Source organism: Gemmatimonadaceae bacterium (assembly GCA_019752115.1).
Taxonomy (GTDB): Bacteria; Gemmatimonadota; Gemmatimonadetes; order Gemmatimonadales; family Gemmatimonadaceae; genus Gemmatimonas.
Window position 1 is genome coordinate 229,226 of sequence record JAIEMN010000019.1, and the last position, 57,671, is coordinate 286,896.

The following is a 57,671-nucleotide window of genomic DNA, read 5'->3' on the forward strand; positions in this document are numbered from 1 at the left end:
CGCCGCCCGCGAAGTGTTCGTCTCCACGATGGGTACGATCTACGGCGTGGGCAGCGAGAACGATCAGGCGCTCACCCAGCGCCTGCGCGACGAAGTGCGCCCCGACGGCCGCAAGGCCTACACCCCACTCATCGCGGTGGGGCTCATGGTGTTCTATGTCTTCGCCCTGATGTGCATGAGCACCACCGCCGTCACCGCCCGCGAAGCCGGCGGCGGTCGCCTGGGGTGGAAGTGGGCGGGCATTCAGTTCGTCTACATGCTGGGTCTCGCGTACCTCGCCGCGTGGATCGTCTACGTCGGCGGCACCGCCCTCGGCTTCGGAGGCTGAGATGACCGTGGACACCCTGATCGTCGTCGCGATCGTCGGCACCGCGCTCGCCTACACCGCCCGCCGCGCCTGGAAGCAAGTCCAAAGCGCCCGCGCCAAGCGCGCCGGACACGACTGCGGCTGCGACAACTGCGGGCACTGATCGGCGTCAAGCAGCTACGACAGCGTCTCCTGCACGCCAATCCACGCGTCGTCGAGCTCGGCAAAGACGCGCCGTATTTCCTCGATCCAGCGGCGCCAGTCGGCCAGGCGCGTGTCTTCCGCGCCGCCGAGCACGGCCTCCTGGGCCACTCGCGCGCGCATCAGGGCGGCAAAGATCGGCTCGGCTTCGTCTTCCAACGCGGCCTCGAGCGCGCGGCGTTCGGCGACATCGGTCGGCGCGGCCGTCGCCGCCAGTTCTTCGATCGCGCGCGCGACCGCATCGCGGAGTTGTGCCGCATCCATCAGCGCGACCTGACGAGACGGATCGGAGACATCGACCACCGCCCGTCGCACCGCGAGGAGCGGCGCGAACCAGCGATCATGCGCGGCCTGCAACGCCGCCGTGCCGCGCACCGCGCCGAAGTGGCGCAGTCCACGCGTCAGCTCCGGCATGCGGCAGGCGCGGTCGAGCAGGCGCAGCGCCACCGGGCGGAGCGCGTCGTCACCGGTGAGTTCGAGCACGTCGTGATCGCGCAAATACAGCGTGACCGACGCGGGCCCAATGTGCACCCCCTCGAGCCCATCGAACGCCAGCTGCCACGGGGCGGCGTCCTGCCAGCTCAGCACCAGCGCATCCGCCTCCACCGAGACCCGCGCAGGTCGGGCGATCTCGCGCCCTCGCACCATGCCCACCACGCGCACGTCGGCCATCATGAGACGATCGCCTCCACCACCGCCTCGGTGTCTTCGAGCGTCGGGAAGATCGCGTGCGCTTCGTGCGCACCGAGTGCCTCTACCGCGTAGGAGCCGGTCGCCACGCCAATGGCGCGCGCGTTGAGACTGCGCCCGCACGCCAGATCGGCCGGCGTATCGCCGATGATCACGAGCTGTTCGCCCGGCACATGGGCCTTGAACCACGCGCAGGCGCGCTGCCGCGCCACCGCCGGCAGCATCGGGCGATGCTCGTGATCACTGCCGTAGGCACCGATCACGAAGTGGCTCGCATCGAGCCCCACCGCAGCGAGCTTGCGCTCGGCGCCTTCGCGAATGTTGCCGGTGAGCAGGCCGAGTGTGACGTGCGATTCCCCGCGCAGCCGCTCCAGCAGCGCCGGCACGCCGGCCAGGTGGCGCGAGACGTCGCGATGCGCCGCGAGCTCGATATCCAGTCGCTCGAGGTAGATCGCGCAGATCTCCTCGAAGCGGGGCAGGATCTCCTCACGCGGGACACCGGCGTACTCCATCTGCTCACGCACGATCTGGCGATCGGTCTTGCCATCGTAGCGAAAGGCCGGATCACCCGGCTTGCCAAAGACGGTGCGCAGCGCGTGCTCCATCGCCTTCCGCCCGGCGCCGCCGGTCAGCAGCAGCGTGCCGTCAATGTCGAACAGCACCACGCGCGCCCGTGCATCGATCGTGGTATCGAACGTCGGCTCGTGCCCCGCGTCACTCATGTGCCAACTCCGGTGGAGGCTTCCGCATCGGCCAGCTCATCCACCTTGGCGGGCTTCATGCGCGACAGGCGCGAGAGCAGCAGGCCGGCCATGATGAAGCCGGCGCCCGTGAGCTGCCAGCCGGTCGGGGTTTCGTGGAGCATCACCCACGCCACCGCGAGCGCGATCACCGGCTGCAGGTTGCTGTACAGCGACGTGCGCGTCGGGCCCAGCACGCGCACGCCGCGATAGAAGAGCAGATACGCCACCACCAGCGCACCGATGCCCGCGTAGGCCACCGCGCCCCATGCGCCCGGGCTCAGCGTACCCCAGTCGAGTGCCACCATCCCCGGGGCCGCCGCGATCAGCATCACCCCGGCGCCGCTCGCCATGGTGATCGCCGACAGATGCATCGGGTGCGCGCGCTGCGTGTACGGCTGCAGCAGCACGCTGAACAGCCCCCATGCAATGCTGCCGGTTGCGATCAACGCCGCGCCGAGCATGACCTCCGGGCCGCCGTCGATGCTGTTGGTACTCCCCACGACGCATCCCACGCCCACGAGCTGCAGCCCGATCCCCAGCCAGCCCTTGGTGGAGACGCGCTCGCGCCCGAGTAGTCGCGAGATGATGGCAATCCACGCCGGCCCCGCCGCCACGATCAGCGCGGCCACACCGGCCCGGGTGCGGGCCAGGCCAAAGATGAACAGCAGCTGGTACAGCCCATTGCCGAGCAGCCCAAGCGCCATCAGGCGCAGTGTGTCCGCCCGGCTGGGCCATTTCGCATCGCGCACCAGCGCCGCGATGGCGAAGAGCACGACCGCCGCCAGCAGCATGCGCGCGCCATTGAACACCAGCGGTGCCATGCTGGCGAGACCCGCCTTGACGACGCTGTAGTTGACCCCCCAGATGACCGCCATGAGGACCAACCCGGCATCGGTGATCCCGAAGCCATGGTGCCCCTCCGGCTGCCCATCGGCTGGTGTGGTCGCGGTGGCGGCACCACGCGGGGATGCGGACGTCGACATCCCGGAATGTAGACACCGCATGCCGGGGTCAGGTAGCTTGCGGGATGCACGTATCCTTTGCGCTCTTTGCCGACGCCGCGAACATCTCCCAGGAAGGGAAGCTCAACATCCTGGGCGTCTTCGACGCGGTCCACGTCGGTCAGATCCCCGCCCTGCACCCCCGGGCGACGTTCGTCATCCGCATCAAGGCCACCGGCGCTGACGTCGGCAAGCACGCCCTCGCCGTCCGCTGGATCAACCCCCGCGGCGCCGAACTCTGGGGCTCCGACGCCGAACTCGAAGTCGGCGCCGCCCCGCCGGGGAACGCGGAGCTCGACATGCCCGTGATCCTGCAGCTCGACCTCCCGCTCGACATGATCGGCGACTACCGCATGGCCATGCGCATCGACGACGGCGCGGAAGTCACCAGCATCCTGCACGTGAAAGCCAGCGGAGCGCCAACGGCGGTGGTGCCGGGGAAGGCGGGGATGGTTTCGTAAGAGGAGCGTATACAAACGGCGTATACGAAGGGCGTATACGTGTCGCGTATACGAACCTCGGGAAACGCGGTTCTCCGCTTCATGTATACGATCACGTATACGCCCCACGTATACGCCCCAGGTATACGCAGTTACCCCACCACTCCCCGCGCAACAACCTGCCCCGCAAGCCGCTCCACATACGCGTCACCCTCAACCGCTCGTTCCGCGCAAACCCCTCCCCGCGCCAACGAGCTGTGCACAAACCCGCCGTCGCCCGTGCCGATCGCGACGTGCGTGATGCGCCGATCGTCGCGGTCTGAGAAGAACACCAGCTCGCCCATCGCGAGCCCCTCGAGCGACGACGCCGGGGTGGCGTGAATGGCTTCGGCCTGCTGCCACGCATCACGCGGCAACCGCACACCGTGCGCGCCGAAGGCGCGCTGCACGAGACCGGAGCAGTCCACGCCCCATGGCGAGACGCCGCCCCACACATACGGCGCGCCGCTGAAGTAACCAAGGGCCGTGGCGACGATCGCCGACGCGGTCTGCGGAAAGCGCGCGCGCTGCGCGGCGGCGTCGATGACCTCGCCGCTCACGACTTCGTCGCCCGGCGCCACGCGGGCGCCAAATGGCAGGGCGCGGACGATGCCCGTGACGCCACGCGTCACACACCCCAGCGACAGCCGCCACGTCGCCTCGCTGCCCGTACTCGGCATCACATAGCCGCGATGCAGCCACCCCTCATAGGCGTCCGGCCCGCGAACCCTGAGCCAGTCGCCCGACGCGTCGAGCATCTCCACCACCTCGCCATGCAGCAGCTGCGAGGTCAGCGGACTCGAAACCCGGGCCTCTGCATTGAGCGGGGCAAGTGCAGCGCGGATGGTAGGCACCCTCTAAACCTAATCCGCCCCCACCACTCCGGCACACCACGCAAACTCCCACTCGCCTCTCGCTTCTCCATTGAAATCCAGATCGCCGTTAGGCGATCACATCCACCAGCCGCGCCGTAAGGTCCGCCAGCGTGAACGGCTTCGCCAACACCGGTCGCCCCGTCCGCCGGATAAACCGTGACGCGGCTTCGCTGTGGAGGTCGCCGGTCATGAACAGCACCTTGGCCGCCTGATCCGGGTACGCCGCTTCGATGGTCTGGTAGACCTCTTCGCCCGTCATGCCGCTCATGCGCAGATCGAGCAGGATCACGTCGTAGCGATGCTGCTGCAGCAGTTCGAGCGCGCTGCGGCCGTTGCTGGCGAGATCCACCGTGTACCCCTGCCCGCGCAGGAAGCGGCTGATCGTGGTCCGGAGCGTCATCTCGTCTTCGATGAGCAGCACGCTGCGCACCGCGCCCACCGCGGCGGTGCTCACCGGAGTGGCGATGCGCAGGCCGGCGTCGGCGCCATTCGGCAGCGGGAGCCGCACCGTACAGGTGACCCCTTCGCCGTGCCGCGAGCGCACGTCCAGCCAGCCGCCATGCTCGCGCACGATGGCGTGCGCGATGGTGAGACCGAGGCCGCGATGGCCGCGCAGGCTGCGCGTGGTGAACATCGGCTCGATCACGCGCGGCAGATCACTCGCCGGAATACCCGGCCCCGAATCGGCGATCTCGACCACCACATGCGGGCCTTCGAGTCGCGACTGGACCCGCAATTCGCGCTCGCCGGTGTAGTCGACCAGCGCCTGTTCGGCGTTCGCGATGATGTTCGTGAACACCTGCTGCAGCTGCAGCGGGTCACCGTCCACTTCGAGCAGCGTATCCGCGAGGTCGGTGACCAGATGGATACGCGCCGAGCGCAGCGAGTAACCCTGCAGGTCGAGCGCGCGACGCAGCACGGTATTGAGCGGAATGCGCCCCGGCTGATCGGTGCTCGACCGCACCTCGCTGCTCCCTTCGAGCAGCTGGTTCACGATGCGGCTCGCGCGGCGCGCTTCGTCCACGATCTGCTCGAGCGCCTTGCGATCGTCGTCGGCCAGCGTGGGCGAATCGATCTGCAGTTCGGCCAGCGCCAGCAGGCTCGCGAGCGGGTTGTTGAGCTCATTGGCCACGCGGCCGAGCGACTGCCCGATCGCCGCCAGACGCGCCTGCTGCCCCCGCGCCTCGCGCTGGACTTCGTCGTTGGTGATGTCGCGAACGATGCCGAGGGCGCCCACGACATGGCCGCCTTCGTGAATCGGCGCGCTCGTCACCATCGTGAGCCGCGACCCCTGCGCGCCCAGGCAACGCAGCTGATTGCGACGACGCTCACCCATGAGGGTGGCCGCCATCGCCATTTCCGCCTCGCGGCGATCGGCCGGGTCCACCAGCATGACATAGTGCTGCCCAAGCACCTGCGCGCGCGTCAGCCCCGCTTCATTGAGGAACGCCGGGTTCACGCTCGTAAAGCGCCCCTGCAGGTCCACCGTGAAGATGGCATCGGTCGCCGCATCGACGAGTCGCGTGTACAGCGCCTCCGACCGCTCGCGCGCAATGGCGTCGAGCCGCTGCTTGGTGACGTCACGCAGGCACGCCACCGAGCCGGTGATTTCCCCGAGCTCGATGAGCGGCGTGGACCCCACCTCCACCAGGCGGCGCGTGCCATCGGCACACACGATCTCGCATTCGTACTGCTGCGCCTTGCCACCGCGCACCAGCGCTTCGTGGCGACGCACCGTCTTGTTCCACTCGGGGGCCACGAACCGCGGCGCCGGCAGCCCTTCGAGGTCGTGGCGCTGCAGCAGCGCCCGCGCCGCGGGATTGGCAAAGGTGATGCGACCAGCCTGCCCGATGATCACGATGCCGTCGGAGACGGTGTCGAGCACGGCGCGATGCTGCTCGGCCAGGCGCGACGCGTCCGACACGTCGTCGAAGGTGATCACACACCCACCATCCGGGTGCGGCGCGGCAATGATCGTGAACAGACGGCCGCTCGACGACACGCGCACCGTGCCACGCACCGGCTGCCCTTCGCGCAGCGCACGCGCGATGAACGCGTCGATGTTGAGCCCCTCGGGCGTCTCACCCGCACCCACCAGCGCCTCGCGGAAGCGCTTGCCCAGCAGACCCGCAATCGTGCTGCCGCACAGTTCGGCCGCGCGGGCATTGCAACGGCTCACCGTCAGCGCCTCTTCCAGCACGACCAGCCCGCTCGCCGTGCTGTCGAACGCCAGCTTCCACTCGCGCGTCGCCTTCTCGACCTCTTCAAAGAGGCGGGCATTCACGATCGCCACGGCCACCTGGTCGGCGAGCCGCTGCAGCACCTTCGCATCTTCCTGATCGAAGCCGCGCTCGCGATTGAGCACCGCCACCGCGCCGATCGTGCCGCGACCGGTCCCCAGCGGCGCCACAATCGTGCGCTGGATCTTCATCAGCCCCGACACCACGCGGCTGAGCTGCATATCGGGCCCGAACTCATTCACCAGAATGAGCTCATTCGACAGCACCGCCCGCCCGACCAGACTCGCGCCGACCGGCAGGTGGAGCCCCGAGAGCACATCCGCCGAGCCCATCGCGGCCACGATATGCAGATACTCACCGGTGCGGAGCGCGATGCACGCGCCCTCCACGCCGAGCAGCGAGATCGAGTGGCGCAAAATGAGCCGCAGCACTTCACCCAGTCGCAGCGATTCGCCCACTGCGCGCGCCACATCGGCCAGCGCCTCGGTCGTGCGCCGCTCGCGTTCGCTCTCGGAATAGCGCCGCGCGTTGGCAATCGCCGTCGCCGCCTGCGACGCCATGGTCGCCAGCACTTCCTGGTCTTCGTCGGCGTACACATCCGCCAGCGTGGAGTGCACCGCCAGCACGCCGACCAGCCGAATGCCGACGCGCATGGGCACCGCCAGCACGCTCGTCGCCGCGCCCGACTCACCCACCACATCGTACATTGAGAGCGGCAGCGCCTTCCCCGCCTTCTCACGCAAGCGATCTGCATCACGGTCGCCCACGCGCACCGGCTGGCCGGACCGCGCCACCTCCGCCACGATGCCATCGCCCAGGCGCACCACGCCGCGCGTCCGCTCCATGCCGCGCACCACGCGCATCGCGGTGGTCAGCGTGTCGTTGTGCAGATCGGGAATCAGAATGGCCACGCCATCGCACCGCACCGCTCGCTGCACCTGACGCGCCAGCTCGCGCATGATCTCCTGCTCGTCGAGCGACCGCGTCAGCGACGCGCCGGCATCCTGGAGCAGCTGCAGCCGTTCCGACCGCTGCCGCGCCAGCGCCTCCAGCGCGTCATACGACACATGCTTGCCCAGGAGCCGCAGCAGCTCGTCCACATCGCGCAGCACCGACGGCGCGGGACGCAGGCCATCGCGGGGACCGGCAATCTTCACGATCCCCACCACTTCCTGCCGCGCGCCGCGCAGCACGCCGACGATCAGATCCGTCGCCAGCCACCGCCCATCAACCGACGGTCCCGACGGCTCGCTGCCAAAGAACTCACGCGCGACCCACTCGTCGCTCCCGTCGAGCACATAGAGGTCGCCCTCGCGATAGCGCTCAAGATGCGGCAGCCGCCGGCGCCACACCGCCCCCGGCAACGGCTTGAGCCCGGCCCCCGTCGTCGACGAAACCTCCGGCGAACCGGCCTTCGCAATGAACGTCGGATTGAGCGACGCATCACGCAGCGAGACCACCACGCGATCGAATCCGAAATCATGCAACGCATCGGCCGCAGCCTGCACGCGCAACGCCGTCGACTCGGCGCGATCAATCGCGTCGAGCATCTCACGCAGCGTCTGTGCCGGCGCCGAAGCAGAAAGTGAGGTCAGCGGATTCATGGGAGGTGCCCGAACGACGAGCTAGCCGAGCGCAGGGAAACAAGTTAGCAGCAATCCCGGCCCACGTTTCGTCACACCGCGCCATGACACCCTGTGCCAGCAGTGTGACGCTCGATCACACTCGCCGTCACAATTCACGTCACAATCGACGTCACAATTCACATCACAATTCACGTCACAATTGCCGACTTCACGGCAGATCTGAGGACCACTCGTACGCCCATCTCCATGCCACCCCGTGCTTTGGACAGGATCTCACGGATGACAGGGATCTCGCAGATAACCGAAACAGCATGCAGGGATTTCGAGGATCATCCGGATTCCGCGGATTGCCCCAAGCCAATCCCCACAATCCCCAAAATCCCCATTGCAGTTTCTGTTATCCCCGTAATCCCAAGGAATCCCGCAAATCCCCAGCAATCCCCCCAGGGCTCAGAACGTCCAGAAGCGGAAGAAGTCGATGCCGATCTGGGGAGGCGTCTGCTGGAAGGTGCGGCTGATCCCAAGGCGCCCGCACGCCTGCGCCGAGCTGCCCGGCTCGAGACCGAGGGAGGCCGAGAGGCCGCGGTCGAAGCGGCGCTCGAGTTTGACGCCAAGCCCCTGCGCAAAGAGCGAGAATGCGTCGCCACCGCCGTTCGACTGGGGGGCCAGACCGCAGAGGCCCGTGCTGAAAGTCAGATACGTGTTGCGGGCCACCTGCCCACCCACACCCACGCGGGTCGACGCAAGAATGCCGAGGCCATTCTCGCGCAGGTTGGCCGCTTCACCCGGCGCGAGCGCCGTCGGCTCCACCTGCACCACATCGAAGCGCCCGCCGGCGAGGCGGCTCGACAGATAGCTCCCCGCCAAACGCAGCGCGAGCGTCGCACCCTGCTCGGCGTACGAATTGGTCCCCAGCAGCGAGTACGCCGGCTCGCCCGTCACCAGGTAGCTGAGCATGTCGCTCTCCGGGAGCGGAGGATTGTCGGCGCTGGTGAGCGCGAGCGTCGGGCGGTTCACCGTGCCGCCGATGTTCACGCGGATGCGCACATCTTGGCGGTTCGAGTTCGCGCGCGTTTCGCGCACCACATGCAGGGCCGTAATATCGAGACTCGGCTCGAGATCCGGATCGCCGAAGAAGCGCACCAGCCCGCGCTCCACCTCGAAGCCCGGGCGGGCGATACCAAGGTTCAGCTGATAGGTGCCACGCTCGACCGTGAGCGAATCGGCGAGCGCCAGACGCGCCACTCCATCGCGCGAGACCGAGCGCGTGACGCGCAGCTGCCCGCCGAGCTTGAGATTCGCTTCCGGGCTGCGCAGCCACATGTCGTCGCCGATGCCGATGCGCACATCGTTGAGCTGCAGGTTGCGCACCAGCGAACTCGGCGCGCTCGGCAGCAGCGCATTCATCGCGAAGCGCGCCGTATCCAGCAGGTCGGCGTCCGTCAAATCCAACGCGCGCCGCTGCGCGAGCTGGTTGATGTACACGCGGCCGCGATCGAGTCGCACGGCGCCACGCACCCGCGGCGCCTCGCTCGATCCCGTCAGCGTGATCGGCGTGGGCGTCGTGAGCGTGATGCTCGCCGTGCGCGCCTTGTCGATCGCCAGGAAGTTGTTCGCGGCCAGCCGCAGGTCAAAGCTCGGCTGGCTGATGTCCGTGATCGCCACGAACCCCGACACCCCGAGCGAATCGGTCGGCAGGCCGCTCGTCGCGCCAAAGCGCCGGATATAGATGGTGTCGCCGGCGAGCCCGATATCCGCCCGGGCGTTGTCGAGCCGGATGCCCAGGTTGTTGAGCGAGAGTGAGGCATCATCCAGCCGCAGCTGCCCGCGCAAACGCGGACGCGCCCATGTACCGGTGAGGCTCACGTCGGTCTCGAGCGACCCGCGCGAGCGGGTCACATCCGGGAAGAGCGACTCGAGCAGCGCCAGGTTCGTGCGTGGCGACGTGATGCGCCCCACCAGCGGTTCATCCAACTGACGCTGGTGCGCTGCGACCAGCGCCAGATCCAGTGGTAAGCTGGCCGATGCTTCGAGCGCCGGCTTGCCATCGACCCGCAAACCACCGGCGACGCGCAATCGCAGCGAATCGTAGTGCGCCCGGGCATAGAGATCGCCAATACGCACGCGGCCCGCCACGGCGTTCCGGACGTCCATCGTGCCGTCGAGCAGCGGACGCTCACGCGTACCGCTCACATCGAGGCGGGCGCTGGCCGTGCCGGTGCTGAGGCCCGTGGTCCGGAGCAGCGCCCCCACATCGCTGAGCGGCACCCGGTCCATCTCGAAGCGCCCCGATACGATGCCGGCCGCGCCAATGACGCCGCGCATCGCGACCCGTCCGGTATCGGTGTGCTGCAGGACCAGCGAATCGAGGGCGCCCTGCCCACCACCGAAGAGCTGAATCGTGGCCGGCGCCACGAGCCCGAAGCCGCGCGGCTTGGCCATGCCGCTGTCCACGCGCACGAGAATCGTATCGAGGCGCACGTCGGTCGAATCGTGCCGGCGCGTCACCCCGCCGGTGAGCGCGATGCGAGCGTCGTTGGGGGTGCGCATCGTGAGGCTGAAACGCTCCGCCAACCCACCCACCAGCGTGCTGCGCCCGGCCACCGACGCCACGTCGATCCCACCGAACACCGCCGAGTCGGCCGTCAGACTCGCCTGGCCAGTGGCACCGCGCAGCACGTCGCGCACCTGCCCATCGATCGACGCGCGTCGCGTACGCGAACTGGCAACCACGACGTCACGCAGATCGGCGCGCACGTCGAGATCCAGCCCGCGCGCATCGAGGGTATCGATCGACCCCGCCAGCAGCGCCGACAGCTCCAGATTGCCGCGCAGCGTATCGGTCGGCAGCACGAAGGGCTTGGTCGTCGAATCCGTGGACGCGAGCCACGGGCGCAAACCGCCCAGCGAGTCGATCGCCATCGTCAGGCGCAGCGTATCGCGCTTGGTCTGATCAAGCCCCAGGGCGCCGCGCGCGGTGAGCCGCAGCGCCGAGCTCTCCACCGCGAGCGTGTCGATCTTCACCCGCCCCGAGTCGAACTGCATCGAGGCCGTGCCGCCGTACAACCGGGCGTCGGCAATGCGGGAGAACTGATCGAGCGTGACCTTGAGCGGCCCCACGATCGAGTTGATGATGAACTTGTCGGTCTTCGCGTCGAGGGTGGCCCGCATGTCCACCGTCCCCGACGCGTTCAACGTGGACACCGGCAGCGCCGTCGTGCCAAAGAGCGAGCGCAGGTTGCCACCGCGCACACTCCACGCGCCATTCGCGCCCATCACCGGGTCCAGCGCATCGGCCACGCCGGTGAATGACAGCTGCCCGCCCTCACCCGAGAGCGTGGCCTGCAGATCGAACTGCTCCGCCATCCCCTTCGCCTTGATACGCCCCACCGCTTCGCCACGCAGCGGCATGTCCTGATACGAGCGCGACAGCGTAGTGTAGCTGAGCGGGAGCGCCTGCATGTCCACATCGAACACCACGCCTTCCGGAATCAGCGTGTAGCGCCCGTTGCCGGTAAAGCGCGACGGCTGCCCCGGGCCGTCCACCAGCTCCAGATCGGCGTTGGAGAAGCGCGCGTCGTACCAGAGCGAATCGAGCTGCATCGTGCCGCGCGCAAAGCCGTTCAGCTTGGGGAAGAGCGGGTTCACGAAGCGCGGCGTGCGGAAATCGAGGTACTCCACCTTCAGGGCGACGCCCTTGAGGATCGCTTCCGCCGGCTGATAGATGTTCAGCATGCCGGTGGCCACTGCGCGCGACTCGGCACCCGGCACGTGCTCATCGGCAAACGCGAGCTTCGCCTCGTCGAGCTTCCAGTCGTGCAGGAAACCGCCGCGCCCCTTCACCGTCCCGGTGAGACGCCCCTGCCAGTCGAACGGGAAGGGTTTGGCATTGAACCAGCGCAGCAGGTCCGTGTGCGCCGGTTCGAGCCGCAAGTTCACATTGGTCAGCCGCGTGACCGGCCCACCCACGCCCCACGTCATGTCGCCCAACAGGCGCGACTTGAGCGAGCGTGCGTCCATGTTGGTGATCTGATACTCGAGGATCGACAGGTTCTTGGGATCGTTCTTGATGACGAGATCCATCGCACCGCCGCCACTGTGCGGAATCGTTTCGTCGATCCACGCCAGATCCGTCATCGCCACCGAGTCGCTCTTGAGGCGGATGTCATAGCGCACCGGCAGGCCGCCGCCCCACACCACCTTGGCGGTCCCGGCCGCGCGCGACTGCGGCAGGGTGAACCTCGCACTGTCGACCCACAGCGTGTCCTTCAGAATGCGTGCCGTGCCGCGGAGGTTCTGGAACCACATCGGCGGCGAATTCCACACCACATCCATGCGCCCCACCGCAAAGCGCAGCCCTGCCGAATCGGGATCGGCGATGCGCGAGCGCCCGAGATTGATGGTGCCGCGCAGGAATCGGAGCACATGCACGTACCGCCCGTCTTCCTGGCGGAATTCGTCGGTAAGGCGCGTCAGATGCTCGGTAATCGAACTGTCGCGCATGCGCCCGCGCAGCGTATCGCTCGGGAACCACGGCAGCCGCGCCACGAACTGCAGCTCGTGAATCGCGGTCGTGTCGATCACGATGTACTGCCCAAGCCGCGTGGTGCGCGGGCGCTTGGTCTTGTTCTTGTTGCGACCGATCGCGCGCCAGAGGTTCCAGTCGTCGTTGCCGTAGTCCACCAGCGTCACTTTCGGCCGCTGCACCTCGAGGCTCTTCACCACGATGCGCGAATCGAGCAGGTCGCGCGGATCGTAGGTGAAGTGAATCGGCCCCGACGAAATGAACGGCGTGCCGTCGGGCGCCTTGAGATCGAGCGTGTCGATGGTGATGTCGGTGAACAGATTGCCGCGCACCGTCCCCACATAGAGACGGCCGGGCACCAGGCGCTTTACCGCCGGCATCGCGGCGCGCAGCATCAGGTTGAGCCCGCGCTCGGTCTGCGTGAGCGCCACCACACCGGCCACCACGAGCGCGACGAGCGACAGCAGCACCGCTGCCGTCCCCAGCACGATGGTGCGCCGGCGCGGGGCCATCAGAACGCCTGCCCGATCCAGATGGACGGATTGAGCCGGCCGAGCAAGCTCGTACGGCGCGTCGGGCGGAACGAACTCGGGCACGGCCCGCTCTGCTGCACCGGCGGCGCGCCGGTCGCGCTACTCGGCGTGACCGGGAGGATGTTCCCCGGGCTCACGCAGTAGAGCGGCGCGACACCGGCCTGCAGTCGCGCGTTGTAGTACGCGGCGCCGGCGGGCTGATCGTAGCCGTTGTAGCCCAGGTCCACACGGATCGCCCCAAAGGGCGACGCAATGCGCACGCCCATCCCGGGCGTCACGATCACCGTCGGCCCCGCCGTGCGCAGCGCCGAGCGCGAGGCATCACCGCGATTCCACAACCGACCCGCATCGGCAAAGGCCGCGAGCTGCAGCAGCTTGGGCGCCACCGGGCTTGGCCACTGCACCTCAAGATTCCCCACCACCAGCGAATTGCCGCCCGTAGGCACAACACGCTCGGTCACGGTCTTTTCGTCGGCGCGATAGTACACCGCGCCACCCACCGTATCGGCGGTGAACCCACTCACGATGTACACCGCGGGCCCGAGCTCATTCTGCCGAAAGCCACGTACCGTGGTCGGCCCGCCGGCGTAGAGCCGCTCCTGCTGCGGGATGAAGCTCGTCACCCCCGTTGCCGTACTGCGCCCCTGCACCACGCCTGCGCGCAGGTGCGCGGTCACCGTCGCACCACCCGGCAACGCGCGATACCACGTGGCGTCGCCGATGGCGCGACTGAACTGCTGCGCGGCATCCGACCCGATGAGCGTGCTCGCATGCCGCGCCGTGAGCCGCAGCACCGTCCCACCCGAGGGGCGAATGGGATCATTCACCCGCTGGCGCGAGACGGAGTATTCGAGCGCGGCGAGGCGGTTGTTGCGCTGCAGGAACGTGCGCAGCACTTCGTCGCAGGCATTGAACACCGCACAGAAGAATGCCGGCTCCGCTTCCGTGCGTCCAAGTTCCAGCTGATAGCTCAGCGTACTCGGCACGCGCGCCGCCGCCCAGGCGCCGAACGGATCGGCCACCGACAGCACGCCACCGATCGGCGTACGCCGCAGGTACGCCTTGTACTCGCTGAGCGTGGAGCTGAACACCGTGAGGCTCGGCACGCGCGCCTGATTGGCACGCACCGGCTGCCGCAAGGTGGCCGACGTGTAGTAGTTGAGCGTACGGCTGTACGGATCGCTCCGCGCCTGCTGCTGACAGAGATTCGGCGCGCCATCGAGCGGAGAGCCGATGCCGATCTTGCTCAACCGCGCCGTCAGTTCGAGGCGCTGTGCGTACGGCAGAAAGTCGCGATCGGTGAGCGTGCCCTGCGTGCGGAAGCAGTCGAGCGTCGCCCAGCCAATGCCGCCGCGCGCCGCCCAGCGATCGCCTTCCACCAGCCGCACCGTGAGGTTCACGATCGTATCGCCGGCCGGCTGCAGCGAATCCGGCTGCAGGTCCACGCGCTGAAACGCGTCGGTCTGATAGAGATTCCGCTGCGCGTCGATGATCGCGCGCGCCGAATACCAGTCGCCGGTGCGCAGCGCCATCGCGCGGCGAATCGTCGGGTCGCTCACGCGGCGCTTGGAGGTGCCGCTGTCCACCTCGAGGGCGATGCGCCCGAGCTTCGCGCGCGCCCCCGGCACCACCTGCACCTCCACCTCGGCGGTGCGCTGCCGGGTGTTCGTCGTGTACGCGAGCAGCGCTTCGGCCTGCGGCCACCCCTGATTGCGCAGCCGGCGAAGGAGCGTGTCGCGCCCCGCCTCGAGCGCGCCGCGATCGAACAGCCCGCCCACCGTGATCGGAAAGTCACGGGCGGCGGTGCGCAGCTCGGGGGCGCCATCGACGCCGCGGAGCGCGAAGGCCGTCACCCGCATCGGCTCCCCTTCGCGAATGCGAAACGTGATCTCGATCACACCCGGCTTCACCGTCGTGACCGTCGTATCGACCTGCACATCGGGGAAGCCGCGGCGGCGATAGAGCGTCTCGAGGCGCCGCACATCGCGCGCGAACTCCACCGGATCGAGGCAACGCCGCTCGCCCACGAGCGGCAGCCCGGCAAACGAACTCGGCGTCGTGGCCACCGTCGCGGCGAGCGCGGCCGGCGTATAGGCCTTGTTTCCCTCGAAGCGGAGTGCGCGCACTTCCCGATCGCCCCGTTCGCAGGACAGATCCTGCGCGGTCGCCGAACGCGCGCTCAGGCAACTGAGGAGCGCGGCAACACCAGCCAAGGTACGGCGGAGACGGGGGCGGATTCGGAGGGAAATACGGCGGCCGAGATGGACGGATAGACGCACGTTCTATAGCCTACAAAGCTCACGCGTTTTCCACATCCAGTCAACCACGCATGCCGCGCACCGCACCGCTCGTTTTCTCCTCGCTGTTGGCCCTGACCGCCCTGACCGCCTGTACGGCGTCGGAACAGAGCCCCGTGCGGCACACCTTCGTGGACTCGCGCGACTGGAGCGACCCCGTCTCGCTCGATCCCGCGCGCGCGCCCGACGTGCCCGCCGGACGTGCGGTGTCGTACCTCTTCGACGGGCTCACACGCTTCACCCCCGGCGGTCAGGTGGAGCCCGGCCTCGCCACCAGCTGGGACGTGAGCGCGAGCGGCACCGAGTACACCTTCCATCTGCGACGCGGCGTGACCTTCCACGACGGCACGCCCTTCACCGCCAAGCAGGTGGTGAGCGCCTTCCGCCGCGTGCTCAATCCGGCCACCAAGGCCGGCACCGTGTGGCCGCTCTATCCCATTCGTGGCGCGCGTGACGTCGCCGCCGGCAAGAGCGACCAGCTCGGCCTCGCCGCCATCGACGACAGCACCGTCGTCATCTCGCTCGAACAGCCACTCGCCATCTTCCCGAAGCTGCTCGCCATGCCGGTGGCGAGCATCGTCCCCGAAAGCGCGGGCGACAACTTCAGCGAGAAGCCCATCGGCACCGGCCCGTGGAAGCTCGTCGAGTGGAAGCACGACGATTACCTCAAGTTCGCCAGGAACGCGTCGTACTTCGGCGGCGCGCCGAGCATCGATACGCTCATCGCGCGCATCATCCCCGAGCCGAGCACCGCCGTCGCCGAGTTTGAAAGCGGTACGGTGGACATCCTCTACATCCCCGAAGATCAGACCAAGGCCTGGGAGAACACCGACGAGCGCAAAGCCAAGCTCGTCAGCGCCCCCGCCTTGCGCCTCTGGTACCTCGGCATCAACAACACCCGCGGCCCGCTGAAGGACGTGCGCGTGCGCCAGGCGATCGGATACGCCATCGACGTCCCGACGCTTCTGCAGCAGCTCCTCGCCGGCCGCGGCACCGTCGCCGCCGGCGTGATCCCGCCCAGCCTCGACGGCGCCGACAAGAGCCGCACGCCCTTCGCCTACGACACCGCCGCTGCGCGCAAGCTGCTCGCCGACGCCGGCTATGCGAAGGGCGTGGACCTGGAGCTGTGGAGCTCGCAGACCGCCCCGTGGCCGCGTCTCGCCCAAACGCTCCAAGCCTACCTCGGCGCCGTGGGCATTCGCCTCAAGCTCGTCCAGCGCGACGCCCCGAGCATGCGCGCCGCCGCGCGCGCCGGCCAGACGGATCTCGTGATCAAGGACTGGTACGCCGACTACCCCGATGCCGAGAACTTCCTCTATCCGCTGCTGCACAGCGCCAACGCCGGCCCGGGCGGCAATGTCTCGTTCTACAAGAACGCGACCTTCGACAAGCTGGTCGACGAGGCGCGCCGCGAGTCCGATGCCGCGAAGCGTACGGCGTTGTATCGGACGTCAGACTCACTCGCCTACGGCGACGTGGGACTGCTGCCGCTGTTCTTCTACAACGAGGTGTACGCGGTGCAGCCGTGGGTGAACGGGTTTGAGGTGCCGGTGATCTTTAATGGGCAGCGGTGGACGAAAGTCACGCTTGGGGGGAAGTAGAGGGGGGGTCAACGGCTGAACTGCGGGAAGACTTACTGCGGGAAGACTTACTGCGGGAAGACGTACGGCGATTGACTGCGTTGGAATGGTTGGGTGCGCGTCGGAATGATGTCACTGACGCGCACCGGTTTTGCTAGAGTCGCCGTATGAGCGATTCCAGCAATCTCCGGGTACTTGGTGCGGCTGAGGATTTCGCCGCAACGGTACAACAGGCCATGAGCCGCGTCGACAACTGGCGTGTGCCTGGCGAGCGCGCACAGCTATTGCGCGCCTCTTCATCGGTTGCCGCCAACATCGCGGAGGCGGCACGACTGGGCACCGATGCGAACATGGTGCGCCAGCTCCGTCTGGCCTTGGCCTCCGCCGAGGAATGCGGCGTACACCTTCGGCTGATCCATGAGGCGAGAGCCCTGGACCCGATTTCGATCAAGCGCTGCCAGATCAAGCTCGCGACGGTCTCCAAGATGCTCTACGGGTTCATCCGAGCCGTGGAAGAACGCGAAGCCAGAGCCGAGAATGACCGGAGGGACAAGAAGCGGAGGTAACCCTCGCCGTACGTCTTCCCGCAGTAAGTCTTCCCGCAGTAAGTCTTCCCGCTTGTCGGTAGCCGTACGATCTTCCCCACCGTGCTCCAACTCCTAACCCGCCGCCTCCTCCTCAGCCTCCCCACCCTCGCCGGTGTCCTCGCCGTCGTCTTCCTCCTCCTCTACGTCGCGCCCGGTGATCCGGTGCAGGCGATGGTGGGCGAGCGGGCCGATGCGGCCACGATTGCGCGGTTGCGGGCGGAGCTGCGGCTCGACGATCCGTTGCCGGTGCAGTTCGTGCATTACGCGGGCGGCATCCTGAAGGGCGACCTGGGGCGCAGCTACATCACGAATCGGCCGATCGTGCAGGACATCGCCGAGCGATTCCCGCGCACGTTGCTGCTCGCGGGCGCGGCGATGCTGTTGGCGACGATCACGGGCGTCACGATCGGCGTGCTCGCCGCGGTGAAGCCGAACGGCTGGTTCGATCGCCTCGCGCTGGCCACGACGTATCTCGGGATTTCTTTTCCGGTGTACTGGATCGGCCTGTTGCTGATCGTGCTCTTCGCCGTCACCCTGCGCTGGCTCCCCGCGTCGGGCTTTGGCCGCCCGGAGTTCCTCGTGCTGCCGGCGCTCGCACTCGGCTCGCGCTCCATCGCCTATCTCGCCCGCGTCACCCGCGGCGCGATGCTCGAGGTCATGGGCGCCGACTTCGTGCGCACCGCCCGCGCCAAAGGCCTCGCCGAACGCGTCGTCATCACGCGCCACGCCCTCCGCAACGCGCTCATCCCCGTCGTCACCGTCATCGGTCTGGACTTCGGTGCCTACCTCACCGGCTCCATCCTCACCGAAACCATCTTCAGCTGGCCCGGCATCGGCCGCTACGTGGTGATGGCGATTTCACGACGCGACCTCCCCGCCGTGCAGGGGACGGTGTTGTTCCTGTCGGTGGTATTCGTCCTGGTGAATCTGGCGACGGATGTGATGTACCAACGAGTGGACCCGCGGGTGAGGGCGTAGCGAGGCGGGCGGGGAAAGACTGGTACTGCGGAAAGGCGTACGGCGGGAAGACGTACTGCGGGAAGACACACAGCGGGAAGACGTACCGCGACACCGCAGTAAATCGCCGTACGTCTTCCCGCAGTACGTCTTCCCGCCGTACGTCTTTCCGCAGTACATCAGTTCACCTCCCCCCCAAGCCGATTACCTTTCGCCCCATGAAGATCTATACCAGAACCGGCGACGAGGGCGCCACCGCCCTCTTCGGCGGCGGCCGCGTGGGGAAGGATCATCCGCGCGTGGAAGCGTACGGCGATGTCGACGAGCTCAATGCCTCCCTGGGGCTCGCGCGCTCGATCGACATGATGCCGCGCATCGATGAAGTGCTCGTGCCCATTCAGCGCGACCTCTTCGCGATCGGCGCGCTGTTGGCGACGCCGGACCATGAGAAGATGAAGGAGCAGCTCTCCAAGGCGCGCATCGACGAAGGGCGCATCGCGGAGCTCGAGCGCTACATCGACGGCTGCGAATCGGAGCTCGAACCGCTCAAGTCCTTCATCATCCCCGGTGGCACCCCCAAGGCCGCCGCGCTGCACGTCGCGCGCACGGTGTGCCGCCGCGCCGAACGGCGCGTCGTGCATCTGAGCGCCGAGGTCGAGCTCCCACATCTCGTGGTCATCTACCTCAATCGCCTCAGCGATCTCCTCTTCATGCTCGCCCGCGTCGCCAACAAGCGCGCCGGCGCCGGCGAAGTCACCTGGTAACTCCGCGCTGTTCGTCTTCCCGCAGTACGTCTTCCCGCAGTACGTCTTCCCGCCGTACGCCGAGAAAGTGCCCCTAGATCTCCCCCTCCCCTACCCCATCCACTGCGCCCGCGGCTCGCTCGTGCAGGCGGGGGAGATCGTGCGGGCCGTCGCCCCCGCCCATCGCGTCGCCATCATCTCCGATGAGAGCGTCGCGGCGCATCATGGCGCGGCCGTGGCGGCGCAGTTCACCGGGGCAAAGCTCTTCACCATTCCCCCCGGCGAGCACGAAAAGACGCGCGCCCGCTGGGCCGAACTCACCGACGCGCTGATCGCGTGGGGCGCCGGTCGCGATACCACCATTGTCGCGCTGGGCGGCGGCGTGGTCGGCGACCTCGCTGGCTTTGTGGCGGCGACCTACATGCGCGGCCTCCCCGTCGTGCAGGTGCCCACTACGCTCCTCGCCATGGTGGACGCGTCGGTGGGCGGCAAGACGGCCGTCGATACACCGGCCGGTAAGAATCTCGTTGGCGCGTTTCACAATCCGTCGGCGGTGATCATCGACCCCGACGTGCTGCGCACCCTCAGCGCCCCGCAGTTCCGGAGCGGGCTCGCCGAGATGCTCAAGCACGGCGTCATCGCCGATCGCGCGTATTTCGACGCGATGCTACACGCGCTCCCGGCGCTCTTGAGCGACGGCGCCGCCGCCGAACCGCTGCCGCGCCTGATCGCCGGCAGCGTGCACATCAAGGCCGACGTCGTCGCCGAAGACACGCGCGAAGGCGGGCTCCGTCAGATCCTGAACTTCGGCCACACGATCGCACACGCCGTCGAGAAGCTCCGCCAGTATCAGATGCTGCACGGCGACGCCGTCGCCATGGGCATGGTGGCCGAGGCGCGCATCGCCGAAGCGATTGGGCTGGCGTCACCCGGGCTCGCGTTGGCCGTGGAAGACGCCGTGCGCAGTGCCGGCCTCCCGAGCGCGCTGCCGAGCGATCTCTCTATAGAGGCGATCATCGCCGAGACGCACGGCGACAAGAAGGCGCGCGGTGGCGCGGCGCGCTATGCGCTGCCTCGCTCGCTTGGCGAAATGGATGCGGCGGAGGGGCGCTGGTCGGTGGCGGTGCCTGACGCCGTCGTCCTAGGCGCGCTGAGCTAGGACCGGCACTGGCGCGGGACGCGGGGGCTGGCGTGCGGCGCCTCACGGCCCTGTCCCGGGTTGGGAAACGCCGTGCCGGCGTTCCCAAGCCGGGACAGCGGCCGCTCGGACCGCACGCCAGCCCCCGCGTTTGCGATCTCAGGCGCGAACCGCTCTGACCTCTGACCTCCGCGCCCCAGGCGAAGCCGCCCGGGCGCTCCGGCGGGGGTGCGGCGCCGAGCGGTCGCTCTCCGGGCTTGGGAAGGCCGCCGGCGTTCCCAACCCCGGAGAGGACCGACTCGGCGACGCAGCGCCGCCGGAGCGCCCCCGCGCCCAACCAGCCCAGGCCTCGGAACTCAGGGACGAAACGCGAACCGCTGAGCGTTGCGTCCCCGCGACACTCAACCCGGGCCGCATGAAGATCCCCACACAACTGAGCTATCCGAGATCACATAAATGCTCGTCTGGCGCAAAACTGCCGGAAAAGTGTCGCTATACGTCAAAGACAGAAGATTTTTATTGACCGTCCAGAACCCGACCATTATCGTGGCGCTCCGACTCGACCAGTCCGGTCTCCCCCCGGATTGATCCCAGTACACGTACGGCGAGGGCGTATGCAGGCAGCTGCAACCAGAACCTCTGAGGCCCGCGCGAAGGGCTTCTTCCGTTCCGCTCCTTCCACCGCCTTCGACCAGTACTTACACGATATCCAGAAGCTCCCGCTCATCACCGATGCAGCCGAGGAGCGCCGCCTGGCCCGTCTCGCCCAGAAGGGCGATGAGGCGGCCGCGGAACGTCTGGTGACGGCGAACCTCCGGTTCGTCATCAGCTACGTGAAGAAGTATCAGGGACACGGCCTCGACCTCTCCGAACTCGTCGCCATCGGCAACGAAGGCCTCCTCAAGGCCGTCCGGAAGTTCGATCCCGACCAGGGCGTCAAGTTCATCTCCTACGCCGTGTGGTGGGTCCGGCAGGCGGTGCTCAAGGCGCTCGCCGAGCAGACGCGCTCCGTGCGCATCCCGCTCAACCAGAATTCGCAGCTCATCCGCATGGCGCGCGGCGAGATGGTCCTCAACCAGGTGCTCAATCGCGAGCCCACCGATGAGGAACTCTCCAAGCTCCTGCAGGAACCGCTCGAGCAGGTGCGCGCCGCGCGCCAGATCACGAGCACCGAAGTCTCGCTCGACGCGCCCATCGATCGGCAGGATCGCGAAGCGTCCACGCTCGGCGAGCGCTTCGCCGGCGAAACGCACGTCGATATCGAAGAGGGCACCGACTTCCGCCTCATGCGCGAGTTCATCGATCGCGTCTTCCGGAAGTACCTCACGCCGCGCGAGCGCAAGATTCTCTATCTCTACTACGGCCTCGACGAAGGGGCGGAAGCGATGACACTCGAGCGCATCGGTGCGCTCATGGGCGTCACGCGTGAACGCATTCGCCAGATCCGCGAACGCGCCTTCGAAAAGCTCCGCGAGTCGCCCGATGGCAGTGCACTCGCCGGGTTCTGGGGCGCAGCGTAACCGCGGCACGTCACCACTGAAGGCTCGGCGGAGAATTCTCCCCGCGTTGTGAGAATTCGGTTTATGCAATAGCTTCGAAGCGGGTGCTCGAGGAACTACGGGCACCCGCTTCGAGTTTGCGTCGTGGTCCGCTCGTGTCCTGTGGTGGGAGAGTCCGTGCCCCGTGTTCTGCTGATCGACGACGAAGCCGGTATCCGGTTCGCTCTGCGGCGCTTCTTCGAGCGCGCGCAGTGGAGCGTCGTGGAAGCCGCCGATGGCACCGAAGCCCAGGGCCAGCTCGCCGCGATCGCGGCGCAAACGGTTGAGCAGGTCGATCTCATCCTCCTCGACCTGCACCTCCCCGGCATCAGCGGCAGCCAGCTGCTCACCGATCTGCAAATCAGCAGCCCCGCCCTCGCCGCCCGCGTGATCCTCACCACCGGCGACGCCGTCGCCGACGCCGAACCCGGCACCCCGCTCGCCGAGCACCCACACGTGCTCCAGAAGCCGTTTGATCTGGGAACGCTGAAGGCCAAGGTCGCAGAGATCTGCGGTTAACCCGCAGTACGTCTTCCCGCAGTACGTCTTCCCGCAGTACGTCTTTCCGCCGTTCCAGTAGTTTTCGGCATGCAGCAGTCCCTCGCCAAAATCGTCGGCGCCAACTGGGTCAAAACCCGGCCGAGCGAGCTCGCCGCCTACGACGCCGACGGCCTCCCCGGTCACCGCGCCACCCCCAGTCTCGCCGTCTTCCCCGGCACGCGAGACGAGCTGATACAGGTCGTGCGCGAACTCGCCAAGACCGGCACGCCGTTCGTGCCGCGCGGCGCCGGCACGGGGCTCTCCGGTGGGTCCCTCGCCGAAGATGTGGTGCTCCTCGGGCTGCAGCGCCTCACGCGCATCATCAGCGTCGATCCCGTCAATCGCACGGCGCGCGTCGAGCCCGGTGTCGTGAATGTGCGCCTTTCACGCGCCACGCTGCCGCATGGGCTGCACTACGCGCCCGATCCCTCGAGTCAGACCGCGTGCACGATCGGCGGCAACGTCGCCGAGAATGCCGGTGGGCCGCACTGCCTCAAGTATGGCGTGACGCTCAATCACATCGTGGAGTGTGAAGTCATCCTCCCCGATGGCACGCTCACGCGCTTCGGCAATGCGCATGGCGAAACCGACGGCTACGACCTGCTCGGCTTGTTCATCGGGAGCGAAGGCTGCTTTGGCGTGGCGACCGAGATCACTGTGCGTCTCGTGCCCAACCCCGATGCCGTGCACACGCTGCTCGCGAGCTTTGCCAGTGTGGACGCCGCCGCGCGTGCGGTGTCGCGCATCGTGGCTACCGGCATCGTGCCGGCGGCGCTCGAGATGATGGACAATGCCACCATCCGCGCGGTCGAAGCGAGCATCTACACCGCCGGCTACCCCATCGACGCGGCGGCGGTGTTGCTCTGCGAGGTGGACGGCATGCACGAGGGGCTCGACGAAGACGTCGCCATCATTCGCCGCTGCTGCGAAGAGAGTGGCGCGAGCGACGTGCGCGTCGCCACCGCCGAAGCCGATCGAATGCGACTCTGGCAGGGGCGCAAGAAAGCCTTTGGCGCCATGGGGCGTATCGCGCCCAGTCTCGTGGTGCAGGATGCCGTCGTGCCGCGCACCAAGCTCCCCGAGGTGCTCGCGCGCATCGATGCCATCGCCCAGCACCACGGCGTGAAGGTGTGCAACGTCTTTCACGCCGGCGACGGCAACCTGCACCCCAACATTCCCTACGACGCGAACAACGCCGAAGAGAATGACCGCGTGCATCACGCCATGAGCGAGATCATGCAGGCGTGCATCGACGCCGGAGGCACCATCACCGGCGAACACGGCGTCGGGCTCGACAAACTGCCGTACATGGAGCGCCTCTTCAGCGCCGCGTCGCTCGACGCGATGTGCCGGGTGCGCAGCGTCTTCGACCCCGACCGCCGCGCCAACCCCGGCAAGGTCGTACCCGTGCGTGCCTGCCGCGAATGGCATGGCACGGCCGGTGTCACGTCGCCTCGCGACGGGAGCGCGCATGCAGTCGCCTGAGAACGCCGCGGCGCTCGCCGACATCGTACGCCACGCTGCTGCGCACGACACGCCGCTCCGCCTGGCCGGCAGCGGCACCTGGCAGCACGCCGGCGGCCCATTCGTGAGCGACTCCCCCGTCTCGCTCGCGGCGCTGCGCGGTGTCATCGCCTATGAACCCGGCGATCTCGTCATCACGGTGGGCGCCGGCACCACGCTCAGCGACCTCGACGCCGCCACCCGACCGCACGGCCAGATGCTCGCCGTGCATCCGTATGGCAGCCCCCACGGCACCATCGGCGCCTGCGTCGCCACCGCGAGCCCCGCACCACTCGCCCTTGGGGATCTCGCCACGCGCGACCTCGTGCTTGGCCTCGACGTCGTGACCGGCACCGGAGAAGTCACCCGCGTGGGCGGCCGCGTCGTGAAGAATGTCGCCGGATTCGACCTCGTGCGCCTGCACATCGGCGCCTGGGGGACACTCGGCGCGATCACCGAAGTCACGCTGCGCCTGCACGCCATTCCGCAGGTCGACGCGATCATGGTGGGCACGCTCGAACAGGACATCGCGCACGCGCTCCCCGCGCTCGTGGCGAACCGCGCGCCGCTGCCGATGATCGTGCGCCTCCGCCCCAATCGCCCCGCCGAAGTGTGGGCGCGCGTCAGCGGCAACACCCAACGCGCCGCCGCCCTCACCGATCGCCTCGCCGCGCTCGGCGTGACCGCCCTGTCGCACGTCGCGAACGCCGACGCGCTGCGCGAGACGCCCAGCAACGCCGTCGTCCTCCGCGCCCGTACCGCCGTCAGCGATGCCGCGCCGTTCGTGCTCGCGGCACAGCGCGCTTTCCCCGACGCCGAGCTGCTGTACGATCCGGCCAAGGGCTCGCTGCGCATCGTGCACTCGCTGGCGCAACTCGACGGCACCGGCGCCCCACTCGACGCGCGCATCGCCCAGCTCATGACCACCGCCGCCACCAACGGCGCGCAGCATGCGGTCAGTGTGGTGGTCGATCAGGGCCGCACCACCCCGCACACCCGCAACGCCATCGAGCAGGGCCTCAAGCGCGCCATGGACCCACGCGACGTGATGAACCGCTACGAAGGCGTACACGCCAGCGAACCGCAACACGCATGACGCTCCCGCTACAGCAATCCCCACTCGGCCAAGCGAAAGCCGGCCTCGATGCGTGCGTGCACTGCGGCTTCTGCCTGCAAGCGTGCCCCACGTACGTCAACCTCGGCGACGAGAACGACTCGCCACGAGGCCGTCTCGTGCTGATGCGCCGCATGCTCGACGGCGAGATCGCCCTGACCGATGATGCCGCAACGAAGCACATCGACCAGTGCCTCGGCTGCCGCGGCTGCGAAACCGCCTGCCCCAGCGGCGTCCCCTACGGCCACCTGCTGGAAGCGACGAGAGCCACCATCGCCCAGCAGCGCCCCATCCCGATTATTGCAAGAGCAGTCCTAAGCGTCTTCAATAATCACACCATCCTGCACCTAGCGCTCCGCGCCGCAAGACTTTTCCGAGACACCGGCCTCCCCAAGGCCCTCGCGCGTGTTCTCCCCCAGCGCCTAGCCTTCCCGCTAGCCATGCTAGCCAGCACCAAGCCCCGCAGTACGTCTTCCCGCAGTAAGTCTTCCCGCAGTACGTCTTCCCGCAGTACCCAAGAACAAGAACCGTCCGCCGCCCTCCTCACAGGCTGCGTCATGCAAGGCCTCTTCCCTCACGTCCACCAAGCCACCGAAAAAACCCTCCGCGCCAACCACCACACCATCAAGCAAGTCCCCACGCAGCGCTGCTGCGGCGCCCTCCACGCCCACGCCGGCGATCTCGCCTCCGCCAGGTCCCTCGCCAAGCAGAACATCGCCGCCTTCGAGCAGAGCAGCGTGGATGTGATCGTCGTGAACTCCGCCGGCTGCGCCGCGATGATGAAGGACTACGCCCATCTCCTGTCGGACGACCCCGTCTGGAAGTCGCGCGCCGCGCGCGTCAGCGCCAAGGTGCGCGACGTCTCCGAAGTCCTCGCGTCACACGGTCCCACGCCAGGCTCACAACCCGTCACGCTCCGGGTCACGCACGACGCCCCCTGCCATCAGCAGCACGCGCAGCGCATCACCGCGCCGCCGCTCACGGTACTCAAGTCCATTCCCGGGCTCACCCTCGTGCCGCTCGAAGACAGCGACCAGTGCTGCGGCGCGGCCGGCATCTACAATCTCATCGAGCCCGACGTCTCCGATCGCGTGCTGGCGCCCAAGCTGCAGCGCATCGCCGACACCAAGGCGCAGATCGTGGCGACCGGCAATCCCGGCTGCATGATGCAGATCGGCGCGGGGCTGCTGCTGAGTGGCAGCGACGCGCGCGTGATGCATCCGGTGGAGCTGCTCGCCGAGTCGTATCCCGACTGAGCGAGGTCGGCGTATGCGCGTGAACGTCCTGCTCTTCGACGGCTTCCTGATGGGGCAGTACGGCGATCGACAGCGATGCCTGTGCGACGCCATCATGGCGCGCGGGATCGACCCCATGGACGAAGCGACCTATCGCGTGGTGATCGAGAAGCTTGACGGACGCACCTTCGAGGAGGTGCTGCGCATGGGCTGGGCTACGCACGAGCTGGTGCAGCAGGATCCCACCCTCCTCGAGCTCATGGCGCTCGACGCCAACGCGCGGTATGCGGCGTGGTTGCGCGACGGCGCGACGATGGACCCACAGGTGCGTGAGCTGGTAGACGTGCTCACGAAGGACGGACAGCGCGTGATCCTGCGCGCCGATTCGCGTCGCCGTGACGTGGTCCCTTTTCTTGAGCGCTGGGCGATGCACGACGTCTTTGCGTTTGTACGCTGCGCCGATGACCCGCCGATAGCCGCGTCCATCTACCGCAGCAGCTTCTGCCGCTCGTGGGAGGCGATCATCGATCGCGTCACCCGGTGGGGCGTGGACCGCGCCAACGTGAACGTGATGGACGGCAACGACGACGCCAGAATGGTTGCTCTGCAGCTGTTGTCTGGCGCCCACGTCACCGAATTGGGATACTGAACGGGATCGGAAGTCGGCCGCCGCGTGATGCGGATGGCTGAATGCGCTGCCGGATCCTTGTACATTGAATATCGATGACCTCCCCAACGCCCGCATTGATCTACCCCGAGCCGCTGAGCCCTGCGGACATCGCGGCCTATGAGGAACTGCGTCGGAGCGCCGCCTGGTTTGAGTCCAAGGGCCGCTGGACGAGTGTGAAAGGCCCCAAGGCCGCCGAGGCGCTCAATGGGTTGGTGACCAACGACGTCCTCAATGTGCCGGTGGGCGGCGGCTGTCATGCCGTCGCGCTGTCGCCCAAGGGGAAGGTCGTCTGCGACATGCTCATTATCCGCACCGAGGAGCAGGCGTTCTACCTCACGATTCTCGCCCAGTACACCGACGCGTGGCTCGATCTCGCGCGCAAGTACATCAACCCGCGTCTCGCCAAGGTCGCCGATGAATCGGCGCAGTGGTCGACGTGGATGTTGTACGGCGCCGAGGCACCGCTGGTGGTGGCGAAGGCGGGCGGGGGGACGCACACGAACGACGAGCTCACGCACGGCATGGCCGCGACCTTGAGCGGCTGGCCCGATTGGCAGCATCAGGCGTGGAACATCGGGCCTGCCAGCGTGCGCCTCATTCGGGCGCCGCTCATGGGGAGCCTGCCGGGGTTCATCGTCCTGGCCGACGCGCTCGACGCCGATCTGGTGCGGAGCCGCCTCGAGGCCGCCGGCGGGCAGCAGGCCAATCGGTCCGTCTGGAACATCGCCCGCATCGAGGGCGGCCGGCCGGCGATGGGCGTGGACATGGACGAGAACACCATCCCGCAGGAAGCCAACCTCGACACCCTCGGCGCCATTTCCTTCACCAAGGGCTGCTACACGGGGCAGGAGACGGTCGCGCGGGTGCACTTCCGCGGGCATGTGAACCGGCATCTGCGCGGGCTCGTGGGCGAGGGGCCGCTGCCGCAGCATGGGCGCGTGCTCGATGAGACCGGCAAGGACGTGGGCGACGTGCGGAGCACCGCCATCTCGCCGCGCCTGGGGCCGATTGCCTTCGCGATGATCCGCCGTGAGGTCACCCCAGGCGCCACGGTGACCGTGGAAGGGGTATCGGCCCGGGTGGAGGCGCTCCCCTTCCCCGGGTAGCGCAGGAAGCTCGGGGGGCAAAAGCAAAACGGGGGGAGCGCCGAAGCGCTCCCCCCGTTTTCGTCGACCAGCTTACTTCTTGGTCGTGTCGGCAGCCGGGGCGGCCGGAGCGGCCATCGCGGCCGAATCCTTCTTGGCCGTGTCAGCAGCCGGGGCGGCGGCCGGCGCGGCAGCGGCCGGGGCAGCGGCGGCCGAATCAGCGGCCGGGGCCTTCTCTTCAGCAGAGCAGGCGGCGAGCACGAGTGCAGCGGCGACGAAAGCGATGCGCTTCATGGGGCGGACTCCATACGGTGCGGTGTGTGCGCCGTGCGTCCTATAAAGCGCACGGCCCCCTCGACAGAATTGCCGACGGGGAACTAACGAGCAGCGGAAATGTATGGGCAGGGGCCCGGGTGTCAAGGCTCTCCAGCTCGCTCGCGCGTTACCTGCAAGCGGTTGCCCTGTAAAGGTTTTCGCGAAAAAACCGGGCGTTATATAGATGAGCTCGCCAAAGGGACGACGTCGGGCACATCTCGCACGCCTCGTGCGCTCTACCTGCGGTACCCTCGGATTCGTCCGGACCGATTCCCGGCCCCGGACCCCGAGCCGTCTTCAGTCCGTTCCCGTGTCCCGACTCCCCGACACTCTCGGCGCGCTGCGCCGCTCCGGCTACGTCACCAACCGTCCGAAGAACGTCAAGGACGAGATCCGCCGTAACCTGATCGCCCGCCTGCAGGATGGCGGGCCGCTCTTCCGTGGCGTGCTCGGTTACGAAGAGACCGTCATGCCGCAGATCGTCAACGCGCTCCTCGCGCGCCACAACTTCATCCTGCTCGGCCTCCGCGGCCAGGCGAAGAGCCGCATCCTGCGCGCGCTCGTCTCGCTGCTCGATGAAGTGATGCCCGTCGTGGCTGGCAGCGAGGTGAACGACGATCCGTTCAACCCCATCTCCAAGTACGCGCGCCAGCTCATCGAAGAGCATGCCGACGACACGCCCATTGCGTGGGTCTCGCGCGATCAGCGCTACGTGGAAAAGCTCGCCACGCCCGATGTGACCGTAGCCGACATCATCGGCGACGTGGATCCCATCAAGGCCGCGCGCGGTGGGCATCTGTTGAGCGACGAGCTCACCATTCACTACGGCATGCTGCCGCGCGCCAACCGCGGCATCTTCGCCCTGAACGAACTCCCCGACCTCGCCGGCAAGGTGCAGGTGGGCCTCTTCAACATCATGCAGGAAGGCGACGTGCAGATCAAAGGCTATCCCGTGCGCCTCGCACTGGATGTCCTCCTCTGCTTCACCGCCAATCCTGAGGACTACACCGCGCGCGGCAAGATCATCACGCCGCTCAAGGATCGTATCGGCAGCGAAATCATTACGCACTACCCCGAGAGCGTCGATCTCGGCGTGAGCATCACCCGCCAGGAAGCGTGGACCAAGCGCGACCACGGCGTGGAGATCCGCGTCCCCGATCTCATCGAAGAAGTGGTCGAGCGCATCGCCTTCGAAGCCCGCGACGACAAGCGCATCGATAAGCGCTCCGGCGTGAGCCAGCGCATGCCCATTACCGCCATGGAAAACGTGGTGAGCAACGCCGAGCAGCGCGCGCTGCGCAACGGCGACAACGAAGCCGTGCCGCGCATCGCCGATGTGTACGCCGCCCTTCCCGCCATCACCGGCAAGATCGAACTCGAGTACGAAGGTGAACTCGTGGGCGGCGCCAACATCGCCCGCGAACTCATTCGCCGCGCCTGCGAACAGACGCTCCGCGCAAGAGCTGGCGATCTCGACACCGACGACATCGTGATGTGGTTCGACCAGGGCAGCGCCCTGCAGGTCTCCGACGACACGGCCTTGCCCGTCGTGCGCAAAGGCTTCGACCTGGTACCGGGGTTGGTCGAAACGGTGGTCGCACTCGGCCTTGCCAAGAAGGGCGACGACCCGATGATCGTGGTGGCGTGCGAGCTGGTACTCGAAGCGCTGGTCGCCCGCCGGAAGATCTCGCGGACGGACGCGGGCTCGTATGGCCGCGCGGAGCGGGAGTCGCGGAGGAAGCCGGGGCAGGAGTTTTACGGATAGTTCGGCGCGTCGGCCGGGGGTAACGGCCCGGCCTGCGGGAAGACGTGAAACGGCAAGACGAACGGCGGGAAGACGTACTGCGGTAACCGCGGTACGTCTTCCCGCCGTTCGTCTTCCCGCAGTACGTCTTCCCGCAGTTAACCCCCCATTAAGGCACCCCCATCCACTTTAAAGGAGGTCCCTAACCCCGCCCCCACATGTCCCGCTCCCTCCGCGTAGCCGCGGCGCTCTGCGCCACGGCCAGCAGTCTCACCGCTCAAGTCTCCCCCCCACAAGACTCCGCCAAGCGCGACTCCCTCGCCCGTCGCCTCACGCCTTACAACGTCCGCGCCACCCGCAGCGAGGCCAGTCCCTTCGTCTCGCCGCTCGCCATCACGCGCATCGGCAAGGACAAGTTCGACGCCAAGGCGGGCTTCGGCCTGAACGACGCCATGGCCGGCGTCCCCGGTGCGCTCGTACAGTCGCGCTACGGCACGAGCGATGTGCGCATCACCATCCGTGGCTTCGGCGCGCGCGGCGCCGGTGATCGGAGCAACGCCGGTACCTCGCGCGGCATTCGCGTGCTGATCGACGGCATCCCCGAGACCGAGCCCGATGGCCGCACGGCGTTCGACAACGTCGATCTCGCCGCGGTGGAAGGCATCGATGTCATCCGCTCCAACGCGAGCGCACTCTGGGGCAACGCGGCCGGCGGCGTGGTCAACATCAGCACCGTGCCCGTGGTGGACCGCCCGCTCGCGGCGGCCACCGTGCAGAGCGGGTCGTTCGGCCTGCAGCGCTACATCGCGCAGACCGCCGCGCCGCTCGCCAATGGCGGCGTGGCATACGCCACGTTCGTGAATACCACGTTCGACGGCTGGCGCGTGAACTCCGACGCGCGGCGCGTGCTGGTGAACACCGGCATCGTGGCGCCGGTGGGCGAGAAGACGCGTGTGCGCGTGCACCTCACCGGGGCCAACAACCTCTTCCACATCCCCGGTCCGCTCAACGATGTGCAGGTGGCGGCCGATCCCAGACAGGCTAACGCCACCTACAACACGCGCGACGAGCGCCGCTACAACCGCCTCGCCCGCCTCGGCGCCGGCATCGAGCAGCAGATCTCGCCGCGCGCCACAGTCTCGGCGATGGCATATATCAACCCCAAGTACCTCCAGCGCTCCGAGCGCGGCACGTTCCGCGACTTCACCCGGTACCACGGCGGGGCGAACGTCGCCTACAACCGCATGGACACCGTGAGCGCCACGTTCAAGAACCGCTTCACGATGGGCGTGGATCAGGCGTACCAGGACGGCGCGATTCTCTTCTACTCGCTCAGCGCCACGGCCGGCCGAGGCACGACGCTGGCGGACAACAAGAAGGAAGGCGCGTACAACAGCGGCGTGTACGTCGAAGACGAGCTGCTCTTCAACAGCAAGCTCGCCCTCTCGCTCGGCGCGCGCGCGGACGGCATTTCGTACTACTACAAGAGCTTCATTACCCCGAAGCGCGACGCGAGCAAGACGTTCTCACAAGTGACGCCCAAGGTTGGACTGTCGTACCGCCTCACGCCCACGCACCAGTTCTACGCCAACATCGGCGGCGGGGTGGAAGCGCCGGCCGGCAACGAGACAGACCCCGCGAGCACCTTTGGGCAGGATACCGTCACCGCCATCAACCCGCTCCTCGAGCCCATCCGCTCGTACACGTACGAGGTCGGCACCAAGCATATCGCCACCGTGAACGCCGGCCTCATCACCGGCGTGAGCTACGATGTCGCCGCGTATCTCACGAACGTGAGGAACGAGATCGTCCCCTACCGCGGTGGCCGCTTCTACTTCACCGCCGGCGAGGCGCGCCGTACCGGTCTCGAAGTCTCGCTGAGCGCGCAGGCCAAGCACGGCTTCCGCCTCGACAACGCGCTCACGCTGAGCAAGAACACGTACGAGCAGTACGTCGTGGACTCCGTCCACTACGGCAAGCCCGGCGCCAAGGCCGACTACAGCGGCAACCTGGTGGTTGGCGTGCCGAAGTGGTTCTACAGCAGCTCGCTGGTGTGGTCCAACCCGAAGGCGCCTCTCGGCCTTGGCTGGTCCGTGGGCGTCCAGGGCATCGGCGATTACTACGCCGACGACGCGAACACCGTGAGGATCCCGCAGGCGCATCTCCTGAGCGCGACGCTCCGCGCCGACCGGCTGGTGCAGGCGCGTGATGTGACGCTCAAGGGATTTGTAAGCGTGGAGAACGCAGGCGACCGGCGCTTCATCGGCTCGGCGTTCCTGAACCCCGACGTGGTGGGCGGGAAGCCGCTGGCGTTTGAGCCGGGGATGCCGCGGGCGATTACGGTGAGCTTTTCGGTGGTGCGGCGATAAGGAGGAGATGTACTGAACTGCGGGAAGACGTGGGGCGGGAAGACATACAGCGGGAAGACATACAGCGAGATGGCAGCGAGGACGCGCAGCTGTCGCAGTAAGTCTTCCCGCTGTAAGTCTTCCCGCTGTAAGTCTTCCCGCAGTACGTCTTTCCGCATTCAATCACTGTGCCCCCGCCCCACTGAGGAAGGCCTCAACCGTACGCCGCAATCCCGTTTCCAGCGACTCCGCCGCCCTCCATCCCACCCGCTCGCGCAGCTTCGTCGCATCCAGCGCATACCGCATGTCGTGCCCCGGCCGGTCCGCGACATGAGTAACCAGTGCTGCGCAAGCGGAGCCGCGTGCAGCCGGGCATTCGGGGTATCGCGCGCGCAGCGCCGCATCCGCGGCAAAGCGCGCATCGAGCTCGGCGCAGAGGGCGCGCACTAGCTCCAGGTTCGTGCATTCACGCCCGGATCCGATATTGAACGACTCGCCGGCAACATCGGCGAGCAGGATGGACTCCACGGCCGCTGAGTGGTCGTTCACGTAGATCCATTCGCGCTGCTGCAGCCCGCTGCCGTAGATGGGGAGCGGTTTCCCGTGCAGCGCATGGGTCAGCATCAGCGGAATGAGCTTCTCCGGGTACTGTCGCGGCCCATAGTTGTTGGCGCAGTGGCTGATGCTGTACGGCAGCCCATGCGTGCGGCCCGCGGCGCGCACGAAGTGATCGGCGGCCGCCTTGCTCGCTGAATAGGGGGAGCTGGGGCGATACAGGCTCGCCTCGGTGAACGGCGCGGCGCCCGGCGCGAGGTCGCCATAGACCTCGTCGGTAGAGATCTGGTGAAAGCGCACGCCGCTGCGCCATGCGCCCTGCTCGCACCACGCGTCGCGCACCGCATCGAGCAGCACCTGCGTGCCCCACACATTGGTGCGTACGAAGGCATCAGCCGAGGCGATGCTGCGGTCCACATGACTTTCGGCGGCGAAGTGCACGACGGTCGTGACGTCATGCGCGCGCAGTACCGCACTGACCAGCTCACGATCGCAGACATCACCGTGCACAAAGACCACGCGCCCGCTCGCCTCAAGGTTCGCCAGTGACGTGCGATTACCTGCATAGGTGAGCGCATCGAGCACCACCAGCCGGTCGCCGGCATGATGCTCGGCCCAGTAGTGCACGAAGTGCGAGCCCATGAAGCCCGCCCCGCCGGTGACGAGGAGCGATCGCATGCCCAACTCTAGCGCCTCACACGAGGCGCCAGAAGTTCGAACGCCGGAGCGCAATGAGCGACGCCCCCATCAGCACCGTGGCCGACATCGCGATCGCCGCACCGGCGCCGATCGCCCGGGCGAGCGCGCCCAGCACGAAGGCGCCAACCGCCTGCGACAGCCCCACGAACACCAGGCTGTAGAACCCCATCAGCCGCCCGCGGTAACGCTCATCCACCAGCAGTTGCAGCACGCCGTTGGACATCGCATTGAACGCGATCATCGCCACGCCGGTCGCAAACAGAATGACATACGCCAGGTGCACGCGCGTCGTGAACGCGAACGCCATCACCAGCGCCGGGAAGGCAATCGCCGCCGTCATGATCAGCGGCCCCTTCCGCGCCCGGTGCGACAGCGGCCCCGCCACCATGAGGGCCCCGAGCAGCCCGCCCACCCCCAGCACCGCGAGCAGGGCCCCGTACCCCCCGGCGCCCAGATTCAGCTGATCCCGCGCCATGACCGGCATGAGGGTGAGGAACGGCCCGCCAAAGATCGCGCCGATAGTCACGAGGGTGAGCAGATCCCGAACCGGCCCCGGCTTCGCGAGGAAACGCAGCCCGTCCAAAGCCCCCGCCGTCGCCGCAGTTAACTGCCCCCTGACCCCTCCCCCCTGGCTCCTGAACTGCGGTGCCGGTAGATCGATCAGAAACAGCCCCCAGAGGACGAACACAAACGAGAGGGCATTCAGCCCGAAGCACCAGGCAATGCCGAACCGGCTGATGACTACGCCGCCGAGCGCTGGTCCCACCACGCGCGCCAGGTTGAACCCGCTCGAGTTGAGCGCAATCGCCGGGGCCAGGTCCTCCCGCCCCACCAGCTCGATGATCATGCTCTGCCGGGCCGGCACCTCCACCGCGCTGCAAATCCCCTGCACCAGGCTGAGCCCCAGCAGGATGGGGACCGACACGTGCCCCGTGAGGGTCAGCAGCCACAGGGCGGCCGCCTGAAGCAGGAAGGCCGTCTGGGTGATTTTGGCGATCCGGAGCTTGTTGCCATGGTCCACCAGCGCGCCGGCGTGCATGCTGAAGAGCACGACCGGGAGGGCGCCAATGGAGGCGACCAGGCCGACGATGAAGGCGCTGTTGGAGAGCTGGAGGGAAAGCCACCCCACCGCCATCGTCTGCATCCAGGAGCCGATCAGCGACGAGGTCTGTCCCAGCCAGAAGAGCCGGAAGTTCCGGTGCTTGGCGAGCACCCGAAACGGGTTCGCCGAGGGCCGCCCGGTGTTGGCGGTCTCAATCGGGGAGTCGGGGAGGGATCGCGGGGCCGGTTCCATGCGTACAGTAGGAGTATAGCGGCCGTCTCCCCCCTGACCGCTTCCGCCTGACTTCTGAATTGCGGTCCATCCGCCCGCTCTCATGCGTTTCCATACGTACACCAAGTTCAATCCCCAGCTCTCGGACGCCGTGGACCTCCAGTCCCTCCTCGACCAGCTGGCGGATTTCCTCCTGCAGAGCGGTTTCGCGGGCGGCGAGCAGGGGTTCTGGGGCGAACCGGGAGAGGACCCCGACCGGTCCATCGATGCGCTCAAGGACGCCATTCTCCGCGCGCTCATCGAAAGCGGGCAGATCACCCCCGAGATGCTCGAAGCGCTCCGCGGTGAGGGCGACGAAGTGAGCGAGGCCAAGCTCGCCGAACTGCTCGACGGGCTCGTACAGCGGCTCATTCAGGACGGCTTCCTCTCCGTCGATCAACCTGGGCTCATGCCCGCCGGCCATCAGCCGGTGACCGGCAAGGGCTCCATCGCGCAGGCCGCCGCCAAGGACGTCCAGTTCAATCTCACCGACAAGGGCGTCGACTTCCTCGGCTTCAAGACGCTGCGCCACCTCATGGGCTCCTTCGGCAAGTCGAGCCTCGGGTCGCACGACACGCCGCAGCTCTCCACCGGCGTGGAGAGTGATGCGTTCAGCAAGCCGTACGAGTTTGGCGATACGCTCAACCTCGATGTTCCCGGCACACTGGCGAATGCCCTCGCGCGCACCGGTTCACTCGATGTGCCCATCGATCTCGACTACAGCGACCTCATGGTACGGCAGAGCGAGTATCGCTCCAGCTGCGCCACGGTGCTGATGCTCGACTGCTCACACTCGATGATTCTGTACGGCGAGGATCGCTTCACGCCGGCCAAGAAAGTGGCGCTCGCCCTCACGCATCTCATCAAGACGCAGTTCCCGGGCGACACCATTCGCGTGGTGCTCTTCCACGACAGCGCCGAGGAGATCCCGATCGCCACGCTCGCCAAGTCGCAGGTGGGGCCGTACCACACAAACACCGCCGAGGGGCTCAAGCTGGCGCGCCGCATTCTGATGAGCCAGAAGAAGGACATGCGGCAGATCATCATGATTACCGACGGCAAGCCCAGCGCGCTCTCGATGCCCGATGGAAGGATCTACAAGAACTCCATGGGGCTCGACGGCTATGTGATCGCCGAAACGCTTCGCGAGGTGGCTGCGTGTCGCAAGAGCGGGATCATGATCAATACCTTCATGCTCGCTCGGGACCGCGCGCTGGTGGAATTCGTGAAGCGCGTGAGCGAAATCAGCCGAGGGAAGGCGTATTTCACCAACACGATGAGCTTGGGGCAGTTTGTGTTGATGGACTTCCTGAAGAAAAAGACGAAGCGGGTCAGCTGAAGGCTGACCCGCTCGGGAAGAATCGGTATCGGCTGGCGAACTAGCGGCTACCGATCCGGAAGACCATGACCGGAATGGTCATGAGCATGATGCGAATGTCTTCCCAGAGCGACTGGCGACGCATGTATTGAATGTCGAACTGCACCTTGCGGCGCACATCGTCGATGGTCTCGTCGTACGGATTCGACACCTGCGCCAGCCCGGTAATGCCCGGTTTCACACGCTGACGTACCGGATACTCATCGATCTGCTCACGAAGGCGCACGAAGATACTGGGGCGCTCAGGACGCGGGCCCACGATGTTCATATCCCCGCGCAGCACATTGAAGAGCTGCGGCAGTTCGTCGATGCGTGTCTTGCGGATGAACTTGCCCACCGCCGTCACGCGGTCGTCGTCCTTCTTGGCCCATACCGCTTCACCGTTCTTCTCCGCATCGACCTTCATTGAGCGGAACTTGTAAATCGTGAAGGGAATGCCGCCCAAGTCTTCGCGACGACGATCATGTAGCGCCCACGTACGATTCCAGCGGCGATCGATACCGACACGAACCTGCGTGTAGAGAATTGGACCGCGCGAAGTTAGGCGGATTACCAGAGCAGTCAGGGCCATGACCGGCGCGGCGATGATACTCATGATAAGCGCCAATGCGAAATTGAACGCACGGCACAGCAGATCGGACCGCTCGCGCGGTTCGAACTCATCCCCGGGTCCAGTCGCCTGCAGAATGGCCGCATCACTCGCTGGCGTCATCGTCTCACGCGGCTTGGCCGCACGAGTACCAGTGGCAATAGGAATGACAGAGGCTAGAAATGGAACGGACATACCGAGGCGTTAGCCGTCTTTCCGGTTGTAGTACCACATCAGGAACTGCAGTGCGGCGAAGAAGAGCGAAGAAACTACGAAAGCGAGCTGAAGTATTGATTGAAAACTGAGCTTCCGCTTCTCAGGAATGCGAACCTCGTCGCCACTCTGAATGTCAATCTGTTCTAGGGTCCTTCCGTCCTTTACGAGGCGCGAGGATTCCTTGGCGCGCAATAGCACCTTTCCGCCTCGACTTACTTCAAGTTGCTTCAGATTTGCATCGGGGTTCGGCCCTCCAGCCAACATCACCAAATCACTCACTGGTCGATCAGGCGAAGCGTAGAAGTAGCCCGGGTTACGCACTGCGCCGAGGATCGCTACTCGAGTCAAAGCACTCGTTCGAACAGATACCCCCCGCAAGTATCTCGCCACATGCGCACTCATGCGTTCGTCGAGTTCAGACCTAAGGACTCCTCGAAGTGAAATGTCCGGCAGACTGAAGACAGCGACCTTAAGGCTGTCTCGGACGGATGCCGTGTCTGAACGGGTCGAATCTCGACGCATTGTAATCAAAAACCGATCACCAACGTGGAAATCACCAATTTCCAATCGGTTACGAAGGGCAGTCAGCTCCTCGGTCAGACGCCCTCGGGACTCACGCTTCAACCTCGTATCCGTGAGCGCGCGCTCCACCTCAGTCGCCCGCTGGGCGAGCTCTGCCCGTGTGGCACGCTGCGCTCCCGCCGGAGTTATGGCCTGACCACCACTCTTGCTCCCAGGAAAAACGAGGAGCGCTGCAACAACTACCGCAGGGATTGATGCACGCATGCGACAGGACGATGTACCTAAGGACTGAGCCAAAAACTTTAGGGCTTTGGAATTCACGATTCCCGCCCGCGATTTAGCGCTGCTCTCTTGTCCCCCGGTTCCGAGATACGCGCCGGCTCTTCGTCATGGGCCGCATACTCTCGGTAGTAGGAATAGTACTCGTAGACGCCTGTCAACTGGATCCCGTTCAGTACCGCGCCCATCACACGAACTGGCAAAGTGTCCACCACGGCCATCTTTGCCTTCGCCATCTTCCGATCCGTAATTCCAGCCCGCAACACGAGTGCCATATTGCCGGTGGCCGTCGCGAGAGCGTAAGCATCAAAGCCCGCGCCAAGCGGCGGCGAGTCAACGATGACAACATCATACTCTGCTGTCATCTGACCAATAAGCTGATTCAGGCGAGGAGTGGCCAACAACTCCGGAGCGCGACGACGACGCGCGCCGCCAGGCATAATCGTCAAGTTCGGGTGTGACGCCGTCGGTTGAAGTACTTCGGCAATCAGGGCAGTGCCATCGAGATATTCCACAAGTCCAGGACGAGTTTCGCATCCGAAAGTCTTTGCGAGTTCCCCCCTTCTAATGTCTCCGTCGATCAAAAGAGTTCGGGAACCGGCCTCGGCGAAACTCAAAGCTAAATTCGCGGAGATTAGCGATTTACCGTCATTGGGACCCGGGCTAGTAATCGTCATGCAGAGAGGGCGTGATGGATCAGCAGCGTACCGTACATTCATGCGAATGGTACGAAACGCTTCTACCACCTGGGCCGCCTGATCTGCCTGACGACGCTTAACACGAGTGTCGATCACCGGTACGACCCCAAGAACGAATAAGCCGAGATCGTCTGTTGCCTGCTCCGGATACCTGAAGCGTTTGTCAACCTGATCCAGAAGAATTGCCAAGAACACGCCCAACGCGAGAGCCGCAGCGATTGCTCCGAGAATAATGACTGGCGCCGTGTTTCGCGTTGGTTTGAGGGGTGGAACCGCGGGACTGAGAATGCTCACATCGGGAATCGTCGCGGCTTCCGCCAACTTGGCTTCCGCCGCCTTTAGATTGAGATTGCGATACATATCAGCGCTCACTTCAACATTCCGCTTGAGTCGCTGCTCCTCGATCGTTCGGCTAGGAATGCTCTTGAGATCCTTGCTGCTCTTGTCGATCTCGGATGTGAGCGTTTGCTCGCGCAATCGCAACTGCGCTACATAGCCCTGCAAGGCAGCAGGAACCAGCGTGCTACGAACGCTCGCGAGTGCCGCCTGCTCGTCCCGGACTTGTTGGGCTTCATCAGTATAGGTCTCGCGAAGTTTCCGGAGCTTGTTTTCTCGTTCATTTTGTTCAGAGAGAACCTTCCGAAGGTTGTCAGCCGCCGGATCGGTCGCCGCAATCGGAACCGACAGCACCGCTTCCGCGGAGATTGGCGTGCCCGCTCGTGCTTGGTTCAGTATCCGCTCGAGACTCGTCCTGTCGCGGGAGTATGCGTCAGCCTGAACCTTGTCCCTGAAATAGTTTTCAAAGACAGGGCTGTTGGTCATTTCAATGCCCGGCTGGATCGTCTGCCTTTCGCTCGGTTCTGTAACCGTGCGAACGCGAAAACTCTCTAGAGCGTTCTCAGCTTCCGTAAGCGATCTTGCAGCATACTGCTGCTGCCCTTCGAGGATGCTCGCCTGATATGTGATGTTCTTCTTCTTCAGTGCTGTGGCCACTGCCACGAACTGCTCGACCCATGCGTTGAGAGTGGCCGCAGATCGCTGCGCATTCTCCCCTGTCATGCGAAGAAAAAGAAAGGACGAACCTTCGTTAAGCGTCATTCTGAGCTTACGGATCAACAGCTCGGACGCCTCTCGGGGCGTACGAACGGTGAATTCGATGTCTTTCTTTCCCCCAAGTTGTTGAAGCGTTGGCTGCCACTGGAAGCCAAGCTGGCGACCGATAGAATCACCGACGATGCCTTTCTCGACTTCAACTCCAGCCTTCAACGAAAGGACGTACCTGCCATTAGAGATCGCTATACGGTAATCTCCTGGTCGCAGGCGCTGCTGATCCGCGCGAAATCCACGGAACGCTGTGCTGTCACCATCGCGCTTGGGCTCAAGAAACAAGCCGAGATTCGTGACAACGGGATCTGCGATTGCATAGGATCGAAGAAGGTCTTGCCATCCGGAAGCCTTCAGAAGTTCCTCTGCCTGGATGGGTCCCCGCTCGCCCTTCCCGTCCCGATTGGTCCCCGTGCCCTGTTCGAGCAGGATTGTGGCACTTACCTCATACTCAGGCTCGATGAACTTGGTCGCCCCCCAACCGGCGCCCGCTCCCACCAACCCAAGCAATACGATCAGCCACTTAAAGCGCGAAACAGCCGCCCAATAGCGCTGAAGGGTAGGCCCCTTAGGCGTCGACGAATCATTGCCACCGTCCCAGTCCCCCTGCTGAACAAATTCCGGGGAAACCTCGGCGCCGCTCTCTCTTTGGCTGACGGATTGGATCTGCTGACCGGACATTAGAAATGACGGGATGGGGATCAGGCGTAATGGTCTGACCTTAGACGGCCTAGGAATGTCGCTGGCAACACGGTGCGGCGTAAGCGCACCGGCCACGCCGCAACAAAGCAACATTTGCGTGACGTTTTGGGACCTGTTGCAGTCATGAAACGCCAACTGTCGTGCAAAAGCGACGATTGGCGCTTGACTCCGGGCAGTCCTTGCCGTAATTCGCCCTGTTCAGGTTGGCCAGTCGCAGCCTCACTGCATCATTTATGTAGTGAGACAACCGCACCTTGCCAGAGCGTCGCCTCAGCGCCGCACGGCTGTTGCCGGTGGGCATCACTGATCCAGCTGCTGAGCAGGACACACCGGCAGGCGAACGTTCTACGCCGATACGCAATGACCGATCCATTTCTGAGCGACTCCACCTCGAACGCCGTTCCAGACAAGGGAACAGGACTCCGCATCCTCGTCGTCGATGACGACCGGACGCTGCGGGAAGGGTGCGCGTCGGTCCTCCAAATGGATGGGCATGCTGTCACCGCGACTGGCCGGGCCGAGGAGGCCCTTGAGCTGGTCAAGCGGCGCAAGTTCGACCTGGTGCTGGTGGACCTGTTCATGACCCCGGTCTCCGGGATGGAGATCCTCAAGGCGGCCGTCGAAGCCCATAAGGGCGTCATCGTGGTCGTCATGACCGGAAACCCCACGGTCCAATCCAGTATCGAGGCGCTCCGCGCCGGCGCTTGGGATTACCTCCCGAAGCCCTTCTCGGCGAGCCATCTCCAGGTGCTGGTTGGGCGGGCAGCGCACGCTGCGAACGCGAGCCGAGAGACGAAGGAGATCAAGCCGTCGGCGCTCATGACTCAGAGCGGTTCGGGCGAAAGCATGGCGCTGCTGGGGGTGTCCCCGGCGTTCCGGAAGGCGGTGGAGCTCGCCCAGAAGGTCGCGGCCACCGACGCCTCGGTCATGATCTCGGGCGAAAGCGGGACGGGCAAGGAAATGATCGCCCAGTTCATCCATAAGCACAGCCGGCGCACCCAGCGCAAGCTGGTGCCGGTGAACTGCGCCGCTCTCCCCGACAACCTCCTTGAGTCGGAAATGTTCGGCTACCGGAAAGGCGCCTTTACGGGTGCCGACCGCGACAAGGCCGGCCTGCTCGAGGTGGCCCATCAGGGCACGCTGTTCCTGGACGAGCTCACCGAAATGACGATGCCGCTCCAAGCCAAGCTCCTGCGCGTTCTGCAGGACGGCGTCGTGCGGCGGCTTGGGTCAGAGACGCAGGACGCCGTAGTAGACGTGCGCTTCATCTCGGCCACTAACCGGGATCCACAGGAAGCGGTGCAGCAGGGGATCCTGCGCGAAGACCTCTTCTATCGGTTACGCGTCGTCCCCATCAAGCTGCCGCCCCTGCGGAAGCGCCTGGAAGACATTCCGTTGCTCGCCGAGTTCTTCCTGAAGCGGAGCTGGGAACGGCACCGGAGCAGTGGAGCGCCCGCGCCGGAGCTGGCCAAGGAAACGGTTGAATTTTTGCAGTCGCGACCGTGGCGCGGCAACGTGCGCGAGCTCCAGAACGTCATCGAGCACGTGGCGGTGGTGGCCGATGCCGACCGCCCAATCATGCCCGATGACATCCCGGTCTATGATGATGGTGGAGCGGCTCCCTCCGGTGACGGCGGGCTGCCAACCGGCATCATGAACGAGGCCTTCCACGTGGCCAAGGACAACCTGATCGCCCACTTCGAGAAGGAGTACCTTGGGCGCCTCACGGCCCGGGCGGGCGGCAACATGTCCAAGGCGGCGCGTCTGGCCGGAATCGACCGCACGACGCTCTACCGCCTCATGGAGAAGCACGGGTTCAAGCGCGACGCGCTCTCCGGCGCCGCGGACTAATGCGTTGCGTTAGCATCTCGCTCTGATCAGCCGGCATGCTGTTCAACAGTCTAGAGTTCATTTTTGCCTTCTTGCCAATCGCGTATGCCGTGTTCTGGCTCTTGCCGAACGCGCGCGCGCGGTACGTGTGGCTCACCATCACCGGATACGTCTTTTACGGGTGGTGGGACCCACGTTTTTGCCTGCTGATGGCGTTCTCGACCGTCGTGAGCTACACGGCCGGTCTTGGTATTTTGCGCTCCCCGGTGGGAAGCGCCGCACGCAAAGCGTATCTGGTCATCCCCATCAGTGTGGATCTCGCACTGCTCGGGTTTTTCAAGTACACGAATTTTGCGCTTGATACCGTGCGGTCCGTGGCATCGGTCGCCGGGATTGATGTTGCCGTGCCGCATCTCAACATCATCCTGCCAATCGGCATTTCGTTCTACACCTTCCACACGATCAGTTACATCGTCGACGCGTACCGCGGGGTGATCACGCCGACCCGAAATCTTTGGGAATTCAGCACTTACGTCTCACTGTTCTCACAGCTGGTTGCCGGCCCGATCGTCCGCTTCCGGCAGATCGAAGAGGACCTCGAGGCGATCGGCACGAGTAGTCGGACCCGCTGGCTGACCCGCGGCATTTCGTTCTTCTGCGTAGGGCTGGTCGAGAAGGTGTTGGTCGCTGACACCCTTGCGGCCATGGTTGACCCATCTTTTGCTCATTGGCGCGAACTGAGCACAGGTGGCGCATGGTTCGCGGTCTTTGGCTACACGTTCCAATTGTTATTTGATTTCTCCGGGTATTCAACGATGGCCGTGGGGCTCGGCTACCTATTCGGCATCCGAATTCCACAGAACTTCAACAGCCCCTACAAGGCGCTGAACCCGTCGGATTTCTGGGAACGCTGGCACATTTCGCTGTCGAGCTGCCTCCGTGACTACCTGTATATCCCGCTAGGCGGCAATCGATACGGGACCTGGAAGACGTACCGGAATCTGATGTACACGATGCTCTTTGGTGGACTCTGGCATGGCGCATCGTGGACGTTCGTGTTCTGGGGGTTCTATCACGGGCTGCTTTTGTGTGCCTACCGAGTCTTCAAGCGACAGTGGGATGAATTGCCGCGGATGGTGCAGCAGTTCGGAATGTTTGTTGGTGCGCTGATCGGCTGGATCTTTTTCCGTGCCACCTCATTTGGCGAGGCGCTGCATCTCCTCCGCGTGCTAGTGGTGCCCACGGAAGGAGCATCCTTCTCCGATCTGAACTCGAAGTTTGTTGCAGCTGTCCTTGCCATCGCTGCCTGGTGGGCGCTGAAGGGGCCCAACGCATTCGACATCAAGCACGAGTGGACACCGCGTAGGCAGATGTTATTGGCCACCGCGTTTGGCGCCGGGCTGGCTCTGATCGTGACGGCGCGGCCGTCGCCATTCCTTTACTTCCAGTTCTAATCATGCGGCCCGCATCGCTTGCCGCCGGTACAGCCGCAATGTGCCTGGTCGTGGTGACGATGGAGATCACCACACGCGTAGATGATTGGGCGCAGTTTGGCGTTCCGCTCTCCTCTCCTGAGACATCGCTGGCTGATCTTTTCACAGTTGACTCACTTGGCGCGCATGCGAAGCCAGGTACACAGTTCAAGCAGTTCAAGATCAATGGACTAGGATTTCGCGGCAGAGAGGTAAGTCCGTCAGAAATGAAGGGCACGGCCGTTGTCGTTAGCGGTGCTTCGGAGTCCTTCGGCCTGTATGAGACGGCCGGAAGGGATTGGCCGAGCCAACTTGCGGACTCTCTGGCTGCCACGTGTGGAGCGCAGATTCCGGTCCTGAATGCGGCATTCGCAGGCATGTCACTCCCGACTGTGATTCAGGACGTTCGGCTGCGAATAGCACCGTTACGACCGCGGGTCGGCGTATACTATCCCACGCCGATGCAGTATCTGGAGGGCGATGCGCTGCCCCGGGCAATGGCGCCGCACTCGGGCGCGCCTAGGCCGCCTCAACAGCGGTTGCGATTCGTACCGCGACTTCGAGATGCGCTCAAGCGCTCTACTCCGGAAGTAGCGCTGGACCTGGCCCGACGCATTTTGACCGCGCGTACGCGATCGTCTGCCGGCATCTCGGCGAGCGATAGAGCCGAGCCAGAAAGGCTCGCCGCTTTTGAGTCGGACCTAAGACGACTCGTTGGGGCATACCGGCAGGCCGGCATCGAGCCGATGCTCGCGGTCCATCAGAATCGCTTCCGGGAGAGTGACTCAGAGACAAGCCGGCGCCTGTTGACCGCCTGGGAACGCTTCTATCCTCGTTACACAGCCCGAGCTATCCTCAGCTTCGACAGCTTGGGCGGAGACGCCACCCGCCGCGTTGCCCAGGACAGCGCAGTGCACCTGCTCGACCCGGGGCCGGCGCTCGCCCGGTGGGACTCCGACAGGGTGTTTGCAGACTTCACACACTTTTCTGACCAAGGCGCTGCAGTCGTGGCCGGTGAAGCCGCCCGTATACTGAAGCCTGAGGTCTGTACCGGCGGTAACGCCTCCGCGCTTACCGTCAGGCGCACTCGCCTTAGTATTAAAGTATCGCCACTGAATCACTCCCCACCAAACGCATTATGAGCCAGCCGCCCCTTGCCTCCGATTCGCTGGAGCTCCGCGACAGCCGTACTGGTGCGACGTACAGCACCCCCATCAAGACGGAAGGACCGGAGGGCGACACGTACGTGCGCGCCGCCGACCTGCGCCAGATCAAGCGCGACGCTGGCGAGTTCGGCATGCTCAGCTACGATCCCGCCTTCATGAATACGGCGTCATGCCGTAGCGCGATCACGTTCATTGATGGAGACAAGGGGATCCTGCGGTACCGCGGCTATCCCATTGAGCAGCTGGCCGAGAAGGCGACGTTCCTTGAGGTGGCCTACCTGCTGCGTAACGGTGAGTTGCCCAATCAGGATCAGTACAACACGTGGGTGCGCGACATCACGTACCACACGTACGTGCACGAGAACATCCGGAAGTTCCTGGAAGGGTTCCGGTATGACGCGCACCCGATGAGCATGCTCTGCAGCGCCACCGCGGCGCTGTCGAGCTTCTATCCGCAGGCGCGTGATATCCATGACCCCATGCAGCGCTATATCAGCGTGGTGCGACTCATGGCCAAGCTCCCCACCATGGCGGCGTTCGCCTATCGCCATGTGAAGGGGCTACCGATCATCTACCCCGACAACGAGCTGAGCTACACGGAGAACTTCCTCTCCATGGTAGCGCGTATGTCGGAGCCAAAGTACGAGGCCAACCCGGTCTTCGTGAAGGCGCTGGAAGTACTGTTCATCCTTCACGCGGATCACGAGCAGAACTGCAGCACGAATGCGGTTCGCGCGGTCGGCTCGAGCCACGTCGACCCGTTCTCGGCGGTAGCGGCCGGCATCGCTGCCCTATTCGGCCCGCTGCACGGCGGCGCGAACGAGGCGGTGCTCCGCATGATCACCGAAATCGGCGACAAGAAGAATATCCCGGCCTTCATCGAAGCCGTGAAGAGCGGGAAGGGCGAACAGCGCCTCATGGGCTTTGGCCACCGCGTGTACAAGAGCTACGACCCGCGGGCCCGAATCGTGAAGAAGCTGGCCGACGAAGTGTTCCAGCAGGTCGGCATGGACAAGGATCTTGAGATTGCGCTCGAGCTCGAGCGGATTGCGCTGTCCGATGACTACTTCGTCTCGCGCAAGCTTTATCCGAACGTCGACTTCTACACCGGCCTCATTTATCGGTCGATGGCGTTCCCGACGGACTTCTTCACTGTGCTCTTTGCCGTCGCCCGTGTGGCAGGCTGGCTCGCTCAGTGGGAAGAGATGATTCTTGACAAGGAACAGAAGATTGCTCGACCGAGGCAAATCTATATTGGACACGGCGAGCGGAGGTACGAAGATTCTCTCACAGAGAAGTTTCCACGCGCGCGAAAGGATAGTATACGAAAGTGACTACTCGCAAATTGGACGGCAGAGATGCATCGCTTCTGCTCAGCGTCGTCATTCCATGCTTCAACGAGGAAGACGGCGTTGAGGAACTGGTCAGGCGCGTTCAAAGCGCATGTACTTCAGTATGCGCGGAGTCACAGTTTGAGATCATTCTAGTGAATGATGGGTCGAAAGACCGAACTTGGAGTGAGATGCAGCGCATGCTGCAGTCAACTCCAACCCTCGTGTGTGTCGACCTATCGCGAAATCATGGGCATCAGCTCGCGCTGACAGCTGGGCTATCCTTTGCTCGTGGCGAGCGGATCTTCATCATCGATGCGGATCTCCAAGATCCGCCGGAGCTACTCGGAGAGATGATGCGTCTGGTCGACGACGGAGCTGACGTCGTTTACGGCCAGAGACGAAAACGTCCGGGCGAGACTCGATTTAAGCTCGTCACCGCAGCGCTCTTCTACCGGGCTCTTCGGAAGCTAACGGATACTGACATTCCCGCAGACACTGGCGATTTTCGGCTAATGACCCGTCGAGTAATGCTCGAGCTCCAAAACATGCCGGAGCGCCAGCGCTTTATTCGCGGCATGGTGGCATGGCTCGGGTTTCGCCAAGTCCCGTTGCTTTACGATCGCGCACCGCGGTTTGCGGGATCCACGAAGTATCCGCTTCGTAAGATGATTCTCTTCGCGGTCGATGCGTTTACCGGATTCTCTATTGCACCGCTCAGGTTCTCGCTTCTCCTAGCGCTGCTAGGCGTCATGATCGCGGCGTTACTTGCCGGATACTCACTTTACAGCTTCGCGATTAAACGCGTGGTTCCTGGCTGGGCCAGCATCACGTTTTCGATCGCTGCATTTAGCAGTCTGCAGTTACTAATGCTCGGCATCATTGGAGAGTACCTCGGCAGAATGTTTATTGAGTCGAAGCAGCGCCCTCGTTTTCTCGTACGGGAGATTCTTGGAGGAAGCTCCGCGACGGCGGAGCCAGGTTGATGGAGGGTGGTGAATCCGCGTTACGAATTGCGATGGTGCTCCCATCTCTTGATATCGGTGGCGAGGAATTCGCCGTACTTCGTCTCGCGAAGTCCCTAGCAGAAAGAAACCATCGCGTGCATATCGTGTGCACGGACCACCTCGGTGAATTAGCCAGTGAGGTATCTTCTGTGAATGGGATCTCGCTAGCTGTCGCCAAGACGCGAGGGTGGCGGGACGTGGTATTCCCGAGTGCGTTACTCGCCGAGCTCGACGCATTTCACCCGCAAGTCGTTCATTCCCACACGGGAAGCTGGTTTCAGTGCGCAGCCTGCAGGTCAGTCCGACGGTCATTCGTTCTCGTCCACACAGAGCACGGCATGATCAGTAGACCAGAACCACTGAAGCTAGCCATCCTCAAGCGGCTTGCTCGCGAGCGAACTGATTCCTTGTCTGCTGTTTCGGAATCGTTGAGGCTCGAGCTTTCGAGGCAGTTACGCATCGGCTCCGACTCCATCTGTACTATCCCTAACGGGATCGACGTTGCTCAATTCCAAGCGTCCGCCCATAGACGTTCACAAGCTCGGGAGCAGCTTGCGGCGACAGCAGACGAGATCGTCGTGGGCTGTGTCGCACGTCTTCATCCCCTCAAGGGAATCGATGTATTGCTCGATGCCTGGGCGGCCCTCAAGACCGAATCACGCAGTCGTCTGGTGGTGATTGGCGACGGCCAGGAACGTGAAGTTCTGCGCGAGCGGGCTAGACGACTGAACGTGCCTGTGAACTTCATGGGATCACGAAGCGATGTGGCATTGCTGATGTCTGGCTTAGACGTGTTTGTCTTGCCGTCTCGATCCGAGGGGTTACCCCTGGCGCTCTTGGAGGCCATGGCCACTGGACTGCCCTGCGTCGTTACTGACGTTGGCGAGATGTCAGCGGTCCTCGGTGGTGGCGACTACGGACTAGTGGTCCCTCCGGAGCGACCAGCGGAACTAGCAGCTGCGATTGGATTGCTCTTGGCTAACCCAACTAGGCGAGCATCCTACGCAGAAGGTGTTAGGGAACGAGTCGAGAGCTTATACGGCCATGATCGTACAGTGGCACACTACGTGTCCACCTATCGTAGATTGCTCCAAAGTTGATATCGAGTCTCTATATGTTATGAGAAACGAGCGAGGGGGAGATGGCTGTTTCGCCATCTCCCCCTCGCTACATCCCGAAGAGCTACTGCTTAGGCGGCGCGGCGACGACGCTTGATCGCGACGAGACCCGCGAGACCCGCAGCCATCAGGGCATACGTAGAAGGCTCAGGCACAACTGACGTGTTCGCGAGGATACCGTCCGTCAGACCGTTACCCGTGACACGAATAGCAAGGGTGTTGGAGCCAGCGACACCGGCGGCACCATTGATGTTCAGCTCATACATATTGAGCCAGTTGGTACCGAACGGCGGCGGATTGTTGATGTTCGGCGTAAGGCCACTGAGGGAGAGCGCCGAACCATTGACGCTCCAGCCAAGGAACGTGTTGTCGAACGCGAAATTGCGCAGCCACAACGAGCTGAAGGCATTCGCCGACGAGAACGTGCGATAGAACGTGTACTCAAAGTTGGCGTTCTCGTCGCGTAGCGAATTGTAAAGCGAGGCGTCAGCTTCGGCCGAGATGTAGTACGCACCGTTGACGGGAACGACAGCCCAACCGTTTGGCGTGGCCGTGACACGCATCGCCTTGGTCGAGACGCCAGCGCCAGTGAGGTTGCAGGACGCGGTTACGGCCGGATTCGACGTCGTAAAGATTCCGGCATCTGGGGTGATGCGACGCACGCACACCGTCCAATCGTTATCGAAGCCGAGACCATCAATGCTGGCCCCGGTCGAGAAGCTCTGCGCGCCGGCCGTCGAGCCGAGCAGTGCAGAAGCAAGTACCAGACTACGGAACATGCGCATTTCTAAAGCTCCTAAGGTTTGGGGATTCAGCGAGTTCCGGAAGCATGCCTAGCAGTATCCGGGCCAAGCCAGCAAATGGCCTAGAGATAGCTAAGCCTTTCTAAAATAATCGCTTCCTCTTTCTGGAATATCATAGATCACCCCCGGATGTTGCGTATACGCAACACGAATGTCGCAATGATCACGCGACGGAGGTCCCATTTGGATCCTCAAATCTTCACAGGAGGACCAAGGTCGTCGGAGGTGGGATCGAAAAGTCGTTGCCTTAGGTGCAGGCCTTGCTCTGCCACCTCGACACCGCAGCACTGGGTTACGGCTGGACGGATCTTCGAGTCATATCTCGACTGCAATTCAGGCTGTCGAGTGGGCACTATGCGTGAGCGCACTCGGAGCGCCTCCGACGCCGTCGAGGCAGTCGTCAGGAACTCGAAATTGCGCTTCAGCCGACCTCCCGTCGCCTTCTGACTGAACATGTTGAGAACGGGGCCTCGCACCACCGAAAACGAGACCACAGCGAATGACAAGTAGGCTGCCCAAAGTGCTTAGCGTGACCAGAACCCCCGCGATCATTGCGTTAGGTCTCTGTTTTCTCATCGCGCTAACTCTGGTCTTGGTCGGGGGAGCTTTCGAGGGCGAGTTCGGCAAGCACGGAGATGAATCCGCGCATGTCCTCTCCGGCATGCTTGTGCTCGACTTTGTGAAGACGGGAAACTTCTCAAGCCCGATCGAGTTCGCGCGCGCTTACTACGAGCATTATCCAGGGTTTGCGATAGGAGTCTGGCCTCCTCTCTTCTACGTGCTAGAAGCCGGGTGGGGTAGCCTTTTTGGTTTTTCAAAGGCCTCACTCCTGGTTCTTCAGTGTCTCAGCGCCGGGCTGAACGGTGCAATTATCGTTGTGTACCTTCGCGGTCTCGTTTCGCCCCTCCGGAGCATTGGCTTCGCCTGCGTTTTTTCGCTACTACCGGTAGTGAGCTATGAGCTGAGTTGGATCGCGGTCGATATCTGGATATGCCTTTGCACCCTTGTATCGATCCATTTGTTCGCTCGCTATGTCGAGAGCCCAAGTCTACGACGATCCATCCTTTTTGGGGTTGCCGCCGGACTCTCGCTCCTTGTTAAGGGTAGCGCCGGATTCCTTGCGTTTCTGCCTGCATATACAATTGTCGCGACCAAGCGTTGGAACTTGCTGCGACGGCTTGATCTGTGGGTCTCGGCCGTTGTCGTTATCGCCACTGCCGGTCCGTGGTATTTCCTGACGACTGGGATCGCGAGCGATACGTTCGCCAAACATCTCGGGATTGCGTTCTGGCGTGAGGCGATCCCTTCTTACGTTTCAGGGACGTGGACAAACGTCGGCATACTTATCGCCGGCCCGCTTCTCGTTGTCGCCCGTGCTGGCGATCAGTCCATCCGCTCGAAAGTCGCTGCCGCCGCAACCTTCTCCGCGTTCACCTTTCTTCTTCTAGTTCCGGCCGACGTAGATCCTCGATACCTGATGCCAGCCTTCGCGTCGTCGATTCTCTCATTTGCACTTGCTCTTCCTAGAGGCGATGACGCAGTTGCACGAAGAGTGGCAATGGCTGGTTACATCGGAGCCCTCGTCTGGGCTTTCACTAGAATTCCGCGAGATATTGCGGAACTCGCCCCAATCGCCCGGGGCTATCGAGCTGTCAGTTCCGCCATCGTCGCCTTGGATGCACGATCAAGGACCAGAGTACTGATCTCATCCGACGAAGGAACAGAGGGCGGGCTTCTCGTTCACGTTGCGCAACTCGATTCGTCGCGGCCTTCACTCGAGTTGGTTCGAGCTACAAAAGTGCTCGCCTCAATGACATGGCAAGGCAAGAACTATCGTCTTCGATCACAGAGTCCAATTCTGAAGCAGCTAGATTCGCTCGGAATAACGTCGATTGCGATAGCGAATCAGGAACAAACCACTGTTCAGCACCAGAAGCTTCTTTGGGAAGCAACGTCCGACACCAGGCATTGGAGATGTGTAACCGCTCGCTCCGCCAAGTATCTATTGTTTGTCCGAGCGAATGAGGCGGAACTTGATCACGCTGTTCGCGTAGCGCGCTCGTTCACCCTCAAGCAGAATACAAGATTCTGATGATTCCTGCTAACGATTCTACCCGAACCGGCCTTCGCCTAGATCAATGACTCTGCTCCGATGGGGGCGGGCATTTAAGGGAGTATTGGCTCACCCACAGACGCTACCACGGGCGGAGGCAGCGCTCGCTGTACTAGGCGGCGCAATCGCTGGCTTCGCGTCACAGTCCGTTATTGCGCGAAACACATCGAAAGATTCGTTCGGCCAGTATTTACTTGTCTTGGGAGTTTTGAATATTGCTCAAGTTCCGGTGTCTATGGAACTGGGCGCGGCGGCGACTCGCTTTGCGCGCGGAATGTACGATAGCGGTGATCGCGCTTCCCTAGAATCATTGACACGAGTTGGCCTTGTCGTACCGGCCTGCATTTGTCTGCTGTTGACCTTCATACCGGCGCCAAGTCCGTTGTTCTCGTGGCCAGTAAGGCTCTTGGCCGCGGCGTTGTTGTTCTCGATGGCGGCAACCCGATTCCTGACACAGTTACTCGCCGCTTTCTCGAGACAAAGAGTAGTGAATATTGCGTATCAGTTGCTGAGGCCGGCGGCTACTCTTGCCATCAATCTCTATCTGCTTCGTTCGACCACTATTCGCTTAACACCTGTAGTCATCCTGCTAGTTTCGAGTACAATCGGCGCATATCTCGCTCTTGTCTGGATTTCGTTCGATACCGTTTCCACGCTAGCAGCAGTTAGCCCATCGAACAAGGTCAACTCGCCCAAAGGCCGGCCACGAGATTGGCTAGCCTATTCGATGCCTCTTGTCATTGGCTCTGTGGTAAGTTCGGCGATCAACACACAGATTGACACGATCGTAGTTGGGAAGCTTTTGGGCGCTAGCAGTGCAGCGACCTACGGACTGGCCGCCCAGATTGCATTAGTTGTAGCTCTGATTGGGCAAGCTATCGTCAATTGGGAGGCTCCCAAATGGGCTTTCGCGATTGATCGCGCGCAGGTGACCCACTCTCCGATCACGTTCCGGAGCGCAATCGCAAAGTCAGCGGCAGTGGCAGCGCTCGCTGCGACGGCCGTTAGCGTAGGATCGCCCCTCGTACCTGTTGTCTTTGGCCAGAAGTACGCAGATGCGCTCCCACTGCTTTTCGTTCTTCTCGTCGGCCAGGTCCTGAATGCAGGTTTCTCTGCGCCGATAGCGACACTACTAAACCTCGCGGGCTATCAACGGCGGGCATTGGCAACCGTTATCCTATCGAGCATAGCCGCGCTCGGCCTGTCGGTGGTGATGACGCTGTCGTGGGGTGTGGTCGGGACCGCATTGGCGGTGGTCGGCGCGGCCTGTATGCGGGCCGGTGTTCTGTATGTTGTATTTAATCGATCACAGCTTCACCACCGGAAGATCTGAATGCGACCTGCAGTTGCCCAACTAAACGTGTCTCGCAAGTCACAGCCAAAACTTGCATCGAGAAGTGTGATTGCGCTTGCGTGCTTAATCATCGCCGGCTTAGCGCTTCGAATCGAAGCTTGGCACTATACAAGCTCCGATATGCGAATGTTTCTCTTGCCATGGTATCTGAACGCGAAGACGGTGGGCGCGAGCGCACTTACAGGCGAGTTTACAAACTACACCCCCCCGTACTCCTACCTGCTGGTTCTGGGCTCTCGATTTTCGCCGTTCGGTGACCAGTCCACGATCAAGTTGATCTCGATGTGCTTTGATCTGGCTATCGTAGCGGCAAGCGCTCCCTTGCTACTCAGGGCTCAGCTCGGCACACAAGCTTTGCTGCTGGGCGCCTTATTCTCAGTGCCTACACTCGCCATCAATAGCTCTGTGTGGGGTCAATGCGATTCAATCTACGGGTTTCTTTGTCTGGCAACCCTAGCCCTGATCGCCAGCCGTAGGGTCTTGCTTGCCGCAGTTGCATTCGGAATCGCGATCTCGGTGAAGCTCCAGGCGATCTTTATTGCACCCGTGGTTCTCGCCGTCGCTATCGGGGTTGGCTCTCTCGGCCAGATGATTGTCGCGGGAGCGCTCGGTATACTTCTCGCGCTGCTTCCCGCGATGTTGGCTGGACGAGACCTCTCGAGCATTGCGAGCGTGTACCTCGAACAGAGTCAGGCGGCGCATCGTCTAGCTCTAGGCGCTCCGAATCCCTGGTCCATTGTCGAGTGGCTGTGGCCTGGCTTTCCGTATGAGACTGGCGTCGCAATCGGCCTGACGACTGCCGCAGCACTTGGACTTGTCATCTCCTGGAAGCTTTCGGAGAGAATTCGACGCGAAGGAACAGCGAACATTCTCCTCCCGAGCGCACTCATGTGCGCCGTGCTCTTTCCTTATGTTTTGCCTAAGATGCACGAACGGTACTTCTTTCTCGCAGATATTCTTGCTTGCATTCTTGCTCTCAGAGGTGACGTCGGCGTAGCTCTACCCCTCCTTGTCACTGGGGGGTCTTTGTTTGGCTACTTGTCCGGGCCATTGGGCATTCATTGGCTTCCAGCACTTGGCGCAGCTCTCAATTTACTTGCTCTGCTCGGAAGTATGAAGCTGCTTGGAATAGCGCCGCTGCATCCTTTAGGAGCAATTGGTGCGGCAATTTGTTCGCGGTGGCGACTATTCACAATACAAAACTCGAGCGCAGAGAGTCGTTTCGATTTGCCGTCAGCGACTTGAGTACAAGCACCAATTACACGACAAAAGGTGAGATCGTTCAGCTCTCTGATGACCGAACCGTTGACACCAAGCGTTACGCTCCGGTCTCTGGGAATGAGCTTACCTGAAGTGACTCACCTCTATCCTCCATTCTGCGGAGTTGCGAACTGCTTGTACCGGCGACCGCGTCCTTTCTGCAACAGGCATACGGACGCCTACTCCCTAGTTTGCCCGCAATACTCCAATTAAGTTTGTGCCATATCGATTTCCCGTTAGCGCCTGAAGCGCACTCACGCCAGCGCTTTCGATGTTACGCAGTACCGGAATTTGTGACGTGAATGGCACTGTATAAAATGTCTCAAGGCGCTCTACCGTAAAACCAGATCGACTGCATATCCCTTCGATGTCCTCTACGCTGTTGGCCTTGTAATGTGTCAGAAACACGTGATCCTCCTCGCGTCGTTCAACAATTGAGGCGAGCGTGCGACGAACCGATGGATGCAGAAAGGTGGCAGCAAACTTAATTATCGGATTCGCCTTTGACGGGGTGACGAATAGGAATCGCCCCTGCTCACACAGCACTCGCCTGATCTCATTGAACATTTGGATAGGCTGCTCGATATGCTCGAGCACCATGTTCGCAGTTACAAGCTGGAACGAGTTTTCTCTGAAGGGGAGCGAATAAGCTGAACCGCCGACTCGTACCGTGAGGAATGGATTGGCGTTCAGATGTTCAACGTGGGGATCACATCCAGCGAGCAGTTTCGCTCGCGCAGCCAGCTCAGCTTGACCTGCACATAGCCATCCGTCGTGAAGCTGGCTACCTGCTCCAACGTCAAGCCAGTGGATTCCCCGCTCGACGAGCGACTCTAGATATCGAGCGTACATGTTTTGGTGATGAACTACTTGAGCAGATCCAAGCATGTGCCGTTATTGAGGGTTTCCGTTTTGCTGTGCGGTAGCCGGAGCCGTGATTGCGCGCAGCACTTTCGCAGGATTTCCTCCTACGAGCACATCGGCTGGGTACACGCCGGTGCAGACGCTGCCGAACGCCACTACGCTGTTTTCCCCGATCACCGAACCCGGAAGCACGCCCGTCTGTGCTGCAATCCAAACATTTGCTCCAATTTGGATTGGATGCACGCGGACCTTGGCGTCGGCGGATCTACGATTCCTGTCAATTGAATGAAAATCCGAGTCCATGATTCGTGCATCCGAAATTATTGATCCGTCTCCTACGTCTATCGTGTCGACGCATCCAAAGCGGGTTCCATTTAGGTATACGCCGTTGCCGACCTGTATCCTGGCGGCTGGCGAATGCGTAAAGGGCGTAACAGTCATCTCGATCACCACATCGTCACCGAAGACGACAGCACCAGGGCCCCTAACTTTCAAACTGCCGAACACACGCAGGTTTCGACCAGCTCGAAATCGTCGTCCCGTCATCGGGAGCCAGAGCTTGAGAAACCATCCCTTGCAAATCGCCAAGGCCACGCGAAGTAGGTACAGAATCGATCTCATCTGAGAATCCATTCTACGCGAATTGAGGATCGTATCGACCCTCGATGAGAGCGGCGACTCGATTCTCCGTTCTCACTCGCGTTTTCGATGGGATTACTTGCGATACCACATGTATGCATGTGTGTAATAGTAGCTCTGGTTGAACTGCTTTGATCCTGCGATCCAAGCGTTATCAACCATCGATGCGGCAATAGAATCTACTCGAGCATTTCGCTCAGCACGAATCGACGGACTGGTAGCATGTTTCGCGCCAAAAGCGAAGCCCACTAGAATTAGACCATTGAGATCAGTCGGTATCTGTCCAGCCTCCGACTCGGGTATCGCCGTACATGACTTGTTGACGTAACGGAAGGCGCCGACAGAGGCATTCCATTGCGTTCTCCACATATACTCCGTCGACGCCGCGACTGCAGTGATTACAGACGGGTCCTGATTGATGCGCTCGTAGTACTTGATCATCGCATCATTCAACATTCCTGCCATATAGTTCGATTGGCCGCTACACCAATTAGGCCATATGTAGCTCCCATCTTGCTGGATGGTAGAAATTGTCTTTCGCACATAGTCATCAAGTCTCGTGCGCCAGGGCTGGCTTCGATCGCCTAGCTCCCAGCTCAGTAGCGACATAATTACCATGCGTGCGGTAATTCGACCTTCCCCAACAGAGACAATATCAGGCGTATACACCTCCGTTAGCCTCGTGGCAGACCTAACCACAGCGGCAACAGCTGAGTCATCACCAGCCAACCAATGCGACAGTGCAAGGCCCTCCATCTGAGCCCAATGAGGAGATGGCAGATAGTTGTTCGCCTCGATGTACTTTCGGCGATAGTCGCGCGCCAAAGCAGTCGCTCTGAAGAACCACTTCGGATCACCAGATCTTGCCCAGTATACGTAGTGATTTAGCGCGCGATCATAGTAGTTGGCCGTTTCCCAAGCAGGGCCCATCTGTAACCAAAACCCATCGGCATACGATACGAAGTTCGATTCGTACTTTGGGTCGAGCGTCTCAGCTACCGGCACAGCAGGTCCAAAAAGGCCAGTACTAATCAGGTATTTCGGATCAGTTGGAATCAACGCCAGCGCGGAGTCCGCAGTCACATTTGACCATGATGGTTGCGGAACCGTACTCGGTAGAATCTGCAGTTGTCCCAAGACGGGCGCGGTACCGGCATCAACGGTGGCCTGTATGGCAATCGCTCGCAAGCTGTTGTCGTCGTATTGTCCACTCAGCGCCCGCGTTGCCACGGGCACGTCTTTCCCCCCCAAGACGAGCTTTATGTTCTTTAGCTGGCCTAGCGTTATCGAGCCTTTGGGAAACGGAATACCGTTCGACACGATTGCGGTTCTTGGCGAACCCGAGTTCCTGACGAGCTGCACCTCAATGGATGTCACCGGGACCGGAGAGTTCGGAGTGGCGGTCACGACCCGGACGGTGCGCGTATCTGCGCAAGTGGTAGTGGCAGCCGTCAATGTCGCCTCACCAGTGGAAACTCCCACGGCCGAAGCGCTGCCCACGGCCTGCAGGACGCTCGGATTCGAAGACGAAATCGTTGGCATCGATATCCGCTGTCTTGAATTGAGCCGGCTCGCGAACTGCAGAGTGATCGATTGTCCCACGATTACCGAATCACTGCTTATCGACAGAGCGTTGCACTTTGGAAGGCTGGAAGCGGCCTGACTTGCTGGGATATAGGCTGCTGTCTGCTTCGGAGGCACTAGCAGATCGACCGAATCGCATCCTCCGGCCAGAATCCCACAGACACTGAGCACTAGCATTCTCGGACCCCTACGAGAGGCGATTGCAAAGACCAGCGTTTTGTGGAGTGACATGCTAGCTCAAGGCCTCTGCCGGCGAGACAAGATCCAAATACGAAGCGCATCGTCGCGGTGCAGGAGTGTATGTGCAGGACACTCCTAAGCACGTGACTCCCGACTTTCGGACGCGTCACTGAAGTGTCACTGCGCGCGGATGCCCCGTTTCGCGTCCGGCATCCAGCCCGACAACTTCGCCGTCTCGACTTTCGATGCGCAATCGTTTGGCTACTCATTGTGCGACGAAAAGCGCCAAATCCGTGACAGCAGTCACAGCCTTCCTTAGGCT

At 63.7% G+C, this 57,671-nt stretch carries 45 protein-coding genes (2 of these 45 running past the window's edge); 27 read left to right on the forward strand and 18 right to left on the reverse strand.

Annotated features, from left to right (window positions below; all coding sequences use genetic code 11):
* Positions 1–328 carry the 3' end of a ferrous iron transport protein B gene (gene feoB, locus K2R93_09465; protein ID MBY0490053.1) on the forward strand. Its footprint begins 1,808 nt before the window's first position, so 328 of the gene's 2,136 nt are visible here — the last part of the coding sequence; its start codon lies beyond the left edge, outside the window; the stop codon is at positions 326–328.
* A gap of 1 nt (position 329) precedes the next feature.
* Positions 330–470 carry a FeoB-associated Cys-rich membrane protein gene (locus K2R93_09470; GenBank protein MBY0490054.1) on the forward strand — a complete coding sequence of 47 codons (141 nt, stop codon included), beginning with the start codon at positions 330–332 and terminating at the stop codon, positions 468–470.
* 14 nt (positions 471–484) lie between these two features.
* On the opposite strand, the gene K2R93_09475 is transcribed toward K2R93_09470, so the two are convergent.
* From K2R93_09475 to K2R93_09485, 3 genes are read right to left on the reverse strand one after another with little or no spacing between them, the layout of a single operon-like run.
* Positions 485–1,183: a hypothetical protein gene (locus K2R93_09475; GenBank protein ID MBY0490055.1), complete on the reverse strand. Its 699-nt coding sequence runs from the start codon at positions 1,181–1,183 to the stop codon at positions 485–487.
* Entirely contained in the window at positions 1,180–1,920 is a 741-nt protein-coding gene (locus K2R93_09480; protein MBY0490056.1) for a haloacid dehalogenase-like hydrolase, read from the reverse strand. Before K2R93_09480 ends, K2R93_09475 begins: the two co-directional genes overlap by 4 nt.
* Positions 1,917–2,924 (reverse strand): DMT family transporter, encoded by a 1,008-nt coding sequence (locus tag K2R93_09485; GenBank protein ID MBY0490057.1) that lies wholly within the window; start codon positions 2,922–2,924, stop codon positions 1,917–1,919. Before K2R93_09485 ends, K2R93_09480 begins: the two co-directional genes overlap by 4 nt.
* 44 nt (positions 2,925–2,968) lie before the next feature.
* Here K2R93_09485 and K2R93_09490 point away from each other — a divergent pair, with 44 nt between their 5' ends.
* On the forward strand, positions 2,969–3,403 hold the full coding sequence (locus K2R93_09490; protein MBY0490058.1) for a hypothetical protein: 435 nt from the start codon (positions 2,969–2,971) through the stop codon (positions 3,401–3,403).
* A 131-nt stretch (positions 3,404–3,534) separates the two neighbouring features.
* Here K2R93_09490 and K2R93_09495 read toward each other — a convergent pair whose 3' ends face one another.
* The 4 genes from K2R93_09495 to K2R93_09510 form a co-directional block, all read right to left on the reverse strand.
* Complete coding sequence (locus K2R93_09495; protein MBY0490059.1) at positions 3,535–4,275, reverse strand: C40 family peptidase; 741 nt, start codon at positions 4,273–4,275, stop codon at positions 3,535–3,537.
* A gap of 88 nt (positions 4,276–4,363) precedes the next feature.
* The gene (locus K2R93_09500; protein ID MBY0490060.1) at positions 4,364–8,140 is read right to left on the reverse strand and encodes a PAS domain S-box protein; all 3,777 of its coding nucleotides are present in this window, start codon (positions 8,138–8,140) and stop codon (positions 4,364–4,366) included.
* A gap of 432 nt (positions 8,141–8,572) precedes the next feature.
* Complete coding sequence (locus K2R93_09505) at positions 8,573–13,159, reverse strand: translocation/assembly module TamB domain-containing protein (GenBank protein ID MBY0490061.1); 4,587 nt, start codon at positions 13,157–13,159, stop codon at positions 8,573–8,575.
* Positions 13,159–15,393, reverse strand: a complete 2,235-nt coding sequence (locus K2R93_09510; protein MBY0490062.1) for a BamA/TamA family outer membrane protein — start codon at positions 15,391–15,393, stop codon at positions 13,159–13,161. Before K2R93_09510 ends, K2R93_09505 begins: the two co-directional genes overlap by 1 nt.
* 116 nt (positions 15,394–15,509) lie before the next feature.
* On the opposite strand from K2R93_09510, the gene K2R93_09515 reads away from it, so the two are divergent.
* From K2R93_09515 to K2R93_09570, 12 genes are all read left to right on the forward strand, one after another.
* On the forward strand, positions 15,510–17,078 hold the full coding sequence (locus K2R93_09515) for an ABC transporter substrate-binding protein (GenBank protein ID MBY0490063.1): 1,569 nt from the start codon (positions 15,510–15,512) through the stop codon (positions 17,076–17,078).
* A gap of 146 nt (positions 17,079–17,224) precedes the next feature.
* Positions 17,225–17,623, forward strand: coding sequence for a four helix bundle protein (locus K2R93_09520; GenBank protein ID MBY0490064.1), 399 nt, complete (start codon positions 17,225–17,227; stop codon positions 17,621–17,623).
* Between the two features lie 81 nt (positions 17,624–17,704).
* Positions 17,705–18,622: an ABC transporter permease gene (locus K2R93_09525; GenBank protein ID MBY0490065.1), complete on the forward strand. Its 918-nt coding sequence runs from the start codon at positions 17,705–17,707 to the stop codon at positions 18,620–18,622.
* 197 nt (positions 18,623–18,819) lie between these two features.
* A complete protein-coding gene (locus K2R93_09530; protein MBY0490066.1) occupies positions 18,820–19,365 on the forward strand; it encodes a cob(I)yrinic acid a,c-diamide adenosyltransferase in 546 nt (181 codons plus the stop codon).
* A 67-nt stretch (positions 19,366–19,432) separates the two neighbouring features.
* Positions 19,433–20,503, forward strand: a complete 1,071-nt coding sequence (gene aroB / locus K2R93_09535; protein ID MBY0490067.1) for a 3-dehydroquinate synthase — start codon at positions 19,433–19,435, stop codon at positions 20,501–20,503.
* A gap of 593 nt (positions 20,504–21,096) precedes the next feature.
* Positions 21,097–22,002: an RNA polymerase sigma factor RpoD/SigA gene (locus K2R93_09540; GenBank protein MBY0490068.1), complete on the forward strand. Its 906-nt coding sequence runs from the start codon at positions 21,097–21,099 to the stop codon at positions 22,000–22,002.
* 156 nt (positions 22,003–22,158) lie between these two features.
* The gene (locus K2R93_09545; protein ID MBY0490069.1) at positions 22,159–22,539 is read left to right on the forward strand and encodes a response regulator; all 381 of its coding nucleotides are present in this window, start codon (positions 22,159–22,161) and stop codon (positions 22,537–22,539) included.
* A 69-nt stretch (positions 22,540–22,608) separates the two neighbouring features.
* Entirely contained in the window at positions 22,609–24,045 is a 1,437-nt protein-coding gene (locus K2R93_09550; GenBank protein MBY0490070.1) for an FAD-binding protein, read from the forward strand.
* Positions 24,032–25,159 carry an FAD-binding protein gene (locus K2R93_09555; protein ID MBY0490071.1) on the forward strand — a complete coding sequence of 376 codons (1,128 nt, stop codon included), beginning with the start codon at positions 24,032–24,034 and terminating at the stop codon, positions 25,157–25,159. The genes K2R93_09550 and K2R93_09555 overlap by 14 nt, the downstream gene beginning before the upstream one ends.
* Complete coding sequence (locus tag K2R93_09560; protein ID MBY0490072.1) at positions 25,156–26,433, forward strand: 4Fe-4S dicluster domain-containing protein; 1,278 nt, start codon at positions 25,156–25,158, stop codon at positions 26,431–26,433. Before K2R93_09555 ends, K2R93_09560 begins: the two co-directional genes overlap by 4 nt.
* A gap of 13 nt (positions 26,434–26,446) precedes the next feature.
* Positions 26,447–27,061, forward strand: coding sequence for a hypothetical protein (locus K2R93_09565; protein ID MBY0490073.1), 615 nt, complete (start codon positions 26,447–26,449; stop codon positions 27,059–27,061).
* A 74-nt stretch (positions 27,062–27,135) separates the two neighbouring features.
* Positions 27,136–28,188: a hypothetical protein gene (locus tag K2R93_09570; GenBank protein ID MBY0490074.1), complete on the forward strand. Its 1,053-nt coding sequence runs from the start codon at positions 27,136–27,138 to the stop codon at positions 28,186–28,188.
* Between the two features lie 72 nt (positions 28,189–28,260).
* On the opposite strand, the gene K2R93_09575 is transcribed toward K2R93_09570, so the two are convergent.
* Positions 28,261–28,461 carry a hypothetical protein gene (locus K2R93_09575; protein MBY0490075.1) on the reverse strand — a complete coding sequence of 67 codons (201 nt, stop codon included), beginning with the start codon at positions 28,459–28,461 and terminating at the stop codon, positions 28,261–28,263.
* Between the two features lie 331 nt (positions 28,462–28,792).
* On the opposite strand from K2R93_09575, the gene K2R93_09580 reads away from it, so the two are divergent.
* Entirely contained in the window at positions 28,793–30,247 is a 1,455-nt protein-coding gene (locus K2R93_09580; GenBank protein MBY0490076.1) for a magnesium chelatase, read from the forward strand.
* A gap of 197 nt (positions 30,248–30,444) precedes the next feature.
* Complete coding sequence (locus K2R93_09585) at positions 30,445–32,595, forward strand: TonB-dependent receptor (GenBank protein MBY0490077.1); 2,151 nt, start codon at positions 30,445–30,447, stop codon at positions 32,593–32,595.
* 162 nt (positions 32,596–32,757) lie between these two features.
* Here K2R93_09585 and rfbB read toward each other — a convergent pair whose 3' ends face one another.
* Both rfbB and K2R93_09595 read right to left on the reverse strand, forming a co-directional pair.
* Complete coding sequence (gene rfbB / locus K2R93_09590; GenBank protein ID MBY0490078.1) at positions 32,758–33,807, reverse strand: dTDP-glucose 4,6-dehydratase; 1,050 nt, start codon at positions 33,805–33,807, stop codon at positions 32,758–32,760.
* 16 nt (positions 33,808–33,823) lie between these two features.
* Positions 33,824–35,122 carry an MFS transporter gene (locus K2R93_09595; protein MBY0490079.1) on the reverse strand — a complete coding sequence of 433 codons (1,299 nt, stop codon included), beginning with the start codon at positions 35,120–35,122 and terminating at the stop codon, positions 33,824–33,826.
* Positions 35,123–35,204: 82 nt separating this feature from the next.
* On the opposite strand from K2R93_09595, the gene K2R93_09600 reads away from it, so the two are divergent.
* The gene (locus K2R93_09600) at positions 35,205–36,479 is read left to right on the forward strand and encodes a VWA domain-containing protein (GenBank protein MBY0490080.1); all 1,275 of its coding nucleotides are present in this window, start codon (positions 35,205–35,207) and stop codon (positions 36,477–36,479) included.
* A gap of 40 nt (positions 36,480–36,519) precedes the next feature.
* Here K2R93_09600 and K2R93_09605 read toward each other — a convergent pair whose 3' ends face one another.
* The 3 genes from K2R93_09605 to K2R93_09615 are packed head-to-tail and all read right to left on the reverse strand — an operon-like array spanning position 36,520 to position 40,607.
* Entirely contained in the window at positions 36,520–37,302 is a 783-nt protein-coding gene (locus K2R93_09605) for a sugar transferase (GenBank protein MBY0490081.1), read from the reverse strand.
* Between the two features lie 9 nt (positions 37,303–37,311).
* Positions 37,312–38,109 carry an SLBB domain-containing protein gene (locus K2R93_09610; protein ID MBY0490082.1) on the reverse strand — a complete coding sequence of 266 codons (798 nt, stop codon included), beginning with the start codon at positions 38,107–38,109 and terminating at the stop codon, positions 37,312–37,314.
* A gap of 53 nt (positions 38,110–38,162) precedes the next feature.
* Complete coding sequence (locus K2R93_09615; protein ID MBY0490083.1) at positions 38,163–40,607, reverse strand: polysaccharide biosynthesis tyrosine autokinase; 2,445 nt, start codon at positions 40,605–40,607, stop codon at positions 38,163–38,165.
* A gap of 381 nt (positions 40,608–40,988) precedes the next feature.
* Between K2R93_09615 and K2R93_09620 the strand changes: the two genes are divergently transcribed.
* The 5 genes from K2R93_09620 (at position 40,989) to K2R93_09640 (ending at position 48,534) form a co-directional block, all read left to right on the forward strand.
* A complete protein-coding gene (locus K2R93_09620; protein MBY0490084.1) occupies positions 40,989–42,479 on the forward strand; it encodes a sigma-54 dependent transcriptional regulator in 1,491 nt (496 codons plus the stop codon).
* 35 nt (positions 42,480–42,514) lie between these two features.
* Positions 42,515–43,912, forward strand: coding sequence for a hypothetical protein (locus K2R93_09625; protein MBY0490085.1), 1,398 nt, complete (start codon positions 42,515–42,517; stop codon positions 43,910–43,912).
* A gap of 1,156 nt (positions 43,913–45,068) precedes the next feature.
* A complete protein-coding gene (locus K2R93_09630; protein MBY0490086.1) occupies positions 45,069–46,430 on the forward strand; it encodes a citrate synthase in 1,362 nt (453 codons plus the stop codon).
* On the forward strand, positions 46,427–47,413 hold the full coding sequence (locus K2R93_09635; GenBank protein MBY0490087.1) for a glycosyltransferase family 2 protein: 987 nt from the start codon (positions 46,427–46,429) through the stop codon (positions 47,411–47,413). Before K2R93_09630 ends, K2R93_09635 begins: the two co-directional genes overlap by 4 nt.
* On the forward strand, positions 47,413–48,534 hold the full coding sequence (locus K2R93_09640) for a glycosyltransferase family 4 protein (protein MBY0490088.1): 1,122 nt from the start codon (positions 47,413–47,415) through the stop codon (positions 48,532–48,534). The genes K2R93_09635 and K2R93_09640 overlap by 1 nt, the downstream gene beginning before the upstream one ends.
* An 89-nt stretch (positions 48,535–48,623) precedes the next feature.
* On the opposite strand, the gene K2R93_09645 is transcribed toward K2R93_09640, so the two are convergent.
* Positions 48,624–49,337 (reverse strand): PEP-CTERM sorting domain-containing protein, encoded by a 714-nt coding sequence (locus K2R93_09645; GenBank protein MBY0490089.1) that lies wholly within the window; start codon positions 49,335–49,337, stop codon positions 48,624–48,626.
* A 547-nt stretch (positions 49,338–49,884) separates the two neighbouring features.
* Here K2R93_09645 and K2R93_09650 point away from each other — a divergent pair.
* The 3 genes from K2R93_09650 to K2R93_09660 all read left to right on the forward strand — a co-directional run bounded on the left by K2R93_09650 (position 49,885) and on the right by K2R93_09660 (position 54,067).
* Entirely contained in the window at positions 49,885–51,447 is a 1,563-nt protein-coding gene (locus tag K2R93_09650; protein MBY0490090.1) for a glycosyltransferase family 39 protein, read from the forward strand.
* A gap of 46 nt (positions 51,448–51,493) precedes the next feature.
* Positions 51,494–52,801 (forward strand): hypothetical protein, encoded by a 1,308-nt coding sequence (locus tag K2R93_09655; GenBank protein MBY0490091.1) that lies wholly within the window; start codon positions 51,494–51,496, stop codon positions 52,799–52,801.
* Positions 52,802–52,942: 141 nt separating this feature from the next.
* Entirely contained in the window at positions 52,943–54,067 is a 1,125-nt protein-coding gene (locus K2R93_09660; protein MBY0490092.1) for a glycosyltransferase 87 family protein, read from the forward strand.
* A gap of 201 nt (positions 54,068–54,268) precedes the next feature.
* Here the strand turns inward: K2R93_09660 and K2R93_09665 are convergent, their stop codons facing one another.
* The 3 genes from K2R93_09665 to K2R93_09675 all read right to left on the reverse strand — a co-directional run bounded on the left by K2R93_09665 (position 54,269) and on the right by K2R93_09675 (position 56,815).
* Entirely contained in the window at positions 54,269–54,970 is a 702-nt protein-coding gene (locus K2R93_09665; GenBank protein MBY0490093.1) for a methyltransferase domain-containing protein, read from the reverse strand.
* Between the two features lie 6 nt (positions 54,971–54,976).
* The gene (locus tag K2R93_09670; protein ID MBY0490094.1) at positions 54,977–55,540 is read right to left on the reverse strand and encodes an acyltransferase; all 564 of its coding nucleotides are present in this window, start codon (positions 55,538–55,540) and stop codon (positions 54,977–54,979) included.
* A 120-nt stretch (positions 55,541–55,660) separates the two neighbouring features.
* Positions 55,661–56,815, reverse strand: coding sequence for a hypothetical protein (locus tag K2R93_09675; protein ID MBY0490095.1), 1,155 nt, complete (start codon positions 56,813–56,815; stop codon positions 55,661–55,663).
* 31 nt (positions 56,816–56,846) lie between these two features.
* On the opposite strand from K2R93_09675, the gene K2R93_09680 reads away from it, so the two are divergent.
* Entirely contained in the window at positions 56,847–57,248 is a 402-nt protein-coding gene (locus K2R93_09680; GenBank protein ID MBY0490096.1) for a hypothetical protein, read from the forward strand.
* 416 nt (positions 57,249–57,664) lie between these two features.
* Here the strand turns inward: K2R93_09680 and K2R93_09685 are convergent, their stop codons facing one another.
* Positions 57,665–57,671 carry the final stretch of a glycosyltransferase family 4 protein gene (locus K2R93_09685; protein ID MBY0490097.1) on the reverse strand. 692 nt of this gene lie beyond the right edge of the window, so 7 of the gene's 699 nt are visible here — the last part of the coding sequence; its start codon lies beyond the right edge, outside the window; its stop codon occupies positions 57,665–57,667.

Excerpts from the sequence above, each read along its gene's own strand:
- K2R93_09555 (MBY0490071.1), top strand. The coding sequence starts at position 24,032 with ATGCAGTCGCCTGAGAACGCCGCGGCGCTCGCCGACATCGTACGCCAC.
- K2R93_09600 (MBY0490080.1), top strand. The coding sequence starts at position 35,205 with ATGCGTTTCCATACGTACACCAAGTTCAATCCCCAGCTCTCGGACGCC.
- K2R93_09480 (MBY0490056.1), bottom strand. The coding sequence starts at position 1,920 with ATGAGTGACGCGGGGCACGAGCCGACGTTCGATACCACGATCGATGCA.
- K2R93_09515 (MBY0490063.1), top strand. The coding sequence starts at position 15,510 with ATGCCGCGCACCGCACCGCTCGTTTTCTCCTCGCTGTTGGCCCTGACC.
- K2R93_09645 (MBY0490089.1), bottom strand. The coding sequence starts at position 49,337 with ATGCGCATGTTCCGTAGTCTGGTACTTGCTTCTGCACTGCTCGGCTCG.
- K2R93_09570 (MBY0490074.1), top strand. The coding sequence starts at position 27,136 with ATGACCTCCCCAACGCCCGCATTGATCTACCCCGAGCCGCTGAGCCCT.
- K2R93_09475 (MBY0490055.1), bottom strand. The coding sequence starts at position 1,183 with ATGATGGCCGACGTGCGCGTGGTGGGCATGGTGCGAGGGCGCGAGATC.
- K2R93_09485 (MBY0490057.1), bottom strand. The coding sequence starts at position 2,924 with ATGTCGACGTCCGCATCCCCGCGTGGTGCCGCCACCGCGACCACACCA.
- K2R93_09625 (MBY0490085.1), top strand. The coding sequence starts at position 42,515 with ATGCTGTTCAACAGTCTAGAGTTCATTTTTGCCTTCTTGCCAATCGCG.
- K2R93_09630 (MBY0490086.1), top strand. The coding sequence starts at position 45,069 with ATGAGCCAGCCGCCCCTTGCCTCCGATTCGCTGGAGCTCCGCGACAGC.
- K2R93_09470 (MBY0490054.1), top strand. The coding sequence starts at position 330 with ATGACCGTGGACACCCTGATCGTCGTCGCGATCGTCGGCACCGCGCTC.
- K2R93_09565 (MBY0490073.1), top strand. The coding sequence starts at position 26,447 with ATGCGCGTGAACGTCCTGCTCTTCGACGGCTTCCTGATGGGGCAGTAC.
- K2R93_09490 (MBY0490058.1), top strand. The coding sequence starts at position 2,969 with ATGCACGTATCCTTTGCGCTCTTTGCCGACGCCGCGAACATCTCCCAG.
- K2R93_09660 (MBY0490092.1), top strand. The coding sequence starts at position 52,943 with ATGCGAATGTTTCTCTTGCCATGGTATCTGAACGCGAAGACGGTGGGC.
- K2R93_09550 (MBY0490070.1), top strand. The coding sequence starts at position 22,609 with ATGCAGCAGTCCCTCGCCAAAATCGTCGGCGCCAACTGGGTCAAAACC.
- K2R93_09595 (MBY0490079.1), bottom strand. The coding sequence starts at position 35,122 with ATGGAACCGGCCCCGCGATCCCTCCCCGACTCCCCGATTGAGACCGCC.
- K2R93_09505 (MBY0490061.1), bottom strand. The coding sequence starts at position 13,159 with ATGGCCCCGCGCCGGCGCACCATCGTGCTGGGGACGGCAGCGGTGCTG.
- K2R93_09680 (MBY0490096.1), top strand. The coding sequence starts at position 56,847 with ATGTTCTTTAGCTGGCCTAGCGTTATCGAGCCTTTGGGAAACGGAATA.
- K2R93_09620 (MBY0490084.1), top strand. The coding sequence starts at position 40,989 with ATGACCGATCCATTTCTGAGCGACTCCACCTCGAACGCCGTTCCAGAC.
- K2R93_09640 (MBY0490088.1), top strand. The coding sequence starts at position 47,413 with ATGGAGGGTGGTGAATCCGCGTTACGAATTGCGATGGTGCTCCCATCT.
- K2R93_09605 (MBY0490081.1), bottom strand. The coding sequence starts at position 37,302 with ATGTCCGTTCCATTTCTAGCCTCTGTCATTCCTATTGCCACTGGTACT.
- K2R93_09520 (MBY0490064.1), top strand. The coding sequence starts at position 17,225 with ATGAGCGATTCCAGCAATCTCCGGGTACTTGGTGCGGCTGAGGATTTC.
- K2R93_09655 (MBY0490091.1), top strand. The coding sequence starts at position 51,494 with ATGACTCTGCTCCGATGGGGGCGGGCATTTAAGGGAGTATTGGCTCAC.
- rfbB (MBY0490078.1), bottom strand. The coding sequence starts at position 33,807 with ATGCGATCGCTCCTCGTCACCGGCGGGGCGGGCTTCATGGGCTCGCAC.
- K2R93_09560 (MBY0490072.1), top strand. The coding sequence starts at position 25,156 with ATGACGCTCCCGCTACAGCAATCCCCACTCGGCCAAGCGAAAGCCGGC.
- K2R93_09610 (MBY0490082.1), bottom strand. The coding sequence starts at position 38,109 with ATGCGTGCATCAATCCCTGCGGTAGTTGTTGCAGCGCTCCTCGTTTTT.
- K2R93_09540 (MBY0490068.1), top strand. The coding sequence starts at position 21,097 with ATGCAGGCAGCTGCAACCAGAACCTCTGAGGCCCGCGCGAAGGGCTTC.
- K2R93_09585 (MBY0490077.1), top strand. The coding sequence starts at position 30,445 with ATGTCCCGCTCCCTCCGCGTAGCCGCGGCGCTCTGCGCCACGGCCAGC.
- K2R93_09575 (MBY0490075.1), bottom strand. The coding sequence starts at position 28,461 with ATGAAGCGCATCGCTTTCGTCGCCGCTGCACTCGTGCTCGCCGCCTGC.
- K2R93_09665 (MBY0490093.1), bottom strand. The coding sequence starts at position 54,970 with ATGCTTGGATCTGCTCAAGTAGTTCATCACCAAAACATGTACGCTCGA.
- K2R93_09615 (MBY0490083.1), bottom strand. The coding sequence starts at position 40,607 with ATGTCCGGTCAGCAGATCCAATCCGTCAGCCAAAGAGAGAGCGGCGCC.
- K2R93_09500 (MBY0490060.1), bottom strand. The coding sequence starts at position 8,140 with ATGAATCCGCTGACCTCACTTTCTGCTTCGGCGCCGGCACAGACGCTG.
- K2R93_09530 (MBY0490066.1), top strand. The coding sequence starts at position 18,820 with ATGAAGATCTATACCAGAACCGGCGACGAGGGCGCCACCGCCCTCTTC.